Source organism: Methanobrevibacter arboriphilus JCM 13429 = DSM 1125, assembly GCF_002072215.1.
GTDB classification, from domain to species: domain Archaea; phylum Methanobacteriota; class Methanobacteria; order Methanobacteriales; family Methanobacteriaceae; genus Methanobinarius; species Methanobinarius arboriphilicus.
In genome coordinates this window covers 1-57,671 of record NZ_JXMW01000002.1, presented here as the reverse complement: position 1 = coordinate 57,671, position 57,671 = coordinate 1, and the positions used below count along the sequence as shown (strand labels likewise).

General features: G+C 27.6%; 46 protein-coding genes. 44 read left to right on the top strand and 2 right to left on the bottom strand.

The window, feature by feature from the left end; genetic code table 11:
- The first annotated feature begins 61 nt into the window (after positions 1-61).
- The 35 genes from mcrD (at position 62) to cfbC (ending at position 43,764) form a co-directional block, all read left to right on the top strand.
- Positions 62-508: a methyl-coenzyme M reductase operon protein D gene (gene mcrD / locus MBBAR_RS01805; protein WP_080459575.1), complete on the top strand. Its 447-nt coding sequence runs from the start codon at positions 62-64 to the stop codon at positions 506-508.
- Positions 509-608: 100 nt separating this feature from the next.
- Complete coding sequence (gene mcrC / locus MBBAR_RS01800) at positions 609-1,211, top strand: methyl-coenzyme M reductase I operon protein C (protein WP_080459574.1); 603 nt, start codon at positions 609-611, stop codon at positions 1,209-1,211.
- Between the two features lie 3 nt (positions 1,212-1,214).
- Positions 1,215-1,964, top strand: coding sequence for a coenzyme-B sulfoethylthiotransferase subunit gamma (mcrG, locus tag MBBAR_RS01795; protein WP_080459573.1), 750 nt, complete (start codon positions 1,215-1,217; stop codon positions 1,962-1,964).
- 15 nt (positions 1,965-1,979) lie between these two features.
- Positions 1,980-3,632: a coenzyme-B sulfoethylthiotransferase subunit alpha gene (mcrA, locus tag MBBAR_RS01790; protein WP_080459572.1), complete on the top strand. Its 1,653-nt coding sequence runs from the start codon at positions 1,980-1,982 to the stop codon at positions 3,630-3,632.
- Between the two features lie 246 nt (positions 3,633-3,878).
- The gene (gene mtrE / locus MBBAR_RS01785; RefSeq protein ID WP_080459571.1) at positions 3,879-4,769 is read left to right on the top strand and encodes a tetrahydromethanopterin S-methyltransferase subunit E; all 891 of its coding nucleotides are present in this window, start codon (positions 3,879-3,881) and stop codon (positions 4,767-4,769) included.
- A 13-nt stretch (positions 4,770-4,782) separates the two neighbouring features.
- On the top strand, positions 4,783-5,487 hold the full coding sequence (gene mtrD, locus MBBAR_RS01780; protein WP_054834879.1) for a tetrahydromethanopterin S-methyltransferase subunit D: 705 nt from the start codon (positions 4,783-4,785) through the stop codon (positions 5,485-5,487).
- Positions 5,487-6,326, top strand: a complete 840-nt coding sequence (mtrC, locus tag MBBAR_RS01775) for a tetrahydromethanopterin S-methyltransferase subunit MtrC (protein ID WP_080459570.1) — start codon at positions 5,487-5,489, stop codon at positions 6,324-6,326. The genes mtrD and mtrC overlap by 1 nt, the downstream gene beginning before the upstream one ends.
- 11 nt (positions 6,327-6,337) lie before the next feature.
- Entirely contained in the window at positions 6,338-6,664 is a 327-nt protein-coding gene (locus tag MBBAR_RS01770; protein WP_080459569.1) for a tetrahydromethanopterin S-methyltransferase subunit B, read from the top strand.
- The gene (mtrA, locus tag MBBAR_RS01765; protein WP_080459568.1) at positions 6,664-7,389 is read left to right on the top strand and encodes a tetrahydromethanopterin S-methyltransferase subunit A; all 726 of its coding nucleotides are present in this window, start codon (positions 6,664-6,666) and stop codon (positions 7,387-7,389) included. The genes MBBAR_RS01770 and mtrA overlap by 1 nt, the downstream gene beginning before the upstream one ends.
- A gap of 12 nt (positions 7,390-7,401) precedes the next feature.
- The gene (locus MBBAR_RS01760) at positions 7,402-7,602 is read left to right on the top strand and encodes a tetrahydromethanopterin S-methyltransferase subunit F (RefSeq protein ID WP_042703053.1); all 201 of its coding nucleotides are present in this window, start codon (positions 7,402-7,404) and stop codon (positions 7,600-7,602) included.
- Positions 7,603-7,614: 12 nt separating this feature from the next.
- The gene (gene mtrG, locus MBBAR_RS01755) at positions 7,615-7,857 is read left to right on the top strand and encodes a tetrahydromethanopterin S-methyltransferase subunit MtrG (protein WP_080459567.1); all 243 of its coding nucleotides are present in this window, start codon (positions 7,615-7,617) and stop codon (positions 7,855-7,857) included.
- A 16-nt stretch (positions 7,858-7,873) separates the two neighbouring features.
- Entirely contained in the window at positions 7,874-8,806 is a 933-nt protein-coding gene (mtrH, locus tag MBBAR_RS01750; RefSeq protein ID WP_080459566.1) for a tetrahydromethanopterin S-methyltransferase subunit H, read from the top strand.
- 320 nt (positions 8,807-9,126) lie between these two features.
- The gene (locus MBBAR_RS01745; protein WP_080459565.1) at positions 9,127-10,173 is read left to right on the top strand and encodes a calcium/sodium antiporter; all 1,047 of its coding nucleotides are present in this window, start codon (positions 9,127-9,129) and stop codon (positions 10,171-10,173) included.
- Between the two features lie 27 nt (positions 10,174-10,200).
- Positions 10,201-10,656, top strand: coding sequence for a universal stress protein (locus MBBAR_RS01740; protein WP_080459564.1), 456 nt, complete (start codon positions 10,201-10,203; stop codon positions 10,654-10,656).
- A gap of 313 nt (positions 10,657-10,969) precedes the next feature.
- Positions 10,970-12,439 (top strand): methanogenesis marker 14 protein, encoded by a 1,470-nt coding sequence (locus MBBAR_RS01735; protein ID WP_080459563.1) that lies wholly within the window; start codon positions 10,970-10,972, stop codon positions 12,437-12,439.
- A gap of 45 nt (positions 12,440-12,484) precedes the next feature.
- On the top strand, positions 12,485-13,132 hold the full coding sequence (locus MBBAR_RS01730; protein ID WP_080459562.1) for an NTP transferase domain-containing protein: 648 nt from the start codon (positions 12,485-12,487) through the stop codon (positions 13,130-13,132).
- Between the two features lie 975 nt (positions 13,133-14,107).
- Positions 14,108-14,374: a PRC-barrel domain-containing protein gene (locus MBBAR_RS01725; protein ID WP_080459561.1), complete on the top strand. Its 267-nt coding sequence runs from the start codon at positions 14,108-14,110 to the stop codon at positions 14,372-14,374.
- A gap of 209 nt (positions 14,375-14,583) precedes the next feature.
- Entirely contained in the window at positions 14,584-15,018 is a 435-nt protein-coding gene (locus tag MBBAR_RS01720) for a DUF4411 family protein (protein ID WP_346218167.1), read from the top strand.
- 577 nt (positions 15,019-15,595) lie between these two features.
- Positions 15,596-20,764 carry a beta strand repeat-containing protein gene (locus MBBAR_RS01715; RefSeq protein ID WP_080459559.1) on the top strand — a complete coding sequence of 1,723 codons (5,169 nt, stop codon included), beginning with the start codon at positions 15,596-15,598 and terminating at the stop codon, positions 20,762-20,764.
- Between the two features lie 267 nt (positions 20,765-21,031).
- Entirely contained in the window at positions 21,032-25,693 is a 4,662-nt protein-coding gene (locus MBBAR_RS01710) for a beta strand repeat-containing protein (protein WP_080459558.1), read from the top strand.
- A 557-nt stretch (positions 25,694-26,250) separates the two neighbouring features.
- On the top strand, positions 26,251-26,997 hold the full coding sequence (locus MBBAR_RS01705) for a geranylgeranylglyceryl/heptaprenylglyceryl phosphate synthase (RefSeq protein WP_080459557.1): 747 nt from the start codon (positions 26,251-26,253) through the stop codon (positions 26,995-26,997).
- Positions 26,998-27,141: 144 nt separating this feature from the next.
- Positions 27,142-28,254, top strand: coding sequence for a DNA double-strand break repair nuclease NurA (locus MBBAR_RS01700; RefSeq protein ID WP_080459556.1), 1,113 nt, complete (start codon positions 27,142-27,144; stop codon positions 28,252-28,254).
- Positions 28,255-28,356: 102 nt separating this feature from the next.
- Entirely contained in the window at positions 28,357-28,836 is a 480-nt protein-coding gene (locus MBBAR_RS01695; protein WP_080459555.1) for a GNAT family N-acetyltransferase, read from the top strand.
- Positions 28,837-28,994: 158 nt separating this feature from the next.
- Positions 28,995-30,533 (top strand): helicase HerA-like domain-containing protein, encoded by a 1,539-nt coding sequence (locus MBBAR_RS01690; RefSeq protein WP_080459554.1) that lies wholly within the window; start codon positions 28,995-28,997, stop codon positions 30,531-30,533.
- Between the two features lie 16 nt (positions 30,534-30,549).
- Complete coding sequence (locus tag MBBAR_RS01685; RefSeq protein ID WP_080459553.1) at positions 30,550-31,185, top strand: 2TM domain-containing protein; 636 nt, start codon at positions 30,550-30,552, stop codon at positions 31,183-31,185.
- Between the two features lie 595 nt (positions 31,186-31,780).
- A complete protein-coding gene (locus MBBAR_RS01680) occupies positions 31,781-33,160 on the top strand; it encodes a metallophosphoesterase family protein (RefSeq protein ID WP_080459552.1) in 1,380 nt (459 codons plus the stop codon).
- Between the two features lie 37 nt (positions 33,161-33,197).
- Positions 33,198-36,038 carry an AAA family ATPase gene (locus MBBAR_RS01675; protein WP_080459551.1) on the top strand — a complete coding sequence of 947 codons (2,841 nt, stop codon included), beginning with the start codon at positions 33,198-33,200 and terminating at the stop codon, positions 36,036-36,038.
- Positions 36,039-36,235: 197 nt separating this feature from the next.
- Positions 36,236-37,159: a cation diffusion facilitator family transporter gene (locus tag MBBAR_RS01670; RefSeq protein ID WP_080459550.1), complete on the top strand. Its 924-nt coding sequence runs from the start codon at positions 36,236-36,238 to the stop codon at positions 37,157-37,159.
- Between the two features lie 165 nt (positions 37,160-37,324).
- Complete coding sequence (locus tag MBBAR_RS01665) at positions 37,325-38,638, top strand: U32 family peptidase (RefSeq protein ID WP_080459549.1); 1,314 nt, start codon at positions 37,325-37,327, stop codon at positions 38,636-38,638.
- Positions 38,639-38,725: 87 nt separating this feature from the next.
- Positions 38,726-39,040: a hypothetical protein gene (locus tag MBBAR_RS01660; RefSeq protein ID WP_080459548.1), complete on the top strand. Its 315-nt coding sequence runs from the start codon at positions 38,726-38,728 to the stop codon at positions 39,038-39,040.
- Positions 39,037-39,465: an HVO_A0114 family putative DNA-binding protein gene (locus MBBAR_RS01655; RefSeq protein ID WP_080459547.1), complete on the top strand. Its 429-nt coding sequence runs from the start codon at positions 39,037-39,039 to the stop codon at positions 39,463-39,465. The genes MBBAR_RS01660 and MBBAR_RS01655 overlap by 4 nt, the downstream gene beginning before the upstream one ends.
- Before the next feature lie 124 nt (positions 39,466-39,589).
- Positions 39,590-40,255 carry a TetR/AcrR family transcriptional regulator gene (locus MBBAR_RS01650; RefSeq protein WP_080459546.1) on the top strand — a complete coding sequence of 222 codons (666 nt, stop codon included), beginning with the start codon at positions 39,590-39,592 and terminating at the stop codon, positions 40,253-40,255.
- A gap of 3 nt (positions 40,256-40,258) precedes the next feature.
- Positions 40,259-41,776, top strand: coding sequence for a DUF116 domain-containing protein (locus tag MBBAR_RS09990; protein WP_143746095.1), 1,518 nt, complete (start codon positions 40,259-40,261; stop codon positions 41,774-41,776).
- Between the two features lie 229 nt (positions 41,777-42,005).
- Entirely contained in the window at positions 42,006-42,485 is a 480-nt protein-coding gene (locus MBBAR_RS01640) for a CBS domain-containing protein (protein WP_080459544.1), read from the top strand.
- Between the two features lie 472 nt (positions 42,486-42,957).
- Positions 42,958-43,764 carry a Ni-sirohydrochlorin a,c-diamide reductive cyclase ATP-dependent reductase subunit gene (cfbC, locus tag MBBAR_RS01635; RefSeq protein ID WP_080459543.1) on the top strand — a complete coding sequence of 269 codons (807 nt, stop codon included), beginning with the start codon at positions 42,958-42,960 and terminating at the stop codon, positions 43,762-43,764.
- 62 nt (positions 43,765-43,826) lie between these two features.
- Here the strand turns inward: cfbC and MBBAR_RS01630 are convergent, their stop codons facing one another.
- On the bottom strand, positions 43,827-44,270 hold the full coding sequence (locus MBBAR_RS01630; protein ID WP_080459542.1) for a GIY-YIG nuclease family protein: 444 nt from the start codon (positions 44,268-44,270) through the stop codon (positions 43,827-43,829).
- 408 nt (positions 44,271-44,678) lie between these two features.
- On the opposite strand from MBBAR_RS01630, the gene MBBAR_RS01625 reads away from it, so the two are divergent.
- From MBBAR_RS01625 to MBBAR_RS01615, 3 genes are all read left to right on the top strand, one after another.
- Positions 44,679-45,539 (top strand): Rpn family recombination-promoting nuclease/putative transposase, encoded by an 861-nt coding sequence (locus tag MBBAR_RS01625; protein ID WP_080459541.1) that lies wholly within the window; start codon positions 44,679-44,681, stop codon positions 45,537-45,539.
- A 52-nt stretch (positions 45,540-45,591) separates the two neighbouring features.
- Positions 45,592-45,852 carry a hypothetical protein gene (locus MBBAR_RS01620; protein ID WP_080459540.1) on the top strand — a complete coding sequence of 87 codons (261 nt, stop codon included), beginning with the start codon at positions 45,592-45,594 and terminating at the stop codon, positions 45,850-45,852.
- A 361-nt stretch (positions 45,853-46,213) separates the two neighbouring features.
- A complete protein-coding gene (locus tag MBBAR_RS01615) occupies positions 46,214-46,624 on the top strand; it encodes a DUF371 domain-containing protein (protein WP_080459539.1) in 411 nt (136 codons plus the stop codon).
- Between the two features lie 230 nt (positions 46,625-46,854).
- Here the strand turns inward: MBBAR_RS01615 and MBBAR_RS01610 are convergent, their stop codons facing one another.
- A complete protein-coding gene (locus tag MBBAR_RS01610; RefSeq protein WP_080459538.1) occupies positions 46,855-47,268 on the bottom strand; it encodes a nuclease in 414 nt (137 codons plus the stop codon).
- Positions 47,269-47,699: 431 nt separating this feature from the next.
- On the opposite strand from MBBAR_RS01610, the gene MBBAR_RS01605 reads away from it, so the two are divergent.
- From MBBAR_RS01605 to MBBAR_RS01580, 6 genes are all read left to right on the top strand, one after another.
- Complete coding sequence (locus MBBAR_RS01605) at positions 47,700-48,998, top strand: Mur ligase family protein (protein WP_080459537.1); 1,299 nt, start codon at positions 47,700-47,702, stop codon at positions 48,996-48,998.
- Between the two features lie 327 nt (positions 48,999-49,325).
- A complete protein-coding gene (locus MBBAR_RS01600; RefSeq protein ID WP_080459536.1) occupies positions 49,326-52,790 on the top strand; it encodes a Mur ligase family protein in 3,465 nt (1,154 codons plus the stop codon).
- Between the two features lie 81 nt (positions 52,791-52,871).
- Positions 52,872-54,089 carry a hypothetical protein gene (locus MBBAR_RS01595; RefSeq protein ID WP_080459535.1) on the top strand — a complete coding sequence of 406 codons (1,218 nt, stop codon included), beginning with the start codon at positions 52,872-52,874 and terminating at the stop codon, positions 54,087-54,089.
- Positions 54,090-54,283: 194 nt separating this feature from the next.
- The gene (locus MBBAR_RS01590) at positions 54,284-54,952 is read left to right on the top strand and encodes a nucleotidyltransferase family protein (protein WP_080459534.1); all 669 of its coding nucleotides are present in this window, start codon (positions 54,284-54,286) and stop codon (positions 54,950-54,952) included.
- 516 nt (positions 54,953-55,468) lie between these two features.
- A complete protein-coding gene (locus MBBAR_RS01585) occupies positions 55,469-56,353 on the top strand; it encodes a hypothetical protein (protein WP_080459533.1) in 885 nt (294 codons plus the stop codon).
- A 161-nt stretch (positions 56,354-56,514) separates the two neighbouring features.
- Positions 56,515-57,671, top strand: a 1,157-nt coding sequence (locus MBBAR_RS01580; protein ID WP_158082500.1) for a hypothetical protein, incomplete at its 3' end; no start/stop codon positions are given.

Here is a 57,671-nt window from a genome sequence, read left to right as displayed (position 1 = left end):
TATTTAGATATACTAAAAGATTAATCATATAATCATACTAATTTAATGGGGATAATTATAAATGGACATAGAAGTATTTCCACATAGAGTTTTAGGAGCAGATACAACTGAAAAGTTGTTGAATGGTATTGAAAGTCTTGATGATGTTAAAAGAACAGTTATTCAAGGACCAAGACTCCCTCCTGAAGACCCTAACGAAGATCCACGATATGTTGATAGAAGAAAAATTACAGTCAATGGTAAAGAACTTGAGCTTAAAGTTAAAACTGGCCGTATTTTTGTTGAAATTTCAAATGAATCCACTATTGATGATATAAGGGAAATATGCAATGAATATCTTCCTTTTGGATTTGATATAAACATTGGAAAATACATCAGAACTCAGAAGACTGTTTCTGATAACATTAAATATGGTGATGCAGACATTCCTGAAGAGTTAATTGGAATGACTGATCAATCAGCTAAGCTCGCAGACAGAGTAACTATCATAAAAAAAGATAAGGATTGAGAATCTTATTTAAAAGGATCTTATTGAAATATTTCATATACTATGATATCAATTAATGATCAATAATAAGGATAAATAATATATAATAAGGATGAATAAGATGATTGGACGTTGTACCCATGTTGTTGATTGTCGTGAAACAATGGGCCTTGGTGAAGGTGGAGGAATAGCTCAAAGAGGAACTTTTGCAGAATGTGGAAGTGATGTTCTTGCAGTAGCTATGTCTCCTGGAAGAAGGCATATCACAAAACCTGTTTGTGAAATAACCTTTGCACTTCGCGAAGCTAATGTTTTAACTAGTACAATGATACTTAATGCTGGTGCAGGTACTCCATCTGATGCTCCAGGTGCAAGTGGGGGATTTGGTTTAACTGATAAAGAAGTTGATCAAATGTCACAATTCAGGTTACTGGTCATTCATCTTGGAGGAGTTAAAAATCATATTATTTACAAGGCGAGGTTAATACTTCGTAATGTCAATTGTCCTTGTGTTATTATTTGTGAATATCCTGTCGATTTTGAAGATTTTGCTAAAATTGGTGTTAAAACCTCTCGTGTCATGCCTGATGAGGCTAATGAAGGAGTTAAAACTAAGGGTAAAATTCTTGATATTGTTAGTGGTGTTATTAGGGGAGAAACATGTTCCCAAGAAAAATTAGATGAGATTATTAGAAAAGTTAAGTTAGCATTAGGAGGTGCATGATTTATGGCACAATATTATCCAGGAACTTCTCAGGTAGCTCAAAATAGAAGAAATTTTTCTGACCCTGATTATGAGTTAGAAAAACTAAGAGAAATATCTGATGAAGGCGTAGTAAAAGTATTAGGTCACAGAGCTCCAGGTGAAGAATATAAAAGTGTTCACCCACCATTAGATGAAATGGATGAGCCTGAGGACATTATTAGAGAATTAGTAGAACCAATCGATGGTGCAAAAGCTGGGGACAGAGTTAGATATATTCAATTTGTAGACTCAATGTATTTTGCTCCTGCTCAACCTTATTTAAGATCTAGATCTTACTTAAACAGATACAGAGGAGTAGATGCAGGTACTTTGTCTGGAAGACAAATTATCGAAGCAAGAGAAAGAGATCTCGAAAAAATATCAAAAGAATTATTAGAAACCGAATACTTTGATCCAGCAAGATCTGGAATCAGAGGTAAATCTGTTCATGGTCACTCTTTAAGACTCGATGAAGATGGTGTAATGTTTGATATGTTAAGAAGACAATTATTAAACAAAGAAACTGGAAAAATCGAAATGGTAAAGGACCAAATTGGTAAAGAACTTGATGAACCTGTTGTACTCGGTGAGCCATTAGATGAAGAAACTTTAATGAAGAAGACCACTATTTACAGAGTAGATGGTGAAGCTTATAAGGACGATAAAGACGCTGTAGAAATATTACAAAGAATACACGTCTCAAGATCCGAAGGTGGATTCTGTCCAGAATAAGGAGAGGAGATTAATATGGCTGATAAAAAGTTTATCGAAGCATTAAATAAAAAATTCAAAGAAGATCCTGAAGAAAAAACCACTACTTTTTATAATTTAGGTGGATGGAAACAATCTGAAAGGAAAACTGAATTTGCTAACGCAGGTAAAGAAATTGCCGAAAAAAGAGGTATTCCTCAATATAACCCAGATGTAGGTTCTCCATTAGGACAAAGAGCATTAATGCCTTACCAAGTATCTACAACTGACACTTATGTTGAAGGGGATGATTTCCATTTTGTCAATAATGCTGCTATCCAACAAATGTGGGATGACATCAGAAGAACTGTTATTGTAGGATTAAATACTGCACATAATGTTCTTGAAAAAAGATTAGGTATGGAAGTTACTCCTGAAACAATTACTGAATATTTAGAGACTGTTAACCACGCTATGCCTGGTGCTGCTGTTGTACAAGAGCACATGGTTGAAACTAACCCATCACTCGTAGCTGACAGTTATGTAAAAGTATTCACTGGTGATGATGAATTAGCTGATGAAATTGACAGTGCATTTGTTTTAGACATTAACAAAGAGTTCCCAGAAGACCAAGCTGAAGCTTTAAAAGCTGAAGTTGGTGATAAAGTATGGCAAGCTGTAAGAATTCCAACTATTGTTGGAAGAGTTTGTGATGGTGGTACTACCTCCAGATGGTCTGCTATGCAAATTGGTATGTCAATGATTTCTGCTTATAATCAATGTGCTGGTGAAGGAGCTACTGGTGACTTCGCTTACGCATCTAAACATGCAGAAGTTATACATATGGGTACTTACTTACCAGTTAGAAGAGCAAGAGCAGAAAATGAACCTGGTGGAATTGCATTTGGTTTCTTAGCTGATATGGTTCAATCTACAAGAGTTAACCCTGAAGATCCAGTTAGATCTGCTTTAGATGTAGTAGCTGCTGGAGCTGCTTTATACGACCAAATTTGGTTAGGTTCTTACATGTCTGGTGGTGTTGGATTTACCCAATACGCATCTGCAGCTTACACTGACAATATTCTTGACGATTTCTTATATTATGGTAAAGAATATGTCGAAGACAAATTTGGAATATGTGAAGCTCCAAACAACATGGACACTGTTCTTGATGTAGGTTCTGAAGTAACTTTCTATGGATTAGAACAATACGAAGAATATCCTGCATTACTTGAAACCCAATTCGGTGGTTCTCAAAGAGCATCTGTTGTTTCAGCCGCTGCTGGTTGTGCAACAGCTTTCGCTACTGGAAATTCCCAAACTGGTTTAAGCGCATGGTATTTATCTATGTACTTACACAAAGAACAACACTCTAGATTAGGATTCTATGGTTACGATTTACAAGATCAATGTGGTGCATCCAACGTATTCTCTATAAGAAATGACGAAGGATTACCAGTTGAAATGAGAGGGCCAAACTATCCTAACTATGCAATGAATGTAGGACACCAAGGTGAATACGCAGGTATTTCTCAAGCTCCTCATTCAGCTCGTGGAGATGCATTTGCATTTAACCCATTGGTTAAAATTGCATTTGCTGATCAAAACTTAAGTTTCGACTTCTCCCAACCTCGTGCTGAAATTGCAAAAGGTGCATTAAGAGAATTTATGCCAGATGGTGAAAGATCTCTAATTATACCGGCTAAATAGGTGTTTTAACACCTATTATTTTTTATTTTTTTGTTAGTTGTTTAATTCATGATTTGAGAGAGTTAAGACATTAATTATCATTATTATCATTATTGTTTCATAAAATTGAAAAATTTAAAACTTATAAAATTAATCATAGTAAATTTTAATCTTAGTAAATTAATAATAATAGACAACTATTAACTAATAAAAAATATATATTTATTAAATAATCAATTTAATAAAAACTAAGGAGGAAAAGAAAATATGGACCCTATAACATTAGGTGTTGTTGCATTGATGGGTGCAGCTGCAACTATAGCTGGAACTTCTGAAGATTTAGAATCTGATGTTGGTTCCATGAGTAATCCAAACTCACAAGTTCAGCTAGCTCCTCAAATGGGACATTTACACCGATTTATTAATAAGGCTATTTCTGGTGAACCAGTTGCATATGGTGCTTGGTGTGGTATCGCAGGTTCTATAGCATTTGTTTTGATTTCACCAATGTTTAACTTTAATTTAATGCCTATTGTAGGAATTGCTATTGGTGCGACTATTGCTGCTTTAGTACATGTTGTATACTCAGTAACAGCGCATATGGGACGGATTGTAAGTCAATCTCAGTTTGAGCAGCCTTTATTTATGGATGCTTTAACCCAAGCTTTAGGACCTATTGCAGGTCATGGTTTTATAACTACCTTTTGTATTGTAAGTATATCCTACTTAATGACTATACCTCTTAATGGAACTCCATTACACGTTTTCCCATTACCGCTTCTCGCTGTTTTATGGGGAATAACTATTGGTGCTATTGGTTCTTCTACTGGGGATGTTGCTTATGGTGCAGAAAGAGAATACCAACAATATCCGTTTGGTGGAGGTATTCCTGTAGCTATTCATGGTGATATAGTAACTAAGTCTGAGCTCGGTGCAAGGAATTCTATTGATACTGTTAACTTTTGTGCGAAATTTGGTGGACCATTAACTGGTTTTTGTTTTGGTACTATTGTATTTTTAAGTTTCTGGATAACCGTAGTATTTGGGTTAGTCGGAGGATTAATTGCAGGTTTGATTATAGTTATTCTTCTTATCATTATGAATGAAAGACTTGAAAACTTTGCCAGAACTAGGTATGGACCATATAAGGAAGATTAAGGAGGTTTCATTTATGGATCCAATAAGTTTAATATTATTTATAACAGTTGGAGGAATCCTCATTGGTGGGGGTGTACACTTCATACCAGTAGGAGGAGCTCCTGCAGCTATGGCAACAGCTACTGGTGTAGGAACTGGTACAGCAATGCTCGCAGCAGGTGCTGGGTTAACTGGTTTAATCACTGCAGCAGCTATGACTGGTCAGCCATGGTATATCATTGCAATTGCTGGTGCAGTAGGTGCAATGATGATGATTGGAATAACTATGTTAATTGCAAACATAATTTATATTTTCGGTGTTGGTGTTGTACCTTCTTCTGCTAAAGTTGAAGTTGACCCAATAACTGGTAGAAATCAAGAAAAATATGTTACTTCTGGTACTGAAGGACATGGTATTCCTACTGTTTGTTTTGTAAGTGGTATCATCGGGGGTTTACTCGGTGGTGCTGGTGGTGGACTTGTTTACTATGGTATTAATATTGCAATGACTGAAGGAAGTTTTGTAACTGATCCTGCTATAACTGCAGGTTTAGCTGCTATTCTTGCAGTTGGTGTATTCTTTATAAATTCAGTAATTGCTTCTTATAATATTGGTGGTACTATTGAAGGTTTCCACGACCCTAAATTTAAAAGAATTGGCACTGGTATACTTGCTTGTGCTATTGCTTCTATTATAATGAGTGTATTTGCTATTGTTTTAACTGGGGGTGTTGCATAATGTCAGCAGCTGGTGGAGGACCATCTGGTGGTGCAATTGGTCCTGAAAAATTGCTTATTTTAGGAATAGTTGGAGGCCTTGTTGGAATTTATTTAGTTCAATTTAATCCAGTTTTTGGCCCTGTTTTAGCAGCTCTTGGTGGAGTTTGTGCTATAGTATGGGGTGCAGATGCTATTCGTAGAGTTGCAAGTTACGGTTTAGGTACTGGTGTACCTTCTATCGGATATATGTCTCTTTCAATAGGTATTATCGGTGCTTTAGCTGGTATTGCTTTAGTGTCTCTTTCTTTTGTTAGTGGACTTGGAATTTTAGGACCAATCATTGCTTTAATTCTTTCAATGGTTTTAGGTCTTATTATTGGTGTAATAGCAAAGAAGATTGTTGGAATGAAAATACCAGTACTTGAAAGATGTACTGCTGAAATTTCAGGTGCTGCTGGTTTGTCTGTTTTAGCATTCTCTGCAACTCTTGCAGGAACCTATAATATTGATGGAATTCTTACTTCTGTTGTAGCTCCTGGATTTATTGCTTTATTCTTTATAATGAATACTATGGCTATACAACATCCATTTAATGCATGTTTAGGTCCTAATGAGAATCAAATTAGAACTCTTAAATTAGCTGCATCTACAGCATTTTTAGCTATGTTTATTACTGGAATTTTAACTATTATTAACCCTGTTCCTAATATGTGGATGGGAATTCCTGTATGGGTAGCTGTAATTATTGTTGCTGCAATTGGTTGGATAATATCTATCAGAGCATACATTAAAGCATCATTCAATGAAGCTGCATCTGTCAAATGGTCTGGATTATGGCCTAAAGTTGAAGAACAATAGGGGGAGAAAATATGGAAATGTTACCTTTAATTAAAATTGTTCCTGAGTACAGCTTAACTCTCGATCCCTCTACTGGGATAGTTGGGGCTGCTTTAGGAAGAGAAGTTTTAGTACTCTCTATGGATGATATAAACAATGAAATAACTGATTTAGAGGCTGCAGCAGACGATTTAATGAATTCACTAGATCCAAATACTGTTTCTCGAGGATCCTATCCTGGAAGAGAAGGTGCCTATGCTACTGCAGGTATGCTTACAAACATGGTGTATGGATTCTTAATAGCATTATTTGTTTTAATAGCTGCAATTCCTCTACTCGTTAATCTGGGGGTTTTATAATGGTAGATAAAAAATCACCTGCAGAAGGATGGCCAATAATCAATGGAGATTATATTGCTGGAGACCCTGAAAGTCCTGTTGCTGTTACAACTTTAGGTTCTCACAATGAAGATGTTCCTGCTAACGCTGGTGCAGCTATTGCTGGACCTTGTAAAACAGAGAATCTCGGTATTGAAAAAGTTGTAGCTAATATAATATCAAACCCTAACATTAGATTTTTAATATTATGTGGGTCTGAAGTTCAAGGGCATATTACTGGTCAAAGTTTTGAAGCATTGCATCAAAATGGTGTAGACCCAGAGAAAAGAAGTATAATGGGTGCTACTGGAGCTATTCCTTATGTTGAAAACATTCCTGATGAGGGAATTGAAAGATTCCAATCTCAACTTGAAATTGTCAACATGATTGATGTGGAAGATGCTGGTGCAATTGAAGCTAAAGTTAAAGAATGTATTGAAAAAGATCCTGGTGCTTTCGAAGAGGATGCTTATGTAATTTCTCTTGATGATAGTGGAGATGAAGAGGATGAGGGTGAAGAAGTTCGCCCAGTTGCTCCTGAAACTGCTTTAATTGAGGCAAGGATGAGAAATATTCAAACTCAAATTAAAATGATTGGTGCTGTACAAAGAAATTTTGCTGGTAATTATTCTGGTAAAGTTCAAGGTATTATGATAGGACTAATCTTTACTTTGGTAGTTGGATGTTTATTCCTAGGATTTATATAAGGAGGTTTAATTATGGTTAAGTTATCTAACAAACCAAACGTCCGTGGTATTAAAAATGTATCTGAAGATATACAATACAGATCTCAATTAATTGGAAGAGAAGGAAGATTATTCGCAGGATTAATTTCAACAAGATTTACTGGGATTGGCTTGGGAATAGCTATTGCTTTTTTATTAGTCGTAGTAATCCCATATATAGCGAATTTGTTCTAAGAGGTGTTATGAATGTCTGAAGAAAATACAATACCTCGAGTACTTGTCTCTGCTGATGATTATAATAAATCTAATGAGAAGTTAGATGAAATTGAAGAAAAAGTTGAGTTTACTCTTGGTGAATACTACCAAAGATTAGGTCAACAAACTGGTAGAGATGTTGGTATTTTATATGGTATAATAATAGGTCTTATAATAATGGTTGTAGTTATAAAATATAATCTTTTACCATTACTATTAGGCGCATTACTCTAAGGATGGAGGATTATAAATGTTTAGGTTTGATAAAGAACAAGAAGTATTGGATATAGCTGGTGTCAATATTGGAGGCCAGCCAGGAGAATATCCTACTGTTTTAGCAGGTACCATCTTTTATGGTGGACACAATATTATTAGTGATGAAAAAGCAGGTGTCTTTGATAAAGATGCTGCAGAAGAAAGAATTAAAACTATGGAAGAAATGATGGATGTCACTGGAAATCCTTGTTTAGTACAAGTTTTCGGACAAACTGAAGAGGCTTTAGTTAAGTACTTAGAGTTTGTCGGAGACATTTCTGACTCTCCTTTCCTTATAGATTCTACTTCTGGTGAAGCAAGAATGGCTGGAGCAAAATATGCTACTGAAGCTGGATTATCTGAAAGAGCTATTTACAATTCAATCAATATGGCTGCAGAAGCTGAAGAGATTGAAGCTGTAAAAGAATCTGATATTTCTGCTTCTATTGTATTAGGTTTTAACCCAATGAATGCTACTGTTGAAGGTAAAATTGGTATTTGGGAAGATGGTGATGGTACTATCGATCAAGGTTTATTAGAAATGTCTGAATCCTGTGGGATTACTAAACCTTTAATGGATACTGCTGTTACTCCTCTTGGTCAAGGTGCTGGAGTTGCTGCAAGAACTTCTTTTGCTGTAAAAAGTAAATGGGGATTACCTGTAGGTTCTGGTATTCACAATGTGCCTTCTGCATGGGATTGGTTAAGAGAATACAAAAAAGAACATAAAGAAGCATGGCCTGTTTGTGATATTGGTTCTAACATTGTTCAGCAAATGGTAGGTGGAGACTTTGTTCTCTTTGGTCCTATTGAAAATGCTAAGATTGCTTTCCCTGCATGTGCAATGGCTGACATATTTATAGCTGAAGCTGCTAAAGATATGGGAACTGAACCTGTAGAAAACCATCCAATAAACAAAATGTTATAAGAATAGTCTATTTATAGTTTATTCTTTAACAAAACAATATATAGGGTTAGATGATTATCATCTAATCTATTTTTTCTTTTTTTATTATTTTTAGTTTTAATAACCTTTTATTTTATAATAATTTTATTTTATAATATTTTTTATTTTTAATATCTTTTTATAAAATTTCTTTATATAACTTTAATATTATTTTATAATTGACTTTTTTTACACTTTCAATAACTTTATATGGTTGAAGATGTATATTGATTGTATTTAGGGTTAAATATATGAGGATGTTCTGATATTTATTTGTTTTTAATGTATATGGGGAAAATTGGATGTTTGAGATTATATTGATGTGTATTTTGCTTGTGGTGTCTTTATTAATTGTTATAAAGGCAGCAGACTTGTTTGTAGATCACATTGTTGAGATAGGGACTGCTTTGGGTGTTTCTCAGATTCTTCTTGGTGTGACTGCTGCTGCAATTGGAACTTCTCTTCCAGAGTTTGGATCTGCACTAATTGCTTCTTTAGGAGGTAATGGTGATATGGGTGTAGGTGTTGTTATAGGTTCTAATATATGGAATGTTGCTGGAATTCTTGGTATAACTGCTACTGTTACTGGTTTAGTACAGGCTGATAAAAAATCTATTAATCGGGATGGACTTATGGCTATAGTAACTGGGCTTGTATTGTTAGCCTTTATGTTGTTTGGATACTTTACTGGTCAACTTTTCATATCTGGTTTTGGTTCTGTAGTGATGATTATTTTTTATATTTATTATATGAGAATTCTTGTAAAGGATCAAGAAAAAGCTCAAAAATATAAGGTTAAAAAATTACCTAATAGTGAAGAAGATATTATAAAGTCTAAAGGTATTGAAAAGATTGATGATATTTCTAATAAAACTTTAAAAAAGAGAAAATCAATTAAGAAAAAAAGCATTTTATTTACAATATTAGGTATTATTGGTTTAGCTATAGGTTGTCAATTGTTAATTACAAGCGCTAGTTCTCTAGCATCTACTTTTGGAATACCTCCTGCTATTATGGGTTTGTTCACTCTGTCTATTGGTACTAGTATTCCTGAATTGGTTGTTACTTTGTCTTCTGCTATTAAAGGATTGCATGATTTGTCTATGGGAACTGTTTTTGGAAGTGTAACTTTTAATATTCTAATTGGTATAGGTATTCCTGCATTATTAGTAGCTATTCCAATTGATTATTTATCTCTTTATTTTGATGCTCCAGTAATGATAGGTGTGACTGCTGGAACATTACTTTTGATGAAGTTTAATGGGAATAAATTAAATAGACTTTCTGGTATTGTTCTCATGATAGTTTATGTATTATATGCTTTTTTAAGAATATTTGTGTTAGGTTAGGAAATTAGAAATAAATGGAGAATTTGTATGTATAGTAAAGTTTTAGTTCCAATAATGGGTAATTATACTAAAGAATTAGTAGATAGTACCCTTGATTTAATTGGGGATAGGGAAGTTGAGATTATAGGTTTATATGTTGTTGATGATTCTGTTCCTTTTTTAACTCCTAAAAAAATAAAGGAAGCTATGGTTGTTGAGCTCAATTCCAAAGGAAAAATATTTTTAGAGGAATTTGAACAGTTATTGGATTTGGATAATAATAAAAATATATCTATTATAAAAAAATTATCTAAAGGTAAACCTGCAGAGGTAATTGTTAAAGCAGCTGAAGATAATTGTGTTGATGTTATTGTTATGGGTACTGGAAAGAGTATAGTTGATAAACATCTTTTAGGAAGTGTTTCTGAGGAAGTTGTCCATTTTGCCCCATGTACAATACATTTAGTAAGAACAATTGAAAATGATAGTTGTAAATTGGATTAATATCTAATTTATCATTTAATTTATTATTTAATTTATTTTTAATTTTAAATTATAATTTAAAATTATAGTTTGTAGTTTTTATTTTTCTTTTTTATTTTTAGCTTTTATTTTATAACTTTTAATAATTCTTAATATTTTAATAATTCTTAAAAAATTTTAAAAATCTTTATAAACTTTACTTTTAATATATAAAAATAGTATATATTTATATTATTAATTTAATTATTATATTAATAATCATTAATTATTAATTTAATTTAAATGCTTTTGAGTGGGCATTATAAAATAAAAGGATGTTTTGAGGGAAAAATATATGTCTTTTATAAGTAAAATTTTTGGTTTAGGTTCTAAACCTGTAATAGCTAAAAGTAAATTTAAAAAATTTGAATCTTTAAAATCATCTCCTTTTTCAGCTAAAACTGCAGGGTCTGGTTATAAAATGAGGCCTGATGAATATTATATCACAGCCTCTGTTGAACTTGGGAATACAACTACAAAGTGTATCATTTGTGCAACTAATTTAAATACAAGTGAAAGCTATCTTTTAAGTAAAGTTGTTAATATGACAAGAGATATTAGACCACCAAAACCAAAAGAAGAAGTTTTTGGTAAAACTGTGTGGGGTATTGAACTTTCAAAAGAATCTGTATCTGAGCTAGTTCGTGATACTGTTATTGAAGCTGCAAAGGAAGCTCATATTGATATTGAAAATGATTTAGATTTTGTAGTCCGTTCAACTGGTGTAACAGCAGGTTTTGCAACTCCTGAAGAGAGTGGAAAACTTATAATTGCTCTAGCTAATGGATGTTTAGATGCAGGGGTTGCTCCAAGAAAAATGGCTCCAGCTATGTCTATTGATAATTTTCCAGATAGATTAAAAGATTATACTCTTCTTGATAAAGTAATGTTTGACGGTGCTGTTGTTAGTGTTCTTCCACCTAAAGGAGAAGAAGTTGTGTCTAATGAAATGGAAGGTGAACTTGTTACAGCTGGTATAAAACTTGGAGCTAAATGGACGAAGGTTGATTATAGAAATCCTTGTGTTTCTATTGATTTTGGATCAACCTTAGCTGGTAGGGTAGTTAATGATGATGAACCTTATGCACATACTGTTGGGAATTTTTTAGGTCTTGCAGGAGTTATAGCTGATTCACTTGTTCGTGGAACTGATAAGGTGGATAAGAAGGGTGGAGCTGCAATTGATTTATATTCTAAAGATATACTTAAAAAAGCTGATTGGAAACGTGCTAAAGTTAATGCAGAAAAAGTTCATGAAATTATTGATATTAGAAAGGTTCCAATGGATAGGAATAGGTTTGGAACTGTTCCTGTTAAACCAGAAGCTGCTCAAAAGGCAGGGACTTGTTTGATTGGTTGTGATGTTGGTGAAAATGGTGATAGAATTCCTGATTTAATCTCATTAGGAGAAGAACTTTATAAAAATGATGGTTTACCTACATTGTTTGCTACTATGGATCATGTAAGTGCAATTATTGTTAAAAGGCTTTTGGATGTTGCATTTGATGAAAATATTATAATTCCTGGATCTGCTTTGGGAATAACTGGTAGAGCAGGGATTACTGGTAAGAAACCTGAATTAATACTTGAATATACTAAAGACAACTTTAAGGATTGTGTGTTTGTTTCAGATGGTCTAGCTTTAGGTTCTGCTATAATGGCTAGATGTATGAATTCAATGGGAACTATGAACGTTCCTGTTGGTGGAAAACAAGGAAGGCCATGTATTTTAGCAGCTAGAAAGAAATTACAAGAAAAAAAATAGATATTTCTTTAATAATTCACTTATTATTTTATTTAGGAGATACACATGATAATAGCTGTTTTGATGGCTGGAGGTAAGGGAAAAAGGATGAATATAAACACTGAAAAACCTCTCTTTAAACTTTTTGATAAGTATCTGATTGATCATGTTTTAGATAATTTAAAAGAATCTAAATATATTGATAAGATTTTTATAGCTGTAAGCCCTCATACTCCTGAAACTAAAAAATATATCTCTAAAAAGTTTTTTAATTCTGAAAAATTTTTTAATTCTGAAAAGTTTTTTAATTATTTAGAAACTCCTGGAAATGGTTATGTTGAAGATCTATCATTTATATTATCTCATTTTGAAAAAAAATCTTCTGATGACATATTATTATTTATAAATACTGATCTACCTTTTGTTTCTACAAATATTATTGATTATATTCTAGAAAAGTATATGGAAAATGATGTTGATGCAATGTCTGTTTTGGTTCCTATTTCAATTTTTGAGGAGTATGGAATTAAACCTTCTTTAGTATTTGATAATTTAGTTCCTTCTGGTTTAAATATCTTATTAAGTAGAAATGAAGTACAAAATGAGGAAAAATTAATTATTCCTCAAATTGAGTTAGCTCTAAATATAAACACTACTGATGATGCTAAATTAGCTTACTTATTATCTGAAAGTAATCAAATACATGATGTATAGTTAATAAAATAATTAATAGATAACATATAAGAATACATAATAAATATATAAAACTATTTCTAAAACAAAAAATAAAAATATGACTAAAACTTTTAAAAACAAATCTAAATATGATAGTTACGTTGGATATAATCTAAAAAATAAAAACAATAAATAAAATCACTAACACATTTTACCTTACACTAACAAAAAAAAGATATAAAATAAATATAAAAATATTAAAAAATAGTTTTACACTTTAAAAAACATTTCTTGCAGCTACAAGACTAAAAATTTCAATTGTAAAAAATAATATATCTCGGAAAAAATACTAAGCCTATCAAATTTATGTATAGAATTAATTTTAGTTTTATTAAGTAATAGGTTTTAAACAATCACATAATGTATAATCAGAATTAACAAAAATTAAATTTCGAATTTTATGCCCTAAATCATGAGCATCTAAACAAATCTGCCAATCAGGAGGATGAATATTATTATTTATTAAAATTGTTTTAATATTGTCATAATTAGATGTATATTCATTTATTAATTTTCCAATAACTTGCTCACATTCATCTTTAACAATTTCTGACCAATAAGGCGATCAATTTTTAGAGAATATATCCTCTGATTTATTGTACTAAGGATTCCATTTAAAAATGTACCCTATACATACATTAGTATCAAAGAAAAATGTCATGATATTTACCTTTTTTAGGATTCATAGCATCATAATCATATGCTACTAATTTTTGTTTTTTATAATCATATCTATGTTTCCAATAATTAGTATTAATTTAATATATTTCATAGTTATCACATTTTTTTAAATAATGACTTTTTTCTAAATTATTATTTCCATGTTTTTTTTATAAGTATTGTAATATTTAGTATAAAACTCATATAATAAAACCCATATAATGAAATCTAAATTATAATAAGACCTATAAACTATATAAACTATAGAGAACATAATAAGTTTATGGTGAAATAATGGAAAATAAAAACATCCCTAAAAAAGAAGAGAAACTATGGAGTGAAGTTAAAGGATATCAGGTAGCTACTAATAATGCTCGTATTCTTGGTTCTCTCGATGAACTTGTCATTAATGAAAAAAGTGGTAAAATTGTGGATATAGCAATTAAAGTTGAACAAGGTAGAAACATTCATGTTAAAGGCTCTAAAAGAAATGGAGATTTATTATTAGTTCCTTTTGCTAAAGTTGAAAAAGTAGGGGAATTTATAATAGTTACAGAATAGTGTTTAATTTTAAATTTTTTACATTTTTAAATTCTTTATATTCTTTTTTTAAATTCTTAGTATGATTATATAATTATAACTTACAATTTATTAGTTATTATAGTTATAACTTATTAGTTATTAATTATAATTAGCTATTCAGACTATTATTTACTTCTTCAAGAAAGTTTAATAATTCATCTGTATTTTTATTATTATTTAATCAGAAAATTAAACCAGATGCCTATAAAGAAATTAAAAAATTATTCCCTTATAATGAAAATGAAAAACATAAAGTAGTTGAATGGGCAGATAAACATGAAAAAATGTTTGTTGGTCCAAAAGATAATAAATATGGGGAAGAATCAAACTTTATTAGAAAAAAACTTCCTGGCTGGTATAAATATCATACTAATCGTGAAATTTCTGGAGATTTAGAGCTTATTATTCATGCCAAGGCTTATAATCTTGTTTTAGTTACTTTAGAAGGTTGGAATTGTGATAAAAGCAAACAAAAATCTCTTAAAATACCTAATGTGTGTAGATTATTAGGGGCTTATTGTAGGAATGGAAAAGAAAGTACATTTGAAATAAACCCTGTTACAGGTCCTTTCCAGTGTATTGATTTTACTGAACTGTTTAGGAGAGAACAACTATATAAATAATAATAACACTCAAAAAAACAGATAGACTTTGAAGGGTTTTAAACCCTTAAACTTAAAATTAGTACTATTTTTTTATGAATTTACTTTTTTCAATAGCTATATATTGTTATAACTTTGTTCTTTTTTAATAGTTTGATTGTTTCAGATTATGAATTTACATTAGCTAATAAAAAATTTCTAAGATTTTTTTATATTTGGGGTTTGGTTTATTTTTTAGGTAAAATTAATTAAATAGGATTTATTTTTAGTTTAAGTCCTTATTTTTCCTTTAATAAGGGGGGGGGGGGGGTGAAGGTTGTTTTTTTCTATTTTCATCGAACTGCTCTGGATTTTTTGTTTAGGGGTTAAATTTATATACTATAAATAATTATAATTACACTAATAGTATAAAAAGTGAGTGTTCTTTATATTTTTTAAATAAAATTTCATAATTTAATAATTTAATAATTTAATAAATTTCATAAATTTTATTAAATATTTAAAAAGTGAGCATTTGCTTATAAGATTTTCACTTTATAATCCAATTAATAATAATTAGTAATAATCGATTGAAATAAGGAAAATAAGGATGTATATGATGAATTTAATGATAAATAGTAAGCTTGTTGGTAACTCTAATTTTAAGTCAAATAAATTTATTATAAAGCTAATTAAGTTTAGTTTCTTGGTTTTATTAGTATTTTTAGCTGGATTCATGTTTGTTAGTAGTGTTTCTGCTGCTGATGTTGATTCTAATGTCACTGTGCCTAGCTTTTATGATGATCGTGTTAATGAAATTAGTGGTGTTGTTTTTAATACAACGGATAATACTACTATTTCTGGTGCTAACGTTAGTGTTAATGTGCATTCTGCTCAAAGGGGTGATTTTGGTACTAATACAACTACTACTGATGATAGTGGAAAATGGATTGTAGGCTTTTTTGTTCCTAAGTATGACTATGGTGATCTTGATATTTCTATAAATGTTACTTATGATGGTAGTACTTATAATATTGGTAAATCAGGTACGTGTTATATTGCCTCTGCTCAGACTATTGTTTTAAATAATGGAGATGATCTTCAAGCAAAATTAACTGAGATAGATGGAACTACCGATGGAGTTTATCGTAGAAATACTGTGACTGTTATCTTAAATTCTGGTTTTTATGATTTTAATGATAGCTATATTCATATTAATTCTGGTAAGTATAGTAACTCTTATGTTGCTAATGCTTCTGATGTCATTTTAAATATGAGTACTAATATTCGAGCTATCCACTATGTAGGTGGTTCCCCTAGTACGATTTTTACAGGTGTTATTATATATGGTAATAACTATAAACTTGGTTTCGATGGTACTTATTCTGGTCCTACTCCCTATTTTAGTTTTACTAACTGTACTGTGTATAATATTTCTAATCTCGGAATACCTGCTAGGAATGGAGGTACTAATTATTTAATTAATTGTAGTTTTTATAATACTGTTATCACAACACCTCTTGTTTTTATGTATCAGGATTCTACTGGTTATATTAGTGTTGATAATTCAGTATTTAATAATTCTCAGTTTAGTGTGTCTTATTTGAAAGGTATAACTGTTACTAATTCTAATCTTTCTAATGTTAATACTTTATTTAATGTTGCAAGAAATGCTTTTGGTTCTGGTTTAATAGTTTCTTTTACTTTGACTCTTACTAATTGTTCTTTTAATGATATTGGGACTTTTACAATTGTTAATGGAGCTAAATTGGGTCGTCTTGTTCCTTATTTTACTAATTTGACTTTTTCCAATGTGACTAATGGTATGGTTTTTATAAAAACTAATAATGATAATAGCTTTGTTATTAATTCTACATCAGGTTATAGTTATTTTGGTAATAATGTTAGTGGTATTTGGAATGTTTATGTTTTTAATCGTGATGTTAATCTTACTATTAGTAATGTTTCTTCTTATGATGGTGTTCTTGTTGTTCTTAATGCCAGTAATATCATGATTATAGATAGCTATTTTGTGAATAATTATAGGGCTATACTAGTTGAAAGTGGATGTACTATAGGTAGTATTGTGAATTCATCATTCATTAATAATGGAGCTAGTAATGTTAGTGTTGATAGTACTGATGGTGGTGATGGTAGAGCTATTTATTTTAATAGTAGTGTTAATAATGGCTTTAGTATAATTGGTTGTAATTTTATTAATACTACTACTACTACTGGTTCTAGTGGTGGTGCAATCTATTTCAATAAAGATTTACTTGGTAATTTTAGTATAAATAGTTCTAATTTTATTAATAATAGTGCTATTACTGGTGGTGCAATTGCTTTTGTTGGAAGTGTTATTACTGTTAATATTAATGGTTCTGCTTTCATTAATAATACAGCTACTATTGGTGGTGCAATCTACTTTAATAGTAGTAATGTTACTTTGATTTATAATCGTTTTTATAATAATAATGCTACTACTGGTACAGCTATTTATTATACTGGTTCTGGTAACTTAAATGCTAATCTTAACTGGTGGGGTAATATAACTTCTCCTTCTGATTATATTTATGTAAATGGTAGTGAGGGTATTCTTATTCTTGATAACTATGTTATTGTAGGTATTGTTTATCAGCCTTTTGGTAATTTTTATTATAATATTAGCTTAAATGATTCTTCTGATTTTAATCCAGCTTTACTTCCTTACTTTGAATTATTGCAATCTAATGACATTGAAAATATAAGTTATGATGCTCGTGTAAACAGGGCTACTCGTTCATCTCCATTTGAGGATCAAACTTTTAGTGTTGATGATTATGTTTATACTTATGATAGTGTAATTTCTTATAGTGATTTGTATGTGAATTCTTCAAGTACTGATCTTAATCCAGATGGTAGTAGCTGGGAAAAGGCATTTTCAAATCTTTCAGATGCATTAGATCTTGTATTTGTTGGTAATTTAACTAATGTGACAATTCATATAGCTGGAGCAGATGGTGGGGCTGTTAATTATACTGGATTGGGTAATACTGGTTTAACTTTAAATGATAGCTTTGATGGCATTATTATTATTGGTGAGTTTGGAAATCCAGTGTTTAATGCAGAAGGTTCTGGAGGAATATTTAATATATCAGCAGCTAATCTCACTTTAATTAATCTAATTTTTACTCGTGGTGTTGATTCTGTTTATAATAATGGTTTTAATCTTAGTGTGATTAATTGTAGTTTCATTAATAATACTAGAGCTATTTATAATAATGGCAGCGGTCTTGTTGTAAATGGTTCTAATTTTGTTAATAACACAGCTATTGATGGTGGTGCTATTTATAATACTGGTGGTTATTTGACTGTGAGTGGTTCTAATTTCACTAGTAATAATGCTGCTAATGGTCGTGGCGGTGCTATTTATAATACTGGTGCTAATATGACTATTAGTAATTCTATTTTTACTACTAATAGAGCTAATAATGCTACTAATGGTCCGGGTGGTGCTATTTATAATACTGGTGGTTATTTGACTGTGAGTGGTTGTAATTTCACTAGTAATAATGCTACTAATGGTAGTGGTGGTGCTATTTATAATTCTGGTGCTAATATGACTATTAGTAATTCTATTTTTACTACTAATAGAGCTAATAATGCTACTAATGGTCTTGGAGGTGCTATTTATAATACTGGTACTTCTTTGAATGTGAGTGATTCTAAATTCACTAATAATATAGCTAATAAAAGTGGTGGTGCTATTTATAATACTGGTGGTTATTTGAGTGTGAGTGGTTCTGATTTTACTAGTAATACAGCTAATATTTTTGGTGGTGCTATTTATAACTATATTAGTAGTGGTGGTTCTAATGTGATTGGTTCTAATTTCACTAGTAATAGAGCTAATAGTAGTGGTGGTGCTATTTATAACTATAATACTGGTTCTTTTAATGTGATTGGTTCTAATTTCATTAGTAATAGAGCTAATAATGGTAGTGGTGGTGCTATTTGTAATAATTATACTACTGGTTCTTTTAATGTGAATGGTTGTAATTTCACTAATAATAATGCTACTAATGGTAGTGGCGGTGCTATTCATAATAATCGTAGTTATTTGAGTGTGAGTGGTTCTATCTTCACTAATAACGCAGCTAACAGGGTGATGTATGATTTTGAACTTAGTGGTGCTGGTGGTGCTATTTGTAATGCTGGTAATTATTCGAATGTGACTGATTCTAGTTTTGCTAATAACAAAGCTACTACTGGTGGTGCTATTTATAATTCTCGTGATGTTAATAATACTGTGAGTGGTTGTAATTTCACTGGTAATACAGCTGTTAAGATTAGTGGTGAGGGCAGTGGTGATGGTGGTGCTATTTCCAATAATAATGGTGTTAATTTGACTGTGCTTAATTCTGTTTTTATTAGTAACTCAGCTAATGGAAGTGGTGGTGCTATCTTTAACTTTGATGCTGTTAATGTGAGTGTGAGTAATTCTAATTTTACTGGTAATACAGCTACTAGTTTTAGTGGTGCTATCAACAATGGTAATGGTGGAAATTTTAATGTGACTGGTTGTAATTTCACTAATAACAAAGCTGGTGATAGGGGCGGTGCTATCTTTAATAACGATTGGACGATGTATGTGTTTAATTCTACTTTCACTGGTAATAATGCTACTGTTGGTGGTGGTGCTATCTATAATCATGATTCTGCTCCATATTTGAATGTGAGTAGTTGTAATTTCACTAATAACAAAGCTAATGATGGCGGTGCTATTTTAAATTATCTTTCTACTAATATGAGTGTGAGTGGTTGTAATTTCGTTAATAACACAGCTATTCGTGGCGGTAGTGTCAATATTAATGGTGGTACTGTTGTTTTAAATTATAATCGTTTTTATAATAATAATGCTAGTCAAGGTTCAAGTGTTTTTTATAATAGTATTTCAGGTTCAAGTTTAAATGCTAATCTCAATTGGTGGGGTAATGTATCTACAGAATCTCCTTATGCATATGTTTATGTAGATGGTAGTTCTGGTTCACTTGTTTTTGCTAATCATGTTATTGTAGGTATTGTTCATCAGCCTTCTAATTTTTATTATAATATTAGCTTAAATGATTCATCTGCTTTTAATCCAGCTTTACTTCCTTACTTTGAATTAGTACAATCTAGCTACATTGAAAATATAAGTTATGATGCTCGTGTAAATAAGACTGGTAGCTTGTTTCCTTTTAATCAAAATTTCATTGTTGATGATTATGTTTGTACTTATGCAGTTCCTTATAATGATTTGTATGTGAATTCTTCAAATAATAATCCTGATTCAGATGGTAGTAGCTGGGAAAAGGCATTTTCAAATCTTTCAGCTGCATTAAATCTCATAAGTATGTGGAATTTTTCTAATGTAACAATTCATATAGCTGGAGCAGATGGAGGAGCTGTTGATTATACTGGAATTGGGGTTAATACTGGTTTCACTTTAAATAATAGCTTTGATAGGCTTATTATTATTGGTGAGTTTGGAAATCCAGTGTTTAATGCAGGAGGTTCTGGAAGAATATTTACTATATCAGCAACTAATGTTACATTAATTAATCTAAATATTACTAGTTCTGCTGGACCTATCTATAGTACTGGTGCTAATCTTAGTATAATTAATTGTAGTTTCATTAATAATACTGGTAATTCTATTCAAAATACTGGGGCTGGTCTTATTGTGAATGGCTCTAATTTTATAGGTACTGGTGCAACTATTAATAGTAATAATTTTTTATTTGTATTATTCTTATTTTATAAATAATAATCAAAATTGTATATCTGGATCTGGCTTTAATGTGTATTATTCTTATTTTATAAATAATACTGTGACAGCTATAAATTCAGATTATAACTTTAATTTGTATTATTCTCATTTTATAAATAATAAAATACGCCTATCCGTTTTGCTGTAACTTACTATTACTATGCTTGGGGTGTTTATAATTGTTCGTTTATAAATAATAGTGGATCTGATGGTGGTGCTATTTACTATCAATTTGGTAGTAGTGGTGATGGTTTTAAGTTTGATGTGGTAAATTCTACTTTTATTAATAATACTGCTACTACTGGTGGTGCTATTTATTTTAACACTTATAATGATTATAGTGCTCGTTCTACTTTTCTTGTGAATAATTGTACTTTTATTAATAATACTGCTACTACTGGTGGTGCTATTAGGGCTTATTTTAGTGGTAATGATCATTATTTTTTAGTTACTAATTCAAGTTTCACTGATAATACTGCAACTACTGGTGGAGCTATCTATTATAATCGTGCAAATGGAGGAGCACGTTTTACTGTAAATTATTCTAACTTTACTAATAATACTGCTGATGATGGTGGAGTTATATATTCAGAATTATTTGGTGAGTTTAGTGTAAATTATTCTAATTTCATTGATAATACTGCTACTAATGGTGGTGTTTTCTATTTTAATAGACCTAGTACAGTTAATAATTTTTTGATTGCATATTCTAATTTCACTAATAATACTGCTGGTGAGGGTGGTGTTATTTATGGTTTATTTAATTTACTTAGATTAAATAATCTAACTTTCACTATGAATACAGCTATTAATGGTGGTGTTATTTATAGTGGAGGTATTAATGTTTCTGTGACTAATTGTAGCTTTGATAGTAATAATGCTGATAATGGAGCAATTTATAATAATGGTACTTTGATTATTAATGGTTCTAATTTTACTGTGACTACTGGTGGTGATGGTAGTTGGAATATAACTTATACTCCAAGTGTTGTGGGTCTTGTTGATGTTGTTGTAAGTTGGAGTGGTAATGAGGCTTACTTTGGATTTATTAATACTACTAGTTTTAATGTAGGTAAGGGTCAGCCTGTTTTAGATCTTAGTGTGGAGAATGTTAGTTATGGTGAGGTACCTGCTTTAGTTGTTAATGCAACTATTGATGGTGAGGCTATTGCAGATGGTTATTATGATTTAGTTATTAATAGTAAAAATTATAATAATGTGTATTTTGTTAATGGTGTCGGATATGTATCTTTAGATGCGTTTTCTGCTGGTATTTCTGTTGGTAATTATAGCTACCTTGTGGTTTTAGTTGCGAGTAGTAATTATAATGCTTCAAGTTCTGCTGTGAATTTCACAGTTTCTCCTGCTATTCCTATACTTAGTGTTGATTCTGTAAATGATGTGTTTTATGGTGAAAATGTTGTTATATCTGGTAGAGTTACTGGTGTGGGAGGTAGTATTCCAACTGGTAGTGTGACTATTCATTTTAATGATGGTGCTAATGCAACTGTGAGTCTTAAATCTGATGGTACTTGGACTTTTACCTTTAATACAACAAATACTAATGTCTTTGTTAATGGTTCTGGTTCTTATGTTGTTAATGTAACCTATAATGGTGATAATAATTATAATATTACTGTTAATAGTGGTGTGAGTTTTAGTATTCTTCCTGCAGTTCCAGTTGTTATTGTTAATCCTGTAAGTAATGTGACTTATGGTAATAATATAACTGTTACTGGTACTGTATCTGGTGTTGGAAGTGTTCCAGCTGGTAATGTGACTATTCATTTCAATGATGGTACTAATGTAACTTTGGGCCTTAATGCTGATGGTAGTTGGTCTTATACTTTTAACACTACTAATGGTAGTGTTTTTGCTGGTGGTGTGGGTTATTATATTGTGAATTTGGTTTATAATGGTGATAATAATTATACTGTTGTTGTTAATCATGTTGTGAGTTTTAATATTCTTCCTGCAGTTCCGGTTGTTAGTGTTGATCCTGTTGATGATGTGCTTTATGGTGATAATGTTACTGTTGTTGGTAATGTTACTGGTGTTAGTGATGTAGATTTTGTTCCGACTGGTAGTGTGACTATTCATTTCAATGATGGTAGTAATGTTACTGTGGACCTTGATACTGATGGTAGTTGGTCTTATACTTTTAACACTACTAATGGTAGTGTTTTTGCTGGTGGTGCGGGTCATTATATTGTTAATGTGACTTATAATGGAGATAACAATTATAGTAATGTTGTTAATGATGTTATGAGTTTTAATATCATTCTTGTTATTCCAATTCTTAGTGTTGATCCTGTGAATAATGTGACTTATGGTGATAATGTTATTATTAGTGGTAATGTAAGTGGTGTTGATGGTGTAGGTGTTGTTCCGACAGGTAATGTGACTATTCATTTCAATGATGGTAGTAATGTTACTGTGAATCTTAAATCTGATGGTGCTTGGTCTTATACTTTTAACACTGTTGATAGTAGTGTTTTTGCTGATGGTGTAGGTTATTATGTTGTTAATGTGACTTACAATGGTGATAATAATTATAATAGTACTTTTAATAGTGGTGTGAGTTTTAGTATTCTTCCTGCTACTTCGGTTCTTATTGTTAATCCTGTGATTGATGTGGTTTATGGTGATAATGTTACTGTTAGTGGTATTGTTACTGGTGTAGGTGTTGTTCCGTCTGGTAGTGTGACTATACATTTCAATGATGGTAGTAATGTTATTGTGAATCTTAAATCTGATGGTGCTTGGTCTTATACTTTTAACACTACTGATGGTAGTGTTTTTGCTGATGGTCTGGGTTATTATGTTGTTAATGTGACTTACAATGGTGATAATAATTATAATAGTACTGTTAATGATATTTTAGGCTTTAATATTGTATTACCTGGTGTGAAAAGTACTAATAGTACTATTATAATTCCAGATAATGTTTGGTCTGGTCATGTGTTTAATATTACTGGTGTTCTATTGGATAGTGATGATAATCCATTGATTGGTGTTAGTCTTAATATTACAATAGCTGGAACTTTGAATGTTTCATCTATTGTTGTTACTGGTGTTGGTGGTGTTTGGAGTTATGCTTTCACTCCAACTGTTGGTGTTTATAGTGTTATTGTTAGTTGGAAGGGTAATGATGCTTATACTGGTTTTACTAATGTTACTGGTTTTACTGTGTGTAGTGTGAGTAATTCTAGTATTGTTGTTGTTCCGTCTCCTGCTAGTGTTGGTTATGATGCTATTTTAAGTGGTGTTGTGAGTGATGAAGCAGGTAATCCACTGGTTGGTGTTAGTGTTACTATTGTTATTAATGGTAATGCTACTTATACTAGGTTTACTAATAGCGATGGTGTTTGGAGTGTGACTTATAAAATTTCAAAAGATATTGCTCCGGGTTCTAATATACTGGTTAGTGTTAGTTGGGCTGGTAATGGGTCTTATTATGGATTTAATAATGAAACTGTCTTTTTAGCTTTGATTAATACTAATAGTACTATTGTTGTTCCAACTAGTCCAGTTCTTGTAAATTCAAAGCTTTTTATCACTGGTATTTTAACTGATCTTAATAATGATCCTTTGAGAAATAAAACTATTGATATTACAATAAATGGTGTTTTGGGTCATGTTGTTACTGGTGTTAATGGTGACTGGACTTATGGATTTACTCCTACTGTTGCTGGTCTTTATACTGTTGTTGTGAGTTGGAATGGATCAGAGTATTATTATTCTGGTTTTAGTAATACTACTAGTTTTATTGCTCGCAATATTACTAATTCCACTATTCTTGTAGAAGGTGTTTTTAATATTGGTAATGACATTAATGTCAGTGGTGTTTTAACTGATATTGGTGGTAATTTATTGGTTGGTGTTGATTTAAGTGTGGTTATTAATGGTACTGCTTATACTATGACTACTGGTGCTGATGGTAAATGGAATCTTAATTTTGTTCCAAAGAATGTTGGTGTGTTTAGTGTTATTGTTAGTTGGGCTGGTGATGGGACTTACTTTGGTTTTAGTAATAGTACTAGTTTTGTTGTGTTTAAGGATGATTTAGTTGTTGGTGCTGTTGTTGGAAATGGTAGTTTAGGTGATACTGTTATTGTTAGTTTATCTCTTAATGAGAGGATTAACACTACAAGTGATGTTATAATTGGTAATACTACTTATTATGGTGTTAATTTTTTAAATGGTGAGGCTGTTTTAAATTATATTATAATTAGTCCTTATTCTGGTGATTTAGAAGTTGTTTTTGTTGGTAATGCTGAGTATAATAGTGCTGTTACTTATGTTCCAGTTGTTTTTAAAGATTTAATTGGAACTAAAATTAGTTTAAGCTCAACAAAGGAGGGTAATAAGATTACTGTTGAAGGTGAGCTTAAAGATATTAATGGTAATGTTTTAGCTAATCAGGTGGTTGTTTTAAAGCTTGGTGATAAATCTGTGAATCTTAAGACAAACAGTAAAGGTGTTTTTAATTATACTTTCACTTTATCTAAGGCAGGTAATTATTATGGTAGTGCTTTGTATAATGGTTTGAATACAAGTTATGTTAAATATGGTTCTTCTATTGGTAAGTCTAATTCTATTACTGTTAATAAAGCTAAACTGATTGTTTATACTAAAGTTAAGTCTTATACTCTTGTTAAGAAGTCTGGTAGGCGTTATCGTGTGAGTTATAAGACTTATTATGTTAAGAATGTTGGTGATTTGGAGGGTTCTAAGCTTTATAATAAGAATTTCTTGAAAAAACATTCTTTAGGTAGGTATGTTTTGAGTAAGGTTAGTAAATCTAGTAATGTGAAAACAAGTTATAATAAGGTTAATAATGTTTTGAAATTCACTGTTAAGAATCTCAAACCTCTTAAAATATCTAAAATTAAAATGAAAGGATATAGGAAAGTTCTTAAATAATTTTTTTTTATTTCTTATGGTGTGTGAGAAATTTTTTTTGGGGATATATAAAAGAAGAAAAGAAGATTTACTAAATATTCTTTTTATCTTTTATTATTTTTTTAAAAAAGAGGTTGACTCACAATTATTTTTGTTCAGTCAGTATATATGTTAAATTGAACAATTTCAAATAAATTTTGTTCTATACAATTTTGTATAAATATAAATCCAAATTTGAGTTTTTGTTCATTGAACTTGCAATTGTGAGTCATTCTAAAAAACAATTAAAATATAATCACTCTCAAATATTTAGTATGATATTTGATATTTAATCTTCTCCTCTATTTGCTTACTTTTATTAACTATAACTTTATTAAGTATATTAAATATACTTTTAAGAATATTATATACTTTAAGGATATTGAGTATAATTTTATTAAGTATTAATTAATAATATAATAATATTTAGCATAATTAAATTATTTTCATTTATAATAATTTTCAATTAATAATTATCTTCAATTAATAAGATCTTTAATTAATAAGGTCTTCAATTAATAAAATTTACAGGGTTAACTATGATAGTAGAAAATCAGATTAAAGATATATTAAAAAGTCGTAAAGTTCACTTAACTTTAATAGATCCTGATGAACAAACTCCTGAAGGAGCTGTTGAGATAGCTAAAGCAGCTATACGTGGTGGAACTGATGGTATTATGCTTGGAGGTTCTACTGTAGATGGTGCAGATGTTGATAATACTGCAAAAGCTTTATCAAAAAATATTGATCTTCCAATTATTATTTTCCCAGGAAATACTAGTAATGTAAGTAAATATGCTGATGCAATCTTTTTTATGAGTTTTTTAAATTCTAATAATCCTTATTGGATTATTGAAGCTCAAGCTCTTGGAGCTCATTCAGTTAAAAAATCTGGAATTGAAGCTATACCTATGGGATATCTGGTTATATCTCCTGGAGGTACCGTTGGTTGGATTGGTGATGCAAAACTTGTACCTCGAAATAAGCCAAAGATTCCTGCTGCTTATGCTATGGCAGCTGAAGCACTTGGAATGAGATTTTTCTATCTTGAAGCAGGTTCTGGTGCAGAAGAACATGTGACTCCTGAAATGGTTGCTTACTCTAAAAAAGCTACAGATAACATGGTTTTAGTTGTTGGTGGTGGAATTCGTAATGGTGAATCTGCTTATACTGTAGCTAAAGCTGGAGCAGATGTTATTGTCACAGGAACTATTGTTGAAGAAACTGACAATGTTGAAGCTAAAATAAATGAGATTGTTTCTAGTATTAGAAAGGCTAATGATTAAATTAAATATTTAACAGTACTAATAGTTAATAATTATAATTATTATAATTATTATAGTTATTATTATAGTTATTATTATAATTATTATTATGATTTGTTTTTATTATGATTTTTAAAATAATAATTATTTTTTAAAGGAGTTAAGATGTTAGAATCACTTTATACTGAAGCTATAAATAAAAAAGGGAGTATTATTGACAAAATTAAGGATTATGATAATCATAATCTAGATATTTCTAAATTTTGGAATGATGAGAAAATACCTAAAAATGATTATAATTTAACTATAGCTACTGGTGATGGTAGTAAACATGAAAAAAAGTTCCTTAGTTTTTATTTTTATGCTATTTCTGCAGAATCATTGATTTATAATGATAAACTTTCTAAGATAGAAAGCTCTTATATAAACACAATGCCACATAGTGAATTTGCTAAAGATAGAATTAGAAATTATATGGGTCTTTTTGAAGTAAAAAATGCATTAAAAGCTATTAAAAAATATGATGTTGATTATTATCTTTATGATGGTTCTCTTTTAGGAGATTTAATAAGGCCTTCTCCTCTTGAAAAAAAAATCCCTCAAAGTCTTCGATATGATATATTAGATTTAGCTGAGGATAAAATCAAAAAAGAAATTGAAGATATTGGAGAACATAATGTTAAAGTTTTTTCTAATGAATTAGTTTACAAGAATTTAAAAAATAAAATTGAATCTATCCAAAAAGTTGGAAATAATAAAGGATTTACTCTTGAAAATGTGGAAAATTATTTAGAAAATATAGAAAAACTTTTAACATTAGCTAATTTATTAAAATATAAAAATAAACTTATTGCTATATCTAAAACTTCTACTGCTACTGATTATTTTGATATTAATATTCCAGATATAGCTATTTTTGATAAGTATACTAATAGTCAAGTTACAGGCTATTCATATCCTCCAAAATATTCTCATGATAAGAATAATCAATTAAAAAGAGAGTTTCCTGTTGAAAATGAGTTTTTTAAAAGTTTAGTTTTTACAATATTTTATGTAAGACTAGAAAAAAATAAGAATATTTTAAAAATTGAGTTACCTTATAAAGCTAATGAAGAAAGGATTAAAGAGATTATTGGAATTATTTCTAAGGATTGTACTGATGGTTATCCTTATCTTCTTAAAAAAGCCCATCATGATGTTGTTATTAAAAAAAACGATATTGAACAGCTATCTAAGATTATTGGTATTTATGAAAAGTCAGGTAGGGAAATGCTTTAAATATATTTAAATATTTTAGGAATTAAAATATTTTAGGAATATTTTTGAGGAGGTATTTTATTTGAAAAATATTTTATTGAAGGGCCTTGTGATGTGGATTTGATGATTATTGAAAAAGCTAATTTAAATGATTTAGATGAAATTTTGGATTTGCAGAAATTATCCTATATTAATGAGGCAGAGCTTTATAATGATAATTCAATTGAACCTTTAAATCAGACGATTGATGAAATTAGAGAAGAATTTCAAAAAGGAATTATTTTAAAATCTTTTGATTATGAATATGGAATTGTAGGTTCTATAAGAGCTATTAAATCTAATAATAATATAATGATTAGAAAACTTATTGTTCATCCTGATTTTCAAAATATGGGTATTGGGAAAAAACTACTGAGTGCTATTGAGAGTTATTATATAAGTTTATATTCTAATATTGATTTTTATCTATTTACAGGTTATAAAAGTTCTAAAAATTTATATCTATATAGAAAGTGTGGATATAAAGAATTTAAAACTGAAAAGATATCAGAAAATTTTGGCTTTGTTCACTTTAAGAAGAAAAGTAACGATATTTATATTTAATTTTAGACATTTAATGGGGAGATATTGATATTAATAATTCTGACTTAATATAATTTGGTTAATTATAATTTGAACTTGATATCATCTGGTTAATTATAATTCTGACTTAATATGATTTGGTTAATATTATTTGGATTTAATATGATTTAGGTGTTAATATGATAATTGGACGATGTGTTGGTGAAAATTCTCTTATTGATGTTAATTTTGTTTCTAAAGAGATGCCTAAAGTAGGGGAATATGTATCTTTAAAATATGATGGAAAAGTTATTTTAGGCATGATTGAATCTCTTATTAGAGGTAGTGTTTCGCTTAATGGTGATATTTATGATCCAAATACAATTGAAAAAATAAGAGAAATTGAAGGTAAAGATTATTATATAAAAGGTAATATTCGAATTCTTGGGGATGTTGATGATAATCTTAGAATTCCAAGAACACCTGCACCTCCAGGAACTGAAATACAAGTTGCTAATGAAAAAGTTTTAAGAAAGATTTTTAAGCTTGATAATGGATTAAAAATCGGAAATCTCATTAGTCAGGAAGATGTTGAAGTAAAACTCAATATAAACAATATGGTTTCAAGACATTTAGCTATACTTGCAATGACTGGAGCTGGAAAATCTAACACAGTTTCTGTTCTTATTGATGGTTTACTTGAATATAATGGATGTATTCTTATATTTGATATGCATGGTGAATATATTGATGCTGAATTTAAAAATGGTGCTGTTAATCCAATTGATCCAATTATAAATCCTATATATATGTCTTTTAGTGAAATAAAAGGTTTAGCTAATATCCCAAGTTCTGCTTATATCCAAGAAAGATACTTTAGAGAAGCTTATAAAGAAGCAAATGCTATTGTTAGTTCTGGTGAATCTGATACTAGAGATTTTCTTGAGATTATGAGACGAGTTCTTGAAAAATGGTATAATACAGAAATTTTCCGTGGAAAAGAAATAAATTCATCTGAAAAAGCAAAAATTATGGATGTAATAAATAAAATGGATGATTTAAAAACAAAATATGATAATCTATTGAATATTAATGGATCTAATATTTTATCAGAGTTAAAATTAGGAGTAGCTAATGTAATTGATTTAGGACAAACTGATGAATCTGCAGCTGAGGTTATTGTTAGTCATATATTACGAAATGCTTTAAAGAGCAGAAAAGCAGCTATACATAAAAAGGAAGAAAATTTCTATGAAAAACATCTTAATTTTCCAGTTTTTTTCATCATGGAAGAAGCACATATTTTAGCTCCTAAGAATCGTAATCCTTCATCTAAGTATTGGATAAGTAGAGTTGCAAGAGAAGGGAGAAAGTTTGGTCTTGGTTTGTGTCTTGTTAGTCAAAGTCCAAAGTCTGTTGATCCTGATGCTCTTTCTCAAGCTAACAATATGATAATTCTTAGACTTGTTGAACCTCAAGATCAGAGACATGTTCAATCAGCTAGTGAAAGTCTAAGTGAAGATCTTGTAAAACAATTACCTTCTTTAAATGTAGGTGAAGCTATAGTTTTAGGTTTGATGGTAAAAGTTCCAACTCTTGTTAAAATTGATGAATTTAAAGGTAGAACTGTTGGTGATGATATTAATATTATTGATCAATGGCAATCAATTAAAGATAAGGAATTAAATGACATAAAAGACCAGGAAGATGAATTTAAACAATTAGGCGGAAATTATTAAGTTTATAAGGTAAATTATGTCTATTACTAACACTAGCTATCAAAAAGCTAAAATTATTGTCGAAGAAACTAGAAGACTTTATCTACAGATTATTCTACTTGTTGGAATATTTTTGTTTATTATAGTTAGAACAATTATAAGTAGAAATTTTCTATTAATGCCATCATTTACATTTGTAGGTGAGAATGTTTCTTTTTCTCCTGAGTTATCAATTATACAATCTCCATTTTTTATTTTTGCTTATGTTGCTGTTATTTTTTCAATATTTATAGTTTTTAGATATATTAAGCTATATAATCTTAAGAGAAAATTTAGAAGTGGTGAAAAAGGAATTAAAAAGCTTAAAAAGTATATGAAAACTGATAAAATTCCTAATAAAGAAGAAGTTGATAATAAGTTCGATGAAGATAAAAATAAAGCAAAGAGAAAGTTTTATATTTTAGTTATTAGAGTTGTTGTTTTGAATTTTGTATTATATTATGTTTTCACTAATTATATTTCTAACTCATTTTTATTCTTTAATATAATTTTACCATTTTCTATATTAACTTTAATATATCGATATTTATTGTTGTTTCACTCTGATAAGAAATTTTTAGGTGAAAAATGGGAAAATGAAAAAATAGAATATTATATTTCGGAATTTAATTAAAAAATAGTAAATCTTTAGTTTTATTTAATATTATTAAAAATAGCTATTATTGGGATATTTTACTAAAATTATATAAATTTTAAACTGTATATTATTAAATAGCTTTATATTATTAGATAACTTTATATTATTTAATAGATCTGTATTATTAGATATTTTTATATTATCATATACTTTTATATTATTAAATATGATTTAGAATATAATTAAGTATTTATTGAGTATTTATTGAGTATTTATTGAGTATTTATTATTTATTAATTATTTATTAAGTATTCATTAATTATTCATTTATTAAATATTTATTATCAAGCATTTAATCAAGCATTTATTAAAATATATATTTGTAAAATATATATTAATATAATCAGTAATTAAAGGATTTAGCAAATAGTATAATTATTATTAGATTAATATATAATAACATTTATTTGTAGTAACTGTATTAGCTTATTTATAATTATATTTAATATTATAATTGATAATTATATTATAATTATATTTAACAATTTAATAATTATATTTAATAATTACATTACTTATCATGTTATATTAAAAATAACTATTCAAATTAATAACCCAAAAAGGTAAAAATATGAAATTTGCTCATTTATCTGATACTCATTTAGGATATCGCCAATATGGATTAATTGAAAGGGAAGATGATTTCTATAATGTATTTAATGAAATTGTTGATAAAATAATTGATGAGAGAGTTGACTTTGTAATTCATAGTGGTGATTTGTTTGAAATAGCAAAACCATCTCCAAACGCACTTCTTATTTTTCAAGAAGGTTTAATGAAAATTAAAGAGTCAGGAATTCCATTTTTTGCCATTGCTGGAAATCATGACACTATATTACGTCAAAATGCTCTTCCACCACAAATCCTTTTTAAAAAGCTTGGTCTTACTCTTATTAGTCCAAATAATCCTATTGTTAATAGTTCTTTTTTAAGGGAAAATGATATTTTTATTGGAGGTACTCCCTATATTTCAAAATCTCAAACACCTCTTTTAAAATCTCTGCTCAATGATTTATCTAAAAAAAGTGAAGGGTTTTCAAAAAGAATATTAGTTGCTCATCAAGGAATTGATAAATATATTCCTTTTGATTATGAGCTTGAAATTTCAGATATTCCAACTTCTTTTAATTATTATGCTATGGGCCATGTTCATAATAGAATTATTGATGATTTTGGCCAAGGAAAATTAGTTTATCCAGGTTCTACAGAAATTTGGAGGTCTAATGAAGCTATTGATTATAAAAAAAATGGAAAAGGTTTTTATATAGTTGATACTAGTGAAAATGATGCTGAAAATAGATTTGATGTTGATCCAATTAATATTGAACTTCCAAGAGAGTTTATATCTAAAAATATTGAATATGGAAAATTAGATTCAGAACTTAATTCTTTGGGAAGCTATATTTCTTCTTTAAACAATAAACCTATTTTAAATATTACTATAGAAAAGGGTAATTTTAATACATCTGATGTTTATAAAAAATTAAATAATATTCTATCAAAGATTACTTTAATGTTTAGACCTACTTTTAGGAATGAAGAATTAATAATAGAAGAGAGATATATTAAGGATAATACTTCTCTTGAACCAAAAGATTTATTGGTTGAATCTCTTAAATCTTTTGATAATGAGGACATTTCTAATTTAGCTGTTGATCTTTTAGGCTCATTGTCTAAAGACAAATTTGAAGATTCTCAAAAAATTGCTGATTTGTTTTATGAAGAGTATTTTGGTCAATATGAGACTGAATTTAAAAAAATAATGAAACAAGAGTCTAAAAATAAGAAAGATGATAAGAATAAATTAAATAGTAAAAACAAATCCCACAGTAAAAACAAATCCAATAATGAAAATAAGTCTAATCATAAAAATATTAACAATAATAATAGTAACGAAAATATAAAAGATTCTGATGAGAAATTTAAACAGACAACCATTGATTTCAAATAATTTTAGATCTAATTTTAGATATTAATAAAGTGATATAATGATTTTTACAAGATTAACTCTCAAAGACTTTAAATCTCATAAAGATTCTGTTATTGATTTTAAACCAGGTATTAGTATTATAGTTGGAGAAAATGGAGCTGGTAAGTCAAGCATTCTTGATGGTATAAGTTTTGCACTCTTTAAACAATTCAATGGTAAAATTAATGATTTAGTTAGGATTACTAAGAATAAACATTCTCATGAATTAATGTCAGTAAGTTTAGAATTTATTTCCAATGGAAAGGAGTATATTGTAAATAGAACTCGTGGAAGTACTTCAAAGGCAGAGCTTATAGTTAAGGATTCTGATGGAGGTAGCACTAAAATTTCTTCTGGGGATTCTTCAGTTAATAAGGAAATTCAGACAATTCTAGAAATGGATGGTGAGTTATTTTTAAATGCAATATATATCCAACAAGGAGAGATAGCTAACTTAATAAGTAAATCTCCCTCTGAAAAAAAGAAATTGATTGGAAGACTTCTTGGTGTTGAAAGTCTTGAAAAGGCTTGGAAAAATAGCCTCCCTTTAATTAATATTTATGAAAACCAAAAGTCAGAATTGGATGGTCGTACTGCATCTTCATTAGATTTAAATAATGATTTAAAAAACAAAAAAATAATTTTTGAAGAAATTAAAATTAAAGGTAATGGTATTGAAAAGGAAATTAAAGAATTAGAGCAATTAAAATCTTTAAAGGCAAACGAAAAATTAGAAATGGAAAAATCTAAATCTACTTTTGATAAATTAAACACTCAACTCATTAATGAAAATGAAAATACAAGAAGGGTAATTAATGAGAGAAAAAAACTACAGGAACAGCTTGAAAATCTTAAAAATAAGGAAAAAGAAATGTTAAGTTTGGAGAAATTTTCAAATAAGCTTCCTATTTATCTTGAATTTTTAGAATCTGTTAATAATCTTGAGCATCTTACAAAAGATCGAGATAATTATGAAGAAAAATTAGCTAATATAAGAAAACAAAAAAATATTATTAAAAATGAGGAAGAAGGTTATAATCATTATTTACAAGTTCAAGAGAAGTTAAATGTTTATAATGATAGAAAATCAAAGCTTGAGAGTGAATTAGGAATAATTAAAGAACTTGAAAAAAATAGATCTGATATTAAAAAGGAATTCTATGAAAATATTGCCTTAATCGAAAATTTTTTTAATGAGACTTCTAAATCATTAAATATTGATTTTTCTACCTTTGAAAATTCGAAAATTGATTTTTCTAATTATGATAAAGAAGAAATTGATTTTTCTAATCAGAAGAATTTCAAAGAAATTTCTAATAATTTTAAAGATCTTAAAAGAATAATCATTGATTTTAAAATTGAAGCTGAAAGTAAAATTAAAGAAATTGATAGTAAATCTAATAATATTTCAAAAAAGGTTTCTGGATTAGAAGAAGGTATTAATTCTGCTAAAGAGCCACTTTTAGAGATTAAAAAAGTTGATAATCAGTGTCCTATCTGTAAATCTGATATCACAGAGGAAAAGAAAAATAATTTAATTGATTCTTATAATAATAAAATTAAATTTAATCAAGAATCTATTGATAAGTTTAATAATGAATTAAAGAAGATTTCTAATGAAAAATCTATTTTTAAAACTAAACTTGATGAGATAAATTCTGTTGAAAAAGATATTCAAATAAAATACAAGTATTATGAAATAGCTAAAAAAGAGCTTGAAAAAATAAGTGATATTGATGTTAAATTAAAAACTTATGAAGATACAAGGGATAAGCTAGATAATGTATTATTATCAATTAAAGATCAAAATAAATTACAAAAAATCTCAAAAGAAAGTTATGATAAGTATGTTCATGCTTCAGGATCTCTTGATGTATTAGGTAAAGAATATGATACAAAAGACAAGTTAAGAGAATTAGAAAGAAGTATTGATATTGAAGTTGAAAAATTAAAAGTAGCTATGAGTAAAGATTCTTATTTATCTCCAGATATTAGAAAAGAAGATTTGAAAAATCGGATTGATGATTTAAGAGATAAAGACAAGATTTATAATCAACTAAAAGGAGAAATTGTTCAATTACCAATTTTAGAATCTCAAATAAAAAATAAAAGTGATGAATTTGATACAATTCGTTCTAAAGTTGATAATATTGAAAATAATATTAAGGCTTGTAACTATAGTAAAAATAAATATGAAAATGTTGTTTTTACTTATGAAAGATCTGAAGAAAAGTTAAAAATCTTGAATAAAGAAATAAATGAGATTAAAGGTAAAGCTACTCAGATTATTTCTGATATTGAAAATTTGACTGTAAAATTGACTCAAAATGATATTCTTAAAGAAAAGTTAGAAAATATTACTGATTATCTTAAACTTTTAAAAGATATAAGGGAACTTTTCAGTAAAGATGGGATTCAAAAAGATTTAAGGAATCGTTCCAAGCCTCTTATTCAAAAAAATACTAAAGAATTCTTTGAACAATTTAATTTTAATTATTCTGATTTAAAAATTGATGAAGATTATAATATTTCAGTGTTTGGTCCAGAAGGAGAAAGTAAATTAGACATGGTTAGTGGTGGAGAAAAAATTGCTATTGCTCTTGCACTTAGGTTAGGTATTACAAAAGCTATGTCTAAAGGTAATATTGAAACAATACTTCTCGATGAACCAACAATCCATTTAGATAGCTTTAGAAGGCATGAGTTGATTTATCTTTTAAGACAGATGTCTTCTCTTCCTCAGATGATTATTGTAACTCATGATAGTGAGCTTGAAAATGCAGCAGATAATATTATAAAAGTTGAAAAAAATGATGGAATATCTAAAATCAATGTAATGTCTAATGTTATTTCAGAATAATTATTATATAATTAAATAGAATATTATAAAAGATAGATATTAATCTGTATTATAAAAAATAGGATATTAAGCTGTATATTAAAAAAGATAGGATATTAAACTCTATTATAAAAGATAGGATATTAAGCTGTATTATAAAAGATAGGATATTAGAATGTATATTATAAAAGATAAAATATTATGAAAGACGGGGTATTATGAAAGAAGATAAAAACGATAATTTTAAGTTATCTGATAATAAAGAAGTCTTAAAATTAGATGATAGTCATATTCATGATTTTGAGTATCATAAAGCAGCTAAGAATATTTCATTTGCATTTTTCTTAAACATTATATTCATGTTTGTAGTTGCTGTTGGGGCTATTTATACAAATAGTATGGCTATCTTAGCTGATCTTCTACATGGGTTAAGTGATACTATTGCTCTTGGTTTTTCTTGGATTTTTCAAAGATTCTCTGAAAAAGAAGAGGATGAAAAATTTACTTATGGTTATAGGCGTTTTTCTCTTCTTGGAGCTATAATTACTTCTTCTATCGTTATTATTGGTTCTGTTCTAATTCTCCTTGAATCATTTTCAAGAATTTTTGCTCCTGTTGAGCCTCATGCTTCTGGAATGGTTCTTGTAGCTATTTTTGCAATATTTTTAAAAGCATTAAGTGTTTGGAAGCTACGAGATTCTAGAACTTTAAATGAAAGAGCTGTTTCAATTCATCTTATTGGAGATTTAATGGGTTGGATCGCTCTTTTAGGTGTTGGTGTAGTTTTAATATTCTTTAATATTCCTATATTGGATGTTTTATTATCTATAGCTATTACTATATGGATGATTTATAATTTAGTTAAAACATTATTTTATAGTTTTAAAATACTTCTTCTAGAAGCTCCAGGAAATGTTAACCAAGATACTTTAAAGAGAGATATTTTATCTATTGAAGGCATTGATGATATAGTTAAGTTTTATCTATGGAGTTTGGATAATCAAAAGAATATTTTAACTGTTAAAATAAATCTTAAGGATGATTTGAAAGTTTCTGATACTGAAAAGATTAAAAAATCATTGAATAATTTATGTTCATTACATGGAATTGAAGATATTAACATAGAATTTATTAAGAAGTAATTATTAGAGCTTATTTAATTAAAGCTTATTAAGAAGTAATTATTAGAGCTTATTTAATTAAAGCTTATTAAGAAGTGATTATGATAGTTTATTAAGAAATAATTATCTAAAGGTTATTTATTCAATAATTGATTTTATTTGGTTGAGAATATTAATGGTGGTTTTATGGTAGAATTATTATCTCCTGCAGGTAATTTCATATCTTTAAGAGCAGCTCTTGAAAATGGAGCTGATTCGGTTTATATTGGATTGGCTGATAATAATATGAGGGCTAATGTTTCTAATTTTTCTCTTAAAAATGTTGAAGAAGCTGTGGATATGGTTAAGGAATATTCTTCAAAACTATATCTTTGTACAAATACTATAATGAAAGAGGAGGATATTAAAAAACTTGAATTTGATTTAGAGTTGATTAAAGAGTATGAAGTTGATGCTTTAATTGTTTCTGATATTGGACTTGCTCAATTAGCTCATGATGTTGGTATTAATCCTCATATGAGTGTTCAGGAGAATATTTCTAATACTTATGCTCTTAGAACCTTGAAGAAGTTAGGTGTTACTCGTGCTATTCTTTCTCGTGAGTTGAATATTTGGGAAATTCAAAACATAGCTAAAAACTCTCCTATTGAAACAGAGATTTTTATTCATGGAGCTATGTGTATGGCTGTTTCTGGAAGGTGTTTTTTAAGTTATGGCTTGTATGGTAAAAGTGCAAACTGTGGTGAGTGTTTACAGCCTTGTAGAAAGGATTGGAAATTATCTATTGCTCAAGATGAAAATTCTGATTTTTTCTATGAGGATGATGAGGATTCTTCTTTTATTTTAAAAACTTCTAAAAATAATTCTTCACATTATCATTTAGATAATATTAATGATACTTATAATAAAAATACTATTTCTTCTATTAATTCTATTACTCCAAAAACTAGCTTTATTTCACCGAATGATATGGCTATGATAGATTATATTCCTCAATTAATAGCTACAGGTGTAGATGCTTTTAAAATTGAAGGAAGAGCTCGTGGTCCTGATTATGTAGCTACTACAACAAGAGTTTATAGAGAAGCTATTGATTCTGTTGAAAATGGAAGTTTTATTTTTAAAGATAGTTGGATGGAAGATTTAAAAAAGGTGTTTAACCGTGGTTTTGACACTGGTTTTTATTTTGATATTCCTTATGAGATAAGTAATCAAAACAAGTCAGAATATACTAAAAAGGATATAGCTAAAGTTGTAAATTATTATTCTAAAATTGGTGTGGCTGAACTTCAATTATGGGATGATTTAAATATTGGTGACGAGATTCTAGTTCAAGGTAAAACTACTGGCTCTATAACTCAGAAGATTGAATCTATGGAAATTAATGGAAAGTTTGTTGAATATTGTAAAAAAGGTAATAATGTGGCTGTAGCTATTGATGAAAAGGTTAGGCCTAATGATTTTGTTTATAAACTTATTACAAGAGATTTTAATGAGTAATAATATTTATTTTAAGAGTTTAATTTTTAATATTTATGTTATAAAAAGTAACATGTATTTTAAAAAGCATTTTGTTTATAAAAGCTGATGAAAAAAACAATAGCTTTTATATATAATTATGTTTATAATATTAATATGAAAAATGAAACAAGGAAAAAAATTGAAAAATATGGGAAACACATATACATAAGAGAATCACAAAGAGGGTGGGCAATAGCAATAAGACCTGACAATATATTTATCGATAATCACGACAAAGATGCACAATTACATATTAAACTAAAAGGAATACATATACCAATCAAGTATAAAAGCTTAGAAGAAGTTGGCTTAGTAGTAGAATTACATCTTATAAAAAATAAAGGTATTAATAAAGAAAAACTAAAAGGGGAACTATTATGATAAAAATAAAATTAATAAAAGAAAAAAATGGTGCAAAATTAATAAAAGAATTTCAAGAAATGTATGGTTCTATAGAAGCACTTGAACGAGCATTTAAAAGAGATCCAGAAAATGTTAAACTTTATATGGACTTAACTGATTGGGAATACTTTCAAAACCATCCAAAAGAACAAATAAAAGAAACAGAAATAATATATGCTGAAAAATCTAATATAGATATGTTAGAGTTAGAATTAATGGGATTAATAAAAAATGAACACCCTAAATCTATTAGTGAACTTGCAAAAATAGCTAATAAAGATATTTCTAGTGTTCAGAAAAAAATAAAAAACTTAAATGAAAATGGATTAATAAAAATAAAAGAAGGAAATAAAAACAGTAAAATACCAATTGTCAACTATGATAAAATAGAAATAGCTATTTAATTTATTTTCATATTATTTTTTGTATTATTTTTTAATATATTTACAAATTTTTACCTATCAACTGTTAGGTTTATATACTAGTAAATTCATATTATATCTATCAAGTGTTAGATAGGTAAAAAATATGGAAAAAATTACAACTAAAGAAAAAATATTTAATGTATCCATAGACTTATTTTCTAAAAAAGGTTACAATCAAGTATCTATGAGGGAACTAGCTACTGAAGTTGGAATAAAAGAAGCTTCTATTTATTATCATTACTCAAAAAAAGAAGATATTTTAGATTCAATTTTTGAATACTTTATTAATAGAATGAGTATAGCTGAATCATCAGAAGAACAGTTGGATCAATTATTAAAGATTAGTCCAAATGAATTATATCATTTTGGCTCTGAATCTGTTAAACATCAATTCAGTTCTTTAAAAATGATAAAAATTTTAAGATTAATCTTTATTGAAGTATATCATAATGATAAGATTAGAAAATTCTTTATTGATGAGCTTTTAAATACTCCTATTAAATTTTGGACTTTGCTTTTTAAAAATTTCATGGATAAAAAAATTATAAAGCCTAGTAATCCTAAAGAATTAGCTGAAAATTATTATACTTTTGGAATGTTTAAAATGTTTGAAGCAGTTATATTGAATTTTCCCGATGATAATGAAGAAATTGATTTAGACCCAATTTTTGATAAAATTGAAGGTCATTTTAATTTTATTATGAATTCTGTTATTATAGAAAAAAATAATATTATAACTGATGATGAAAATTCTAATATAGGAGGCTAGTCAATGGTTAGTATATTTAATAATAAAAATTTTTCTAAATTAGAATTAGCTAACTTTGATGATAACTATTTTAATGATAGTTTTTCTAATGATAAATGCTTTGATGATAACCATTCTGATGATAGCTATTCTGATGATAGTTTTTCTGATGATAACTGTTTTGATAATAGTTATCTCTCTAATAATCTGAATTATAATTTAAATAACATAACCTATAATCTTAATATAGAGAATCATTTAGATTATTATCAAAAAATTGAAGAATTCACAGAAATTGTATTATCCAAATCAACAATGTTTATTGAAGAGATTATTTTAGATTATAAAGAATTTTTAACTAAAAATCCTGTTAAAAATGTTTATATTGGCTCTTTTTTTGAAGAATATATATTAGAACTATTGTATTTTGGTGTTCTATGGAAGTTATATATTAAAAATGCTTTAAATTTAGATCCATTTTATCAAAAAATTTTAGCTAAATTGTCTAATTTGAGAAATAAAAAAGAGTTAATTGGTTCTTCATATAAAATTCAAATTGATGAGATAAGGGGGATTTTAGCTACTAAATTTTTATTTAATAATAATTGCAATAATACGAATAATAATACGAATAATAATAGTAATAATAATAGTAATAGTAATAATGGTAATAATAAGTATAATAATATGGATAATAATGATAACAATAAGGATAGTAATGAGTTTGATATATTAGGATCAATTGAAAATAATGAAATTAATCTAATTAACCTAAAAATAGATTTATTATTGAAATATTTGGAAGCTACGGGAGATTATAAAGAATCATTAAAACATCTTAATATTTGGAAGGAATTTTTCTTAAATAAGGATGAAAATACTTTAAAGTCTTATTTTAAATCAATAATGTCTTTTGTTTCTTTCTTTGAAGATTATGCAAAAAAAGAATTACATATCTATACAAGTAATGTTGAAAATTTTAAAGAGTCTTACCTTGAGTATCATTTAAATAATGAAGATATTATTTTTTGTGGAAGATCTGAGCTTGAATATCACATTAATCTTTTTGGAGCAGAGATTATGAATAAAATCTTTCAAAAGAGCTTTAAAAATAGGAAAAAAAGAGTTTTACTTCTTCCAACTTGTATGAAGATTCTAAAACCCCATGAATGTAATGCTGTAGAGGATAAATTAGGTTTAAGATGTATTGCTTGTAATAATAATTGTAACATTGGTGAAATTACTAAAAATTTAAATAGTAATTGTAATCATGAAGATAATAATTGTAATGATAAAATTCCGGTTTATATCGTTTCTCATTCTTCATCTATTTTATCAAATCTTACTAATAATGATAAAATCAATGTTTCTATTATTGGTGTAGCTTGTATTAATAATCTGATTGAAGGTGGATGGAAGATTTCTTCTTATGGTATTCCTCCTCAGTGTGTAATTTTGGATTATGTAGGCTGTAAAAAACATTGGACACCCAAAGATATTCAAACAACCATTAATTTTAATAAATTACAGAATATTGTTTAGTTTTAAAAATTATAATTTTCAATATAACTTTTTCAATATAACTTTTTTAATATAACTTTTTTAATATAACTATTAAATAATTATAACTACTAAATATAAACATTAGATATAAACAATCCATAAATTTAAATAAAACAATAAATTTAAATATTAATAAAACCATACTAATTATGAATAAACCTGTTAATATTAGAAATATCTCATTGTTAAATTTTTATAGGTGTTTATTATGATTAAAATTGAAGAAGCTATGGAACCTAATGTATTGGTCTTAAATAAAGGAGATACAATTGTAGATGCAGCTAAATTTTTCGCTAAAAATGAAATTAGTGGAGCTCCTGTCATGGATGGGGATGAAATTGTAGGAATTCTTAGTGAAGGAGATATTATGAAACTTCTTGATGTACATACTCCTAATTTAAACTTAGTTCTTCCTTCACCTCTTGATGTAATTGAAATGCCTATTAGAATGAAGCATGAGTATGATGAAACTACTAAAGGTATTAAAAGAGCTTCTTTAACTCTTGTTGAAGAAATAATGATTTCTCCTGTAGTGAAAATTGGTCCTAATGATAATATTTCTGATGCAGCTATTATAATGGATAAAGAAGATATTAAAAGAATTCCTGTTGTTGATGATGAAGATAATCTTATAGGGATTGTAACAAGAGGAGATATTGTTAAAGCTTTAGTTAATTATAAGGAATGAATTAATATAATAGATGAAATCTAAAGCTAATATAAGGTATTATTTTTATAAATTTCATATTCTTTATTTAAAATTCTTATTTTAATTTTCTGATTTACTATATTATTTTATGTTCTTTTATTATCATTTTCATAATTATTATTACAATTATCATTATTATTCTTATAATTAGAATTCTTATAATTAACTCATAATTATATTATAATTATCCATAATTAACTATATTATCTTATAATTAGCTTATAATTAGTTTATAATTAGCTTATAATTACTATTACACTCATTATACATATAATTACTCTTATAATCATTTAAGAAATACAACAATTTCTTAATTTTATAAAAAAATAAAAATTTTTATAATTATTAATTACTATTATAATTATTAATACATTATAATTATTACTTATTATTACTTATTATTAGTCTTATTATCGTTATTATTTATAAATGTAGAATTATCGGTGTATAAATGTCAAAAACTAAAAAAATCGCTGTTTATGGAAAGGGAGGGATTGGTAAATCTACTACTGTAGCTAATTTAGCTGCTTCTTTTGCAAATAAAGGTAAAAACGTCATGGTTGTTGGTTGTGATCCTAAAGCAGATACTACAAGAACTCTTTGTGGGAAAAGACTGCCTACCATTCTTAAAACTATTAAGGAAAATAAAAATCCTGATATTTCTGATATAATCTTTGAAGGTTATGGTGGTGTGCTTTCAACAGAAAGTGGAGGTCCAGAACCTGGTGTTGGTTGCGCTGGGAGAGGAGTTATCGTAGCTATGAAATTACTCGAAAAATTAGGCGTTTTTTCTGAAAATGATTTTGATGTTATTATATATGATGTTTTAGGAGATGTTGTTTGTGGGGGTTTTGCTGTTCCCTTAAAAGAAGATTATGCTGATGAAGTTTATATTGTGAGTTCTGGAGAATATATGTCACTTTATGCAGCTAACAACATTTCAAAAGGTATTAAAAAATTAAAAAGTAATCTTTCAGGTATTGTTTGTAATTGTAAGGGAATTAAAAATGAGAATGAAATTGTTGATTCATTTGCTCAAAAAATTGGCACTAAAGTAATTGGAATTATCAATAGAAGTGAGCTTATTCAATCTTCAGAACTTGAAGCAAAAACAGTGGTGGAAAAATATCCTGATTCAGTAGAATCAAAAAATTATTCTATTTTAGCAGATTCTATTTGGAATAATGATTTTGTTTCCTCTTTAAACCCACTTGATGATGATGAATTTGAAGATTTTTTCAAGAAATTTATTAGTTAATAATTATATAAGTTAATACTTATCTATATATTGAGATTTAAGAAAGCTAATATTTTAAATACTTATTTTTCTAATGATTTAAAGTATTCTAAATTATAGAAGTTAATCTCTTGATTTTCATAGGCTTTTTTTACTGTATCAATACATAAATCTTTATTACTAAAGTATATTAAGTGTGATTTACATTTGCAGTCAGAACAACCAAAATTTTCTTTTTCTTTACCATTTTTAGATATGAAATTAGATAAGTTGCATTCTACTTTTTTTTCACTTATAGTGAATATTACATCTTCAATTTTTGTTGTATTGTCTTTTAATAGATAATCTATATGCCATCGAATCTTTTTTTCATTTGATAAGTGTCTTTTTATTCTAGGAATTAAAGAGTTCATAGCCGACCCAATATAAACATAAAAACCTTCTTTATATATAGCTGAACCTATTGCACCAACTTCTATTTTACTAGATTTTTCTTTATGTATGATTAAACAGTAGCTACCCTTCATTATTTAATATAATATTGATTGATATATATAAATTATACTGTCTTTCTCCTTTGTATTGTATTTTTAATATAGTTGATTTTAATACTTTTTATAATTATTAAAAAATCAAAGATTTCTTAATTTTATAAAAATAAAAAATTTTTATAATTATTAGAAAATCAAAGATTTTTTTATTATTGAATATGCATAAATTTTTAATTTTTTTTTTAATTTTTTTTAATATGAATTTTTCTTTTTGGTTTTATTTTTTTATTTTTGCTTCAATTTTCTTATTTTAGGTTAATTTTCCTTTTCTTTTTGAATAAAGGTTTTATACTTCTTTTTTTAATATTTTTACTTGTTGATAATAATTAATTTTTTTTTTAGGAGGTAGCTATTATTAATGATGTTTTAAGAGATTATGATCCTTTGTATGATTTTCTTTTTAGTAATTATATGGCAAGTAAAGGATGTGAAAAACAATTGGCTGGTTTGATTAATGCCATTTTAGTTGAAAATAATGAGGATAATGTTTTTAATTTAAAAATAATTGATAATAAGTTTTTATTAGGTAAAGTAGCTAATAATAAAAATTGTATTTTGGATTTAAGGTCTAAGTCTTTTGATGGTCGTGTTGTTAATATTGAGGTTCAAAGACAGGGTGAAAAATACTTTAGAAGGAGAAGTCATCTTTATATATCTCGTGAATTTTCTAATTCTGCTGAAAAAGGAGGCTTGGAAAGGTTAAAGTCGCATATATTGATTAATATTATTGATTTTGGATTTTGTAAAAATAATGTAATTAGTCGAAAATTTAATATGATAGATAAAACAGAGTTTAACTGTGAATACAGTGATTGTATAAAGATTATTAATGTTAATGTCTCTGCTTTTAGAAATCTGAAAGCGGTTGATTTTGATAATCCTTTGCACTGTTGGTTGTTATTTTTAGATAAAAAAAGCACAAGGGAGATGATAGAAATGGCTATGAGTAAAGATGAAAATATAAAGATAGCTCATGAAAAAGTTGAAGAATTATTAAAAGACGAAGCTTTTCTGCATGAATTAAATAAAAGAGAACAAGCTGATTTAAAATATGAAGGTGAAATGGCTTATAGAGAAGAAAAAGGAATAAAAAAAGGTATTAAAAAGGGTAAGAAAGAAGGTATTGAAGAGGGTATAAAAAAAGGTGAATTGAATATAGCTAAAAGAATGAAAAATTCCAATTTTTCTTTTGATGATATAGCTAAAATCACTGGTCTTTCTTTGGATGAAATTGAAAAACTATAATTTTTTAATATTATTTTTTAATAGTGAATGCTAGCTATTGAGGTGTTGTAAAATGGCTATGACTAAAGATGAAAAAATTAAATTATATGAAGAATTAATGGAAGATAAAGATTTTTTGCATGAAATGAATAAAAGAGAACAAGCTGATTTAAAATATAGGGGTGAATTGGCTTATGCTAAAGATAAAGGTATGAAAGAGGGTTTTGAACAAGGTAAATTGAATATAGCTAAAAATTTAAAAAGTCTTGATATATCTGTTGATGATATAGCTAAAATCACTTGTCTGTCTATTGATGAAATCAAAAAATTATAATTTTTCAATAATTTTTTTTAATTCTTATTTTTAGCTTTTTATTTTTTAATTCTTTTTAATATTCTTTTAAATTTTAATTTTTTCTTTTATTTTTAATATTTAAATATATCTTATTTGTAAAAATTAACCTAAATTCACTAATTATATAAAATTAAAAGGATGAATATGAGAATTATTTTCAATGATTTTTCTAAAAATTTGACTTTTGGTAATGACTTATATAAAAATAAAAAATTTTAAAAATTATAAAGAATTTATAAATAGAAGTTAGATTTATAAATAAAAATATGGGTATGAATAAAATTAGAGTTATAAGTATTGAATCAGATGAATATTAAAAAGATTATACAATGGTGATAAATTGAATTTTATAATACAAGCTAAAGGACATAAGAATGTTACTTCAAAACATAAATCTACATTTGAAATTACTAAGGATAAAAGCCTTTCGATGAATGGAGATTGTATAATTGGTGTGGATATGGATAAGACTATGGATGATTTTCCAGAAGAACTTAAAGAAAAAATAGCAAATGAAAATACTAAAATTAAAGTTAAACTATCTACTGATAATTCAACTGATGAAATTAATGGTTTTGGACATCCAAAACTTACATTAAATCATCCAACAGATATTGTATCTAGGAAGAGTAATTATGTATGTTCTAGAACCCTCATGATAAAATCTGATAAAGCTTCATCTGATTTAAATAAAAACTTAATTAATGATTTAAAAGAGGGGAAATCTCTTAAATTTGAGATCATTATTTAAATTATGTTTTAATATGAGTATCTTTTTATATATTGAGTTTTTTGATATTATTTTTTTATTGTTTGTACTTTATTTATTCATTTTTGTTTTTATGTACCTCAATACTTTATATTCATTTCAATATAATTCAATAAAGATAATAGTATTATACAAAATATTATTATACAAAATATTTTTAAAATTAAGTTGATATTTTAATCAAATATAAAATTAGTAGATTATATTTTAAATTAAATATCACAGGTTTCTGAATTTAAGCTTAATGCTCCTTTTATACTATCTACAATACAATTTGCATTCCAACCAACTAATGAAATAGCTACAGATTCTAGATTTTCTGGAACTTCTTCAACACCATATGGTCTAACTAGTACAATTGGTTTTTCATACTTTTTACTAGCATCAATAAGAGCATCTATTTTTTCCTTATTATTTTCATATAGCCCTGATAAAATAATGACAACATCAATTTTACTAAAAAATTTTTCAGTTAGGTGAGAGTAAGATCCAGGAACCGATTCTTTCCATAAAAATTCAACTTTAGAATATAATTTCTCTACAAATTTAGGATATTCTTGATTTTCATCAATTCCATTACTTATAAGGAGATTATAAATTTTATCATCTATATCTTCTTCAAACATTTTAAAACCTCTGTTATATTAGTTTTATTATAATTTATTATATTTTATTATATTTTATTTATTTTTTTCTTTTGACCAATTATTATTTATAATATAAACTTTAAATATATAAGCATTACATGATTTTATTAATTATTTAATATATTACTAATATTTTTATTATTCATAGTATTTATATTGAAATATTCTATTAGATTAGTTATTTTAATTAATTATTAAATTAAAATATTAGAAATTAAATTAAAATATTTTTTAGATATTAAATTAGATTGTTTATTGGATTAATTATTAATAAAATATTCTAAGTATTTTATTATTAGATAATTTATTGGTTTATTAGATAATTTATTAATTATTTTAAGATTTACTAGAATATTTCAATATAAATATTATTATTAATAAAAATTTTTAATAATCGCAATTTTGATAAAATGAGAGCTGCAGTTGTTGGATTAGGGGTTGAAGGAAAAAAAGCTACTAAATCTTTATTGGATAATAATTGGCATGTATATGCTACTGATTTAAAAACTGATATAGATTTAGGTGATTTAGAAGATTTAAAATTACTCTCTGATAATACTTTTTTTATAAGTGAGAAAGCAATTACTCTTTCTAGTGAAAATCTAATTATTGATCTTGGATATAATGATATGGATACTATTGCTAGTTGTGATGCTGTGATGCTAAGTCCAAGCTTGTGGAAAACAGAATTAGCTAGAAATGTAGTATCTTCTGGAAATCATATCAGTGATTTTTTAACAAGACATAAATCTATTAAAACTATTGGAATAACTGGAACAAATGGTAAAACCACTACTGTATATATGCTTAAAGAGATTCTTGAAAATTCTGGTAAAAAGGTTCTTGTTGGTGGAAATGCAGGTGGAGGTTTTAATGGCTATTGTGATGTTATTTTAGAAGCTGAAAATGAAGATTATGATATAATTTTAATTGAAGTTTGTGATATGACTTTAAAATATTGTAATTATTGTTTTGATTTTGATTTAGTAGGTTTAACTAATATTGGTAATGACCATATGGATATTCATAGATCGATTGAAAATTATAAAAACAAGATTTTAGACTTCTCTAAAAACAAAACAATATTTTTAGACAAAGATTTAAAATATTTTTCTGAATTTGAAGAGGAAATTTCTGATTTATCTAATTTATTATCTTATGATGAATATTTGGGTGATTTAAAAGTTTTTGGAAAGTTTAATCGTCTTAATGCTGGTTTAGCTGCTTCAATTGCAACCTATCTTGGAGTTGATGATGAGGTTATTTTTAATACTTTGAATAATTTTAAAGCTATTGAAGGTAGATTAAAAATTTTCAAATTGAATGATTCAGAAATATTTATTGGCAAAACTGACAATTCTGATGCTGTTAAATCTTTATTAGATGAAAAATATTTCTATGCTGCTTTTGTTGGAACTCCTAGAATCAATGAAGAGCATCGTTTTGATATATTGAATACTGTAGTTTATTCAAGTCCAGAGGTAATTGTACTTTTCCCTGGTTTAGATGATACTGTTGATCATGGTTTATATAGATTAAAGTCTATTGGCTTTGATGGGAGAATTGAAGTAGCTAATAATCTTGATGAGATTATTGGATTTATAGCTGAATATTCTCATGAAGATGCAATCTTTATTGGTGGAAATGGCCAAGAAAAAATAATTGAAATTCAAGAAAGATTAAAAGCACTATCTGATATTTGTGATTAAAAGATAAACTTTATTTTATACTGCTTAAATTCTTATTTTTATATTTTTTTGTTTATTTTTACAGTATTATAATATTTAAATAACTCAAATAATCTGAATAGTCTAAATAATTAAATAGTTCAAATAGTTTAAATACTCTAAATAATTAAGTAATTTAAATAATATAATTAATTTAAATATTTTAAATACTAATTTTATTGCAATATTGGTTTAATAGTAATAATTATATACTTTAATTTACAAATATAAAGCTTAACTATATGTTTATATTAAAATTTATCTTATAATTTTTTTATTTATTTATATTAAATCTAATTGGGGAATGTTGTGTTTTTTGGAAAAAATATTCTTGTTGTTGGTGCAGGGAATGCAGGAAGACCAGTAGCTAATCTTTTCAATTATTTAGAAAAGAATATTATTGTTACTGACTCTAATTCATTTGACAACCTTCCTAAAAAAGCACAAAAAAAGATAGAATTACTTGAAAATAGAGGTATTACTTTTGAATTAGGAGATCATAATGATGATCTTTTAGATTTTCCTGATGCTGTTTATATATCTCCCAATATTCCAAGAACTACTGATTTTGTAAAAAAGATTTATGAACTTTCTTCTAAAGAAAAGTTTGATATTATTGAAAATAAAGATGTTGGAAAGATTTTAAATTCCTTGATAGCTATACCTATGATTGGGATAGCTGGAACTGATGGTAAGACTACTACAACCAATATGATTAATTTTGCTTTGAAAGATAAGTTTAATACTCTTATTTTTTCATCTCTTCAGGATTCTTTAGTTATTGAAGGGTTAGTTGAAATGGTAGTTAATTCTCAATGTGAAAATAAGGATTTAGCTATTTTTGAACTTCCTCATGGAACTATTAGGATGGCTGATGGTCTTGAACTTGATTTTTGTGTTATTACTAATTTAACACCAGATCATATGGATGAATTTGAAAATTATGAGGATTATATTACTAGGAATATAGCTATTGAAAAACTTCTTAAAAAGAATGGTTTGGTTCTTGCTAATGGTGATGATCCAATTATCAGTAGTAGGTTAGATACATTTAATCATGATTATATTGTTTATGGTCTTCAAAATCCTCAATCTGTAGAGTTTGAGGATAATACTTATTATAATGATAATGTTGGTTATGATATAGTAGCTACTAATATTAAGCTTAATGGTTTAGATGGGTCAAGCTATAAGATTAAGTCTGGAGATATTTTAACTTTAGTTTGTAATAATTGTGGTAAAATTAATTATGATTTGAATAATTTTAATTTGGATGATTTTGATTCAGATAGTTTTGATTTAAATGATTCTGATTCAGATGATTTTGATTCAGATAGTTTTGATTTAGGGATTTGTAAGTGTGATAATTATTCTAGAAAAGTAATACCTTCTTTTGAAAGAGAGGTTAATATTAAAATTCCTGGTTTGATTAATGTTGAAAATTCCCTTGCTACAATTTTAAGTTCTTTAATCATGGGTATTGATTTAGATGATGCTATAAATCGTATGTCTTCGTTTAATGGTGTTAAAGGAAGATTTGAGAAGATTGATAAGTTAAATGGTGTAAATATTTTTATGGATGCTGCTCATAATCCTGAAAGTATGGAAAAATTATTTTCTGGCTTTGAAATCTCTGGAAAACTTATATTAAGCTTGGATAATCCTGATACTTTAACTTCAAGAGATAAGTATAAAATTGGAGAAGTACTTGGAAATGTAGTTGATGTTTTGATTGTTTCTTCTAAAAATGAAACTACTGAGTTTGTTGATAATAATGCTGCTTTTGAAGTTTTAAATGGAGCTTTTAATGTTTGTAGTGATATTGAAACTTATGTAACTAATAATGTTAGTGAATCTATTTTTAATGCATTGTCAATAGCTGATACTAATGATACAATTATTCATATTGGCCCTGGTGTTGTTAATGCTTATGATAATGTTAAAAATGATATTGAAGATGCTATAAGCTTTTATAAAGCTATTTCTGGAAAGGTCGTTGTTATTGGTGGCTGTGGAACTGTTGGTAGTTTAATCGGAAGAGTTTTAGCTGCAAATGGCATTGATGTAACAGTTTCTGATTCTGCAAATGAAACTCATTTAAAATCAATTTTTGAAGCTGAAGGTATTGATTTAGAGTTAGGTAGTAAAATTAGTAATGAACTTTTATATAATGCCTCTTCTATCTTTTTAGCTCCTAGTTTAATGGATAATGAAAAATTTATCAATGATTTAAGAAATGATTTAAATAATATGGGTTTTGAAAATATTCCTGTTTTTGGTATTGATGAAATATTTAAGTTTTTTAGATCTGATAAATTAGTTTTTGGTGTGACTGGTACTAATGGTAAAACTACTACAACGGAAATTCTTAAAAACATTTTTAAAACTGCTGGATTAAATGTTCCAGAACATTATCTTAATATTCAAGGAAATACTGAATTTATTCCTTCTTTACAATCCAAACTTGAGGGTGATGTAGCTGTTATTGAAATAGGTACTTTTGGTAATGCTGGTGAGATAGAAACAATATCTAAAAATGCAGAAGTTGATACTGGAATTATCACTAATATTACTCAAGATCATTTATCTAATGGAAGTTTTAATGATTATGTTAATTGTAAAAAGGAAATAGTTGATTTAGCTGATAATTTAATATTATGTGCTGATGATCCAATTGTTGCTTATCTTGGAAACTTAAAAGATAATGAAGATTTATTATTTTTTGGAATTAATTATTATGGAGACATTTTTAAAGATATTGATGTTTTTAAAGAATCTAGAATATGTCCAGTTTGTGGTAAAGAATTAATCTATGATATTCATTATTTAGGTCATTTAGGTAATTATCACTGTGATTGTGGTTTTAAAAATCCAGAGATAGATATTGAGGCTAGAGATATAATTTTTGATAAAGAGGATTCATCTATAAAATTTACTTTAAAGATTTATGAACAAACTGCTGATATAACTTTGAAAAATGGTTCTATAGCTAATGTTTATAATTCATTAGCTGCTGCTACTGGAGCTTGGCTTTCAGGAATTGATATTAATGATATTGCCGATGGAATTAATTCATTTATAGGAGTTAATGGTAGGTTAGAAATTATTAATGATAATCCTAAGATAATTCTTGATTATGCTCATAATCCTGCAGGTGTTAAGTCTGTTATTCAGACAGTTTCTAATCTTATTCAAAATGATAAAAAATTAGCTAATGGAAGATTTATTATAGTTAATACTATTTCTTCAGAAAGTGGTGATGAAGGGGACTTAGAAATAGCAAAACTTTTATCTAAAGCAGATATTATCATTCCAGCTTCTTATTCAGCATTTAAGTCTTCAAAATTTATAAATGATTTTGCAAATGAAAGATGTGAAATAATTTATACTGAGTCTAGCAAAAATTCTACAAAAGTTGGAACTTTAGGAGCAAGCTTTGAACAAGTGAAAGAAGGACTGATTATTGCTTTAAATATTATTAATAACTCAAAACAGAATATTAACAAAATTATCAAAGATAAAAACATTATTAAAGATAAAAACAATAGCAATGATAAAAATATTATCAATGATAAACACAATATCAAAGATAAAAACAATAGCAATGATAAAAATATTATCAAAAATAAAAGCATTAATAATGATAAAAACAGTATTAATGATAAAAATAGTAGTAATGATATTATTCTTATTATAGGGGAAGGTGGGCTTAAATATTCCCAAATAATTTTAAGTGAGGTAAATGGTAATAAGGGAGGAAATTTAGAGATATAGAGGTTTTTTATAAATTATATATTTTTTTATAAATTATATAATTTTTATAGGTTTTGGGGATATGATAAATTGAAGGGCAAAATGCGCTGGTCAGTTAAAGTTATTGTTGGATTACTAGTTGTAATATTTTTACTATTACCTTTTTCTTTTATGGGAGAACACGAGTTTTCAGGTAATGTAACCAAAGTATCAAAATATCCTTTGGGTAAAACAGTTTTTGCAGGAGAATCTGTTGTAGATGAGTCAAAAATTGACAAATATCCTATTGTTACAAACATTAATTATTTATTCAATAGATTGAAAGTTTTTGATTTTAGTAGTGTGTTTATATCTATTTCAACAGGGGTTGTTCCTTTACCAGTTTATGAATTTTCAAGTTTGGGAATTTCAGATTCTGGAGCTGCCACAGGGTTTTCTGGTCCTGGTATTTTAACTGAGGAAAATAATAAATTAATTGTTAAACCTCCTGATAATTTCGTCTGGGGATATAAAACTCCTTATACTATTGCAGTTAAAACTGAGGAGGGTATAAACATTGTTGAAGAAAACAAAACAGTGAAATTTGTTGGAAAAGATGATATTAGTAATAATACAATTCCTCATAAATATGTTTCAGGTGAAGTTGTTGAAAGTTGGTTTAATCAATCTAATGTTGGCGATAATTTAACTTTAGATTATTGCTTATCTGGTTTTTCTGATAATAGGACTTTAATCAAGCCTGATGAAATAAAAGAATTTTTTGGAGAAAGTGTATTAAATTATACTTATTATTATCCTTCTTCCTCACCAATCATGGTTTATAAGGCAAACTACACTGAATTTAATGTAACTGATGCTTATACTTACCTAGGATCATATCCTCAATATAATGATGCTAACCGTGCATATAATGCTAAACAATTTGCTAAAGCATGGAATGGAACAATTATTCCTCCTAATTCAACATCATCAGGAATTGATATTGTTGATTTTGCTGTGTCTTCTGATCCTAAAGCTCCTGGAGGGGGTGCATCTCATGGAGTATGTCCTCCTGCTAGAACTTTAAGATCTATTGCACTAGCTATGGGACTTTCTTTACCTAATGGGATGAATGGGGATCATGATGCAGTAAACTTTGGTGTCAACCCAGGTTCAGGTATTAAGGTAACAAATTCTTTAGATTATCCTATTAAAATTATTATGTGGACTGAGGGTGAGGGCACTGGTATGATTATTCATGCAAAAATGATCGAAATGGTTCCAAATGGTGTTGATATTAATAATACCAACTCTTCAGTAAGTAATGATTCTAATACATAATATAAATTCTAATATAAATTATAATTAGTATTTTATAAAATTTATAAAATTTATATTATTTATATTATTTATAAAATTTATTATTTATATGAATTATGTTATCTATTTATATGAAATGTATTATTTATAGTGAAAATAAGATTAAATCAATAAAATGTTTATGTTATTGTGATTTATGTTATTGTGTGAGATAAATGTTAATTTCTAGTGTTATAACTGCAGCAGGACGAAATTTTCGTATGGAAAATAGTCAAATTAAAGAAGGAAGTCCTGTTAAAAATAAATTATTACTTCCATTTCCAAGTGAAAATAGTATTAATACAGTTATTGAAACAACTATCAATAATGTATTATCCTCTGATGTTGATGAGTGTATTGTTGTTTTAGGTCATTTTGCAGCTAATATAAAAAAAGTTTTAGCTAATATTGATGATAGAGTTAAAATTATCGAAAATGAAAATATTAATGTAGATCTTTCTACTTCATTATTAAATGGGTTGAAAAATTGTAAAAATAAATATGTTTTGTGTTCAGCTGGAGATCAACCAACCATTAGTTCCAAAACTTATAAAAATATTATCAATTCTCTTTTTAATTTGAAAACCCCTGAAAAGTCTATTTCTATTCTTAGGAGAAAAGATTCAGGTTTATTAAAAAGTCCAGAAGGTTTAGGAATGCCATTTATAGCTAATAAAGATATTTTAATTAAGTATCTTAGTAATGAGGATAGTAATTTAAATCCAATTCTTAGAAAGATTTTTAAAGATCAATTTCCATTTTATGGGGTAGAAGAAGATAATTCTATGGAATTGATTAATATTAATAATTATAAAGATTATAAGTTTGTTTTAAATAATTTTTAATAATATTTATATTATTAATTTATTTTTTGGCTTTGTAGAAATCCTTATTTTTTACACTTGAAATTTTTACTTTTGTGAAATTAAATTGTTAAAATAATTCTTTAATTTCAAAATAAAGGATTTTTAATCATAATCTTTTTTATAATTATATTGATATTAAAAGGATTTCTACAAAGCCTATTTTTTTATTTTTATATTTCTTATTTTTATTTTATTTTTTTTTAATTATTTTTAATATTCCTTTAATTTTAATTTAAAGCTGGGGGGGATAGCTATTGTTTTTTTCTTTTTGCTGTGTTTATTCGTTCATATGGGTTCTTATTGTCTTGTTTATTATTTTTTAGTTTTTAATTTTTTTATTCTTTTAATGACGTTTGTTTTGTTTTTTGTTTTTGGGTAGGAAGTTTTTTATAGTAGTTTTTTTATATTATATTATTGTAGCGTAGTGAGTGTTCTCATTGTGCTATGTATTTTTTATATTACTGATTGATTGGATCAGGAGGTGAAAAAACGAAAATGTTTACAATAAATAGATTTTTTAAGCCAATTATTTTTGTTGGGTGTGTTTTATTTATTTTTTTAGCTTTATCTAGTGTTAGTGCAGCTAATCATGATTTTACTACAGTTAATACTACTGAACAGTTCCAAAGTGTTATTAATAATGATAATGATAATGATTTGGTGATTAGTTTTGATGATGGTGAGTATGTTGATTGGGGTCAGCTTAATATTAGTCGTAATGCTACTATTGTTGGTAAAAATCGTGGTGGTGCTAAATTCACAACATCTAGTGTTGATACTTTGTTTAATATTAATGCTACTAATGTAAAGATTATTAATTTAACTATTAGTGGTTATGCTACAGCTATAAAATCTAATTGTAGTGATTTGACTGTTAGTGATAATAATATTACTACTTCTGGTGTTAGTATTAATTTAAGTAGTAGTGGTAGTGCTAATCCTATAACAGGTGTTGTTATTAAGGATAATATTATTAAATCCAGTATATCTGCTGATTATCGTGGTGCTGTTTTTTTATTCGGTAAATCTGCTGATAGGACTGTTTTTGATGTTTTATTTAGTGGTAATAATATAACTGGTGTTTCTTCTGGTGTATATTTAGGTGATGGTAGTTATAATAGTCCTGTTTCGTCTGCTAATTTGGTTTTTGAAAACAACAACATCACAGGAACATCACGTGGTGTTTATCTGTCTGCATCCAGCAGCAACAACACCAATATAACCTTCGCCAACAACAACATCACAGGAACATACTATGGTGTTTATCTGGAGCCATACAGCAGCAACAACACCAATATAACCTCGCCAACAACAACATCACAGGAACATACTACGATGGTGTTTATCTGTCTGCATCCAGCAGCAACAACACCAATATAACCTTCGCCAACAACAACATCACAGGAACAGACTATGGTGTTTATCTGTATGCATACAGCAGCAACAACACCAATATAACCTTCGCCAACAACAATATTACTGGTGTTAGTCGTTGTGTTTATGTTTATTTGTCTAATGGTAATATTAAGGGTGTTAATTTCTTGAATAATACTATTAATGCTAATAATGGTGATGGTTTTTATTTCTATACTAGGATTGGTGTTACTAATGTGACTGATTTTATTATTCGTGGTAATACTATTTTTGCTACTAATGCTGGTTTGAATTTTACTGGCTTAAGTGTTGGTTCATTGGTTAATGTTACTGTTGAGTATAATCGTATATTGGCAAGTTTTGGTGTTAATATTACTGGTCATAATGATAATAGTATTTTTGATCGTAATTGGTGGGGTGTTAATGATATTACTGGTATGATTTTGGGTGTTGATACTCTTAATCATTTTATTTTGAATATTACTAATACTTCTAGTTTGGATGGTGTTCATTTTGGTGATAATGTTAGTTTTATGTTGTTAGTTTTGAATACTACGCTTAGTAATGATGGTGTTGAATTTTTACCTGATTTTGTTGTTAATGGAACCTTCAATGGTGATAAGTTTAATAGTAGTCGTGTTGATGGTTTTGTTTATAATGCAACAGCTACAGTTGGTGTTCAAACTTTAGCTGCTACTTTAGATAATGTAGATGATACTGTAGCTTTTAATTCCCTCCAATTAACTACTAATTCTAGTATAATTGTTAGTAATGATTCAGTGAGTATTGGCAATAATGTTACTATTTCTGGTCAGTTAGCTAATTATACTGGTATAACTGGTGTTAATGTTACTGTTGATGGTAATCTTTACACAGATGTTTCTGTTAATGGTACTGGTGGTTGGAGTCTTAATTACACAACTAATCTCACAGGAAACATAATTATTACTGTTAGTTATGTTGGTAATGAGAATTATACTGCTTTTATTAATGCAAGTAGTTTTACTGTGATTTTGAATGATACTAATTCTAGTATTGTTGTTAATCCTGAAACTGTAAATATTGGCAACAATGTTACTATTTCTGGTGAGCTTGAGGGTTATGTTGGCAATGGCTCTGATTCTTTGACTGTTAGTGTTGATGGTAATGTTTATAATAATGTTACTATTAATTCTACTGGTGGTTGGAGTCTTAATTACACAACTAACCGCACAGGAAACATAACTATTACTGTTAATTATGCTGGTAATGAGAATTATACTAGTTTTACTAATGCAAGTAGTTTTACTGTGATTTTGAATGATACTAATTCTAGTATTGTTGT

What these genes read in the sequence shown, in the direction of transcription:
- mcrD (WP_080459575.1), top strand. Translation starts at nt 62, where the DNA reads ATGGACATAGAAGTATTTCCACATAGAGTTTTAGGAGCAGATACAACT.
- mcrC (WP_080459574.1), top strand. Translation starts at nt 609, where the DNA reads ATGATTGGACGTTGTACCCATGTTGTTGATTGTCGTGAAACAATGGGC.
- mcrG (WP_080459573.1), top strand. Translation starts at nt 1,215, where the DNA reads ATGGCACAATATTATCCAGGAACTTCTCAGGTAGCTCAAAATAGAAGA.
- mcrA (WP_080459572.1), top strand. Translation starts at nt 1,980, where the DNA reads ATGGCTGATAAAAAGTTTATCGAAGCATTAAATAAAAAATTCAAAGAA.
- mtrE (WP_080459571.1), top strand. Translation starts at nt 3,879, where the DNA reads ATGGACCCTATAACATTAGGTGTTGTTGCATTGATGGGTGCAGCTGCA.
- mtrD (WP_054834879.1), top strand. Translation starts at nt 4,783, where the DNA reads ATGGATCCAATAAGTTTAATATTATTTATAACAGTTGGAGGAATCCTC.
- mtrC (WP_080459570.1), top strand. Translation starts at nt 5,487, where the DNA reads ATGTCAGCAGCTGGTGGAGGACCATCTGGTGGTGCAATTGGTCCTGAA.
- MBBAR_RS01770 (WP_080459569.1), top strand. Translation starts at nt 6,338, where the DNA reads ATGGAAATGTTACCTTTAATTAAAATTGTTCCTGAGTACAGCTTAACT.
- mtrA (WP_080459568.1), top strand. Translation starts at nt 6,664, where the DNA reads ATGGTAGATAAAAAATCACCTGCAGAAGGATGGCCAATAATCAATGGA.
- MBBAR_RS01760 (WP_042703053.1), top strand. Translation starts at nt 7,402, where the DNA reads ATGGTTAAGTTATCTAACAAACCAAACGTCCGTGGTATTAAAAATGTA.
- mtrG (WP_080459567.1), top strand. Translation starts at nt 7,615, where the DNA reads ATGTCTGAAGAAAATACAATACCTCGAGTACTTGTCTCTGCTGATGAT.
- mtrH (WP_080459566.1), top strand. Translation starts at nt 7,874, where the DNA reads ATGTTTAGGTTTGATAAAGAACAAGAAGTATTGGATATAGCTGGTGTC.
- MBBAR_RS01745 (WP_080459565.1), top strand. Translation starts at nt 9,127, where the DNA reads ATGTTTGAGATTATATTGATGTGTATTTTGCTTGTGGTGTCTTTATTA.
- MBBAR_RS01740 (WP_080459564.1), top strand. Translation starts at nt 10,201, where the DNA reads ATGTATAGTAAAGTTTTAGTTCCAATAATGGGTAATTATACTAAAGAA.
- MBBAR_RS01735 (WP_080459563.1), top strand. Translation starts at nt 10,970, where the DNA reads ATGTCTTTTATAAGTAAAATTTTTGGTTTAGGTTCTAAACCTGTAATA.
- MBBAR_RS01730 (WP_080459562.1), top strand. Translation starts at nt 12,485, where the DNA reads ATGATAATAGCTGTTTTGATGGCTGGAGGTAAGGGAAAAAGGATGAAT.
- MBBAR_RS01725 (WP_080459561.1), top strand. Translation starts at nt 14,108, where the DNA reads ATGGAAAATAAAAACATCCCTAAAAAAGAAGAGAAACTATGGAGTGAA.
- MBBAR_RS01715 (WP_080459559.1), top strand. Translation starts at nt 15,596, where the DNA reads ATGAATTTAATGATAAATAGTAAGCTTGTTGGTAACTCTAATTTTAAG.
- MBBAR_RS01705 (WP_080459557.1), top strand. Translation starts at nt 26,251, where the DNA reads ATGATAGTAGAAAATCAGATTAAAGATATATTAAAAAGTCGTAAAGTT.
- MBBAR_RS01700 (WP_080459556.1), top strand. Translation starts at nt 27,142, where the DNA reads ATGTTAGAATCACTTTATACTGAAGCTATAAATAAAAAAGGGAGTATT.
- MBBAR_RS01695 (WP_080459555.1), top strand. Translation starts at nt 28,357, where the DNA reads ATGATTATTGAAAAAGCTAATTTAAATGATTTAGATGAAATTTTGGAT.
- MBBAR_RS01690 (WP_080459554.1), top strand. Translation starts at nt 28,995, where the DNA reads ATGATAATTGGACGATGTGTTGGTGAAAATTCTCTTATTGATGTTAAT.
- MBBAR_RS01685 (WP_080459553.1), top strand. Translation starts at nt 30,550, where the DNA reads ATGTCTATTACTAACACTAGCTATCAAAAAGCTAAAATTATTGTCGAA.
- MBBAR_RS01680 (WP_080459552.1), top strand. Translation starts at nt 31,781, where the DNA reads ATGAAATTTGCTCATTTATCTGATACTCATTTAGGATATCGCCAATAT.
- MBBAR_RS01675 (WP_080459551.1), top strand. Translation starts at nt 33,198, where the DNA reads ATGATTTTTACAAGATTAACTCTCAAAGACTTTAAATCTCATAAAGAT.
- MBBAR_RS01670 (WP_080459550.1), top strand. Translation starts at nt 36,236, where the DNA reads ATGAAAGAAGATAAAAACGATAATTTTAAGTTATCTGATAATAAAGAA.
- MBBAR_RS01665 (WP_080459549.1), top strand. Translation starts at nt 37,325, where the DNA reads ATGGTAGAATTATTATCTCCTGCAGGTAATTTCATATCTTTAAGAGCA.
- MBBAR_RS01660 (WP_080459548.1), top strand. Translation starts at nt 38,726, where the DNA reads ATGAAAAAAACAATAGCTTTTATATATAATTATGTTTATAATATTAAT.
- MBBAR_RS01655 (WP_080459547.1), top strand. Translation starts at nt 39,037, where the DNA reads ATGATAAAAATAAAATTAATAAAAGAAAAAAATGGTGCAAAATTAATA.
- MBBAR_RS01650 (WP_080459546.1), top strand. Translation starts at nt 39,590, where the DNA reads ATGGAAAAAATTACAACTAAAGAAAAAATATTTAATGTATCCATAGAC.
- MBBAR_RS09990 (WP_143746095.1), top strand. Translation starts at nt 40,259, where the DNA reads ATGGTTAGTATATTTAATAATAAAAATTTTTCTAAATTAGAATTAGCT.
- MBBAR_RS01640 (WP_080459544.1), top strand. Translation starts at nt 42,006, where the DNA reads ATGATTAAAATTGAAGAAGCTATGGAACCTAATGTATTGGTCTTAAAT.
- cfbC (WP_080459543.1), top strand. Translation starts at nt 42,958, where the DNA reads ATGTCAAAAACTAAAAAAATCGCTGTTTATGGAAAGGGAGGGATTGGT.
- MBBAR_RS01630 (WP_080459542.1), bottom strand. Translation starts at nt 44,270, where the DNA reads ATGAAGGGTAGCTACTGTTTAATCATACATAAAGAAAAATCTAGTAAA.
- MBBAR_RS01620 (WP_080459540.1), top strand. Translation starts at nt 45,592, where the DNA reads ATGGCTATGACTAAAGATGAAAAAATTAAATTATATGAAGAATTAATG.
- MBBAR_RS01610 (WP_080459538.1), bottom strand. Translation starts at nt 47,268, where the DNA reads ATGTTTGAAGAAGATATAGATGATAAAATTTATAATCTCCTTATAAGT.
- MBBAR_RS01605 (WP_080459537.1), top strand. Translation starts at nt 47,700, where the DNA reads ATGAGAGCTGCAGTTGTTGGATTAGGGGTTGAAGGAAAAAAAGCTACT.
- MBBAR_RS01595 (WP_080459535.1), top strand. Translation starts at nt 52,872, where the DNA reads ATGCGCTGGTCAGTTAAAGTTATTGTTGGATTACTAGTTGTAATATTT.
- MBBAR_RS01590 (WP_080459534.1), top strand. Translation starts at nt 54,284, where the DNA reads ATGTTAATTTCTAGTGTTATAACTGCAGCAGGACGAAATTTTCGTATG.
- MBBAR_RS01585 (WP_080459533.1), top strand. Translation starts at nt 55,469, where the DNA reads ATGTTTACAATAAATAGATTTTTTAAGCCAATTATTTTTGTTGGGTGT.